Here is a 53,347-nt window from a genome sequence, read left to right as displayed (position 1 = left end):
GGTCAAGCGCGCCGGTGTTGAAGGCCCCCGATAGACCCGCGCCCCGGTTGAGCAGGCCCGAAAGCTGCGTGCCGAAGTTGTAGAACCCCGAGGCCGAGCCCAGCAGCGGATCCGCGATCGCGTTGTACCAGCCCGAGATGCCCGAGCCGCTGTTCCAGAACCCTGAACCGCCACCGCCACCGACGTTGTAGAAGCCCGACGACGGCTGGGAGGTCGAGTTCCAGAAGCCCGGGGTTCCGCCGAACCCGAAGATGGGAATGTTGACGGGGCCCAGGGTGGAGGTGAGGTGCAGGTCTATCGCGATCTGATCGATCGTCGCGGTGATCGGAAGGGTGAAGGACGGGGTCGCGAAGTTCAGAGCGAGGCCGAGCGGGAGATTGGGAACGCCCGAAGCCGGGATGTCGAAGCCCGGGATGGTCAGCGACAGCGGCACCGCAATGTCTATGGGCCCGGGAATGGTGAATCCCGGGAAGGTCACCGTCGTCGGGGTGAACCAGATCGGGTCGACCGAGAACCCCGGCGACGTGCCTTCGACAAAGGGAGGGGGTGCGGCGATGGTTATCGGGATGTCCGGGAAGAAGCTGGCGAGGATGACGTATCCCGTGCCCTGCCCGGATATGGAGGTGCTGGGTGCGGTGAGGTAGGTGAGACGTACGCCCGGTGTGGTGACGGTGATGGGCGCGAGGGTGATCGAGCCGATGTCGATGGTCGGGCTGGCGCTGACGTGGACGGAGGGAATGGGGATGGACGGGATGTGTACTGGGCCTGCGTCTCCGGTGATTGTGACGAACAACGGAATCGAGGGAATGTCGATGGGCGGTAGCAGGGTGAAGCGGGCGACAGCCCCGGAGATGTCGCCGCCGACCGCAGGGAACTGCGGGATCGTGTATCCGAGGGAGAGGCCGGGCAGGCCTTCGTAGTTGCCGCGCCACAGGGTGCCGTTGCTGTAGTTTCCGCTGATAAAGGCGCCGGTGTTGACGTTGCCCGAATTCGCCACCCCGGTGGTGGCGGAGGCATCGGCGGGCTCCTGTACGGCAACGGAGGGGCCGGCGGTTCGGGCGGATTCGGTTCTGCGGGTGTCGACGGCTCGGACGGCGGGTCCGGCGGTTCGGGCGGCGCCGGCGGCCGCAGCTTCTTGTTCGGCGTGGGCGGCGCCGGCGGTCACGGCGGGAACGGCGCTGCCGGCAGCGACGGCCTGGTCGCCGCGGCGGCGGGCCTAGACGGCGGTAACGGCGGTAATGGCGGCAACGGCGGCAATGGCGGCGCGGGTGGCACGGGCGGCCTGTTGAACGGATTGTTCAGCCCCGCGGCGCATGGGGCTGGCGGTAACGGTGGCAATGGTGCGGACCCCGGTGACGGCGGGAGGGGCGGCAACGGCAGCTTCAACTTTGGCGGAGATGGTCACGGGGGTCGCGGTGGCGATGGTGGAAATCCCGGGGCCGGCGGAGCCGGCGGGGCCGGCGGTGCCGGATTCACCAGCAGCGGCCCGAACGGTATCGCCGGCAGCGATTCCACTGCCCCGGGCAACGGCGGCAAGGGTGGCAATGGCGCGAACGCTGCTGTGGCTACGCCGGGTGCGGATGGCGGCAACGGCGGGGCCGGCGGCAACGGAGGGCTGTATGGCAACGGCGGGGCCGGCGGCAGGGGCGGCAACGGGTCCCCGGGTACGGCGGGTCTGTCCGGCGAGAACGGTGTCGACGGCGGATCAGGTGGGCATGGTGGCGCGGGCGGCGCTGGCGGAGCCAGGGCCGGTGATGGCGGGGCCGGCGGCAATGGAGGGAACGCCGGGAGCGGTGGTCAGGGCGGCGCCGGCGCCAATGCGGTCGCAGGTCAGGACGGCGGCCGAGGCGGCGACGGGGGCTTCGGTGGGGCCGGCGGAAACGGCGGTGCTGGTGGGATCGCTCCGGCGGGCGCCCACGGGGTCGGTGGGGTCGGTGGCAATGGCGGTAATGGCGCGGTTGGCGGCAACGGCGGTACCGGTGGCGATGGAGACATCTTCTTCAACGACGGCGTAGGCGGCACCGGCGGCGACGGCGGTGATCGCGGCCTGGGTGGTTCGGGCGGGAAGGGCGGCGACAGCGGCGGCGGAATTTTCGCCGCAAACGGCACAGATGGTACGCATCCCGACAGCGGTGGTAACGGGGGCACGGGTGGTAGGGGTGCCAATGCTCCCTTCCTCGGGGGCGACGGTGCGAAAGGCGGGAAGGGCGGCAACGGCGGATCGGTCGGCAACGGCGGCACCGGCGGCGCTGGTGGAACCGGGGGCCAGGGTGAGTCGGGCGTGCCGGTCGTGGGGGCTGGTGCGAACGGACAAGCCGGATTCACTGGCGGGACCGGTGGAGCCGGGGGCGACGGCGGCAATGGCGGCTCGCTGTCCGGCAAAGGTGGCAACGGCGGTGCCGGTGGCGTCGGCGGGGTCGGCGGGACCGGCAGCAACGGGAACAACGGCAGTGACCAAAACTTGGCGGGCTTTGGTGCCGGGCAAAACGGCGGCAACGGCGGCAACGGTGGCACCGGCGGGCAAGGGGGGGTCGGCGGAGCCGGCGGGACCGGGGTGTCCGGGAACGGTGACCAAGGCGTCGGTGGCGCAGGCGGTCAGGGCGGCGCCAGCGGTATGGGAGGCAACGGCGGCAGGGGCGCGCCAGGATCATTCGACTTCGGCGACCAAACCGGGACCGGCGGAAACGGCGGTAACGGCGGTAATCGCGGCGTGGCTGGGGTCGGCGGCGAGGGTGGCGCCGGCAGCACGACGGGCGCCAAAGGCGGCACCGGCTTGGCCCCCACCACCGGGGGCAACGGCGGCAACGGCGGCAACGGCGCCGACAGCCTGACTCCTGGCGGCAAAGGCGGCACCGGGGGCAACGGCGGGAACGGCGGTGGGTCCGTCGGTAACGGCGGTGACGGCGGGGCGGGCGGCAAAGGCGGCACCGGGACAACGGGTCCAACCAACACGATCGGTGGCACCGGTGGCGAAGGCGGCAAGGGCGGCAAGGGCGGCGACGCCGGGGCGATTTACGGTGACGGCGGTAAAGGTGGGGCCGGCGGCACCGGCGGTACCGGTGGTACCGGCGGTACCGGCACCACCGGCAAAGACGGCCTCTCGCCGCTCAATGCAGGCGGCAACGGCGGCGACGGCGAAGCCGGCGGCACCGGTGCGCAAGGCGGCCAGGGCGGTAAAGGTGGTCAGGGTGGTTCGGGAGGTTTCGGCAGCCTGAACGGCAAAGCCGGCAGCGTCGGCGACGGCGGGGCCGGCGGCAGGGGTGGCACCGGCGGCACCGGCGGCACCGGCGGCAACGGCGGTAACGGCGACCAAGCCGTCGCGTCGAACCCGGTCACCGGCTCCGGCGGGAAGGGCGGTCGCGGCGGCGAGTTCGGCGCTGGTGGCCTGGGCGGGGCCGGCGGTTCGGCCGATGCCCCGGCCGGCGCCACTGGCCTTTCCGGCAATGGCGGCAATGGTGGCAATGGCGGTGCGGGCGCGGCAGCGAACGCCTTCGACCCCAACGTGGGCACCGGCGGGGCCGGCGGGACCGGCGGCGGCGGCCTGAACGGTGGCAACGGCGGCCAGGGCGGCCAGGGCGGAGCCGGCTCGACAGCACACGCTGCCGGCGGAACCGGAGGCGCCGGCGGCAATGGCGGTACCGGGTTCGGGTTCGCCTACGAAGGAGGCGGCACGGGCGGCAATGGCGGTGCGGGCGGCTTGGGCGGTAGCGGTTTGGCGGGATCTCTTCTCGTCCCGAACGGCGGTAACGGAGGCACCGGCGGCGTCGGCGGTTCGGGCGGCAGCGGGCAGGTGTTCGGCGGCAACGGAGGCCAGGGCGGCAAGGGCGGCACCGGCGGTAGTGGGTTCTCAAGCGGGGATCCCGGCGTCGGAGGCAAAGGCGGCCACGGCGGTCAGGGCGGAACTTCGGCGATATTCGGAGCGGGTGGTGCCGGCGGCGACGGCGTCAACGGCGTTGGGCAGACCGGCGGCACAGGCGGGACCAGCGGGAAAGGCGGCGGGTTCTAACGCCGCGCCGCCGGTCGTCGGGGCGCTTGTCAGGCGGTCATCGGCCGCACAGCTTGCGCGCCACACTTTCCCAGGCGTCGCCCAACGTCTCGAGGGTGTGACCGCCGTTGGCGAGTTGGTGTTCGACGTAGTCGACGTGCAGCAGAGCGAGCAGGGCGTCCGTCTGCGCATCGAGGTCGCCGGTCGTGTGGGCCTGTTGCAGCAGCACCCGCACATGGGTGCGGTGCACCAGGTTCGCCGGCGCATGACGCGTGAGCGGATCGCGGTCGGCCTCTGCCAGCAGCGCTCGGTGCGCATGCACGAAACGCAACCGCTCGCGCCCGAACGCCAGCAACCGCTCCAGCGGCGGCGCCTCTGGGCCGAGCGGCGGCGGCCCGAAGAGAAAGGCTTGCTGACTGGCCCGTTCGTCCTCGTCGAGCAGCACCATCATCAGGCCGGCGCGGCTGCCGAACCGGCGAAACAGGGTGCCCTTGCCGACACCGGCGGCCGCAGCAATGTCGTCCATGGTCACGGCCTCGGCGCCGCGTTGGGCGATTAAGTTGCGTGCCGCGTCCAGCAATAGCGCCCGGTTGCGAGCGGCGTCGCCCCGTTCTCCGCGTGTCTGCGGCGGAGTGACGACCAGTTCGCCCAAGTCCCGCACCCCGCTCATCCTTGAACTTTAACTCCGTTGGAATAAAACGGACTGTAGTCCGCTTTAATCGTGCGAAGATGTACACCAACCAAGGAAGGGAACGGAAGTGCCGGAAAATCCCGACATCAAAGTCTTGGCGCTCGTGGGCAGCTTGCGTGCGGCGTCGGTCAATCGCCAGATCGCCGAACTGGCCGCTCAGGTCGCCCCGGAAGGCGTCACGGTCACCGTGTTCGAAGGATTGGGGGACTTGCCTTTCTACAACGAGGAGATCGACGACGCGACGAACGCGGACGTCGAGCAGGCCCCGGCCGCCGTAGTCGCGCTCCGTTCCGCGGCGGCTGACGCCGACGCCGCCCTGGTGGTCACGCCGGAGTACAACGGGAGCTTTCCCGCGGTGGTCAAGAATGCGATCGACTGGCTCTCCCGCCCGTTCGGCGACGGAGCTTTGAAGGGCAAGCCGTTAGCTGTCATCGGCGGGTCCTTGGGCCAGTACGGCGGCGTGTGGGCGCATGACGACACCCGCAAGTCTTTCGGCATCGCCGGCGCGCGCGTCGTCGAGTCGATCAAGCTGTCGGTGCCGTTCCGGAGCCTCGACGGCAAGGCCCCGGCCGAGCACGAGGAGCTCACGGCGAATGTGCGGGACGCCGTCGGCAAGCTCGCCGCCGAGGTCGGCTGACCCGCGGTAACGAGCACAGTCAAAGCCGCCAGCCGCGCGCTGGCGGCTTTGCTGGCATTTGCTGGGCTTTGATCAGGCTTTGCTGGCCTTTGCTGAGTTGGTGGGCCTCAGGTTGAGCCAGCCGGGTTGTCGGTGGCCGCTGATATACCTACGCGCATGAACCCCACCGCCACCGGCTGTGATTTGCGACACGCCGAGACACGCCGGTGTTTAGGCTTACGACCAGGGAATTTCAAGTTTGTCATTCAGAACATGTAGTACCTCTTCACCTTGTCACCCCCTAGGTGTAGTGTTTCGAGCACCGGCAGACCCCAAGTTCACCGGGTTCCACGAGATCCAAGGAGCGCGATGAACTTCCCGGAATCGGCACGTTCAAGTCGATCGACTTGGCACCCGCAGCTCGGGAATGTTGGGGCTCGGCAGGTCGCTGAACTTAGCGGAGAAGTACCCCCCGATAGTTGCCAGCTTTGTCAAGTACCCCGTCCCCACTTCCGCAAAGGAGCGGTACGCCCATGAGCATCACCGTGTACACCAAGCCCGCATGCGTACAGTGCGTCGCCACCTCCAAGGCGCTGGACAAGCAGGGCCTTGCCTACGAGAAGGTCGACATCAGCCTGGATCCAGAGGCGCGTGACTACGTCATGGCGCTGGGTTACCTCCAGGCACCCGTGGTGGTCGCAGGCGACCAGCACTGGTCGGGTTTCCGTCCCGACCGGATCAAGGCGCTCGCCAGCACGGCGCTGACGGCCTGACGCGGGCGAACGATAGGTAAGGAGGTTGCGGTGCACTCGCGCAACCTAGACGTGATTGGTGACCCGCTTGGTGCGGACGAGCCGCACTTGCGATCGTCACTGGTCTATTTCTCCTCCGTGTCGGAGAACACCCACCGCTTCGTGCAGAAGCTGGGTGTTCCCGCCACGCGGATCCCGCTGCATGGACGCATCCGGGTCGACGACCCGTACGTGCTGGTGCTGCCCACGTACGGCGGCGGTCGGGCGACTCCGAACATCAACGATGGCGGCTACGTTCCCAAGCAGGTCATCACGTTCTTGAACGACGAGCACAACCGCTCATTGATCCGCGGCGTCATTGCCGCGGGCAACAACAACTTCGGTGCCGAATTCGCCTACGCGGGCAACGTGGTGTCCCGCAAGTGCGGCGTTCCGTACCTTTACCGCTTCGAACTAATGGGAACCCAGGACGACGTCGACGCCGTCCGTACGGGCCTGGCTCAATTTTGGAAGGAACAGACGTGCCACCAACCGTCACTGCAGAGCCTGTAACCTCCGGCACGCACGTTGAGTCCGGCGAGACGGACTATCACGCGCTCAACGCGATGCTGAATCTGTACGACGCCGACGGCAAGATTCAGTTCGACAAAGATGTGCTCGCGGCGCGGCAGTATTTTTTGGAGCACGTCAACCAGAACACTGTCTTCTTCCACAACCAGGACGAGAAGCTCGACTACCTGATCCAGAAGAACTACTACGAGCGTGAGGTGCTCGACCAGTACTCGCGCAACTTCGTCAAGGCCCTGCTGGATCGGGCGTATGCCAAGAAGTTCCGGTTTCCGACGTTCCTCGGCGCGTTCAAGTACTACACCTCCTACACGCTGAAGACGTTCGACGGAAAGCGTTACCTCGAGCGCTTCGAGGACCGTGTCGTCATGGTCGCCCTGACGTTGGCGGCCGGCGACACCGGTCTGGCCGAGAAGCTGGTCGACGAGATCATCGACGGCCGGTTCCAGCCGGCCACCCCGACGTTCCTGAACTCGGGCAAGAAGCAGCGCGGCGAGCCGGTGTCGTGCTTCCTCCTTCGCGTGGAGGACAACATGGAGTCGATCGGTCGCTCGATCAACTCCGCTTTGCAGCTGTCCAAGCGCGGTGGGGGAGTTGCGTTGCTGCTCACCAACATTCGTGAGCACGGCGCGCCGATCAAGAACATCGAGAACCAGTCCTCGGGCGTGATCCCGATCATGAAGCTGCTCGAGGACTCGTTCTCCTACGCCAACCAGCTGGGCGCGCGTCAGGGCGCGGGTGCGGTCTACCTGCACGCTCACCACCCCGACATCTACCGCTTCCTGGACACCAAGCGGGAGAACGCCGACGAGAAGATCCGGATCAAGACGCTGAGCCTGGGTGTCGTCATCCCGGACATCACGTTCGAGTTGGCCAAGCGCAACGACGACATGTACTTGTTCTCGCCGTACGACGTCGAACGGGTCTACGGCAAGGCCTTCGCCGACATCTCGGTGACCGAGAAGTACTACGAGATGGTCGATGACGCGCGCATCCGCAAGACCAAGATCAAGGCGCGGGAGTTCTTCCAGACGCTGGCCGAGCTGCAATTCGAGTCGGGCTACCCCTACATCATGTTCGAGGACACGGTGAATCGGGCCAACCCGATCGAGGGCAAGATCACACACTCGAACCTGTGCTCGGAGATCCTGCAGGTCTCCACGCCGTCGGAGTTCAACGAAGACCTGTCGTATGCCAAAGTGGGCAAAGACATCTCGTGCAACCTGGGCTCGCTGAACATCGCCAAGACGATGGACTCGCCGGACTTCGCGCAGACCATCGAGGTGGCCATCCGCGCGCTGACCGCCGTCAGCGACCAGACCCACATCAAGTCAGTGCCCTCAATCGAGCAGGGCAACAACGACTCCCACGCCATCGGGCTGGGTCAGATGAACCTGCACGGCTACCTGGCTCGCGAACGCATCTTCTACGGTTCCGAGGAAGGTGTCGACTTCACCAACATCTACTTCTACACGGTGCTCTACCACGCGCTGCGCGCATCGAATCGCATTGCGATCGAACGTGGTACGCACTTCAAGGGGTTCGAGCGCTCCAAGTACGCGACGGGGGAGTTCTTCGACAAGTACACCGACCAGGTGTGGGAACCGAAAACCGAGAGGGTGCGCCAGTTGTTCGCCGATGCCGGCATCCGGATCCCCACGCAGGATGACTGGAAGCGGTTGAAGGAGTCGGTGCAGACGCACGGGATCTACAACCAGAACCTGCAAGCCGTGCCGCCTACCGGCTCGATCTCCTACATCAACCACTCGACGTCGTCGATCCACCCGATCGTGTCGAAGATCGAGATCCGCAAGGAAGGCAAGATCGGCCGCGTCTACTACCCGGCGCCGTACATGACCAATGACAACCTGGAGTACTACCAGGACGCGTACGAGATCGGCTACGAGAAGATCATCGACACCTACGCGGCGGCCACCCAGCACGTGGATCAAGGGCTTTCGCTGACGCTGTTCTTCAAGGACACGGCCACCACTCGCGATGTGAACAAGGCGCAGATCTACGCCTGGCGCAAGGGGATCAAGACGCTGTACTACATCCGGTTGCGGCAGATGGCGCTGGAAGGCACCGAGGTCGAGGGCTGCGTGTCCTGCATGCTGTGACGTCGACTGCGACGGCCACTGTGACCGCGCCGGCGCGGACCGTGAGTCCGGCGACAGGTCAACGGCGGGTACTGTCGTGCGATTCACGCTCGACAAGCCAGGGGCACGGCCAGTCTGCCCAGGTCAGCGGCAGCAGCGAGTAATGTGCAAGACGTGGTCAGAATCCCCCGGCCCCATCCGAGTGTGAAGCCCGGCGTGAAGGTCGACGCACGCAGCGAGCGGTGGCGCGAGCATCGCAAGAAGGTGCGCGGCGAGATCGTCGACGCCGCGTTCCGCGCCATCGACCGCCTCGGACCGGAGCTGAGTGTCCGGGAGATTGCCGAGGAGGCCGGCACCGCCAAGCCGAAGATCTACCGGCATTTCCACGACAAGTCCGACCTGTTCCAGGCCATTGGCGAACGCCTGCGCGACATGTTGTGGGCGGCGATCTTCCCGTCGATCGACCTCAAGAATGACTCGGCCCGCGAAATTGTCCGGCGCAGCGTCGAGGAGTACGTCGCGCTCGTCGACAAGCATCCCAACGTGCTCAGGGTCTTCATTCAAGGGCGCACGGCCGCTACCCCGAACGTCCTCAACGAAGGCCGCGAGATCACGTTGGCCCTGGCCGACATGTTCGACAACGAACTGAAGGAGATGGAGCTCGACCACGCGGCGTTCGAACTCGCAGCGCACGCCGCCTTCGGCTCGGCGTCCTCGGCCACCGAATGGTGGCTCGGTCCCGAGCCCGAAGACCCACGACGGATGCCCACCGAGAAGTTCGTCGCGCATCTGTCCACGATCATGATGGGCGTCATCGTCGGGACCGCCGAGGCGCTCGGCATCACCATGGATCCCGACCAGCCGATTCACAGCGTCGTCCCCACCAACCCCGCGGTCGGCTGAGTCTCCTCGACGTTGACATCACCGCGGCGATCCATGACACTCGGCTATATGCGATACCGCCGGTACTGGGTATCTAGCGCATCTACGTAGGGGCTGACCGGCCCGGCATGCGCCGGTTTCGCACAGACCACAACAGAAAGACCACCAACCATGACCGACGTCATCACCCCGGCCGCTGAAGAGGCCGAGAAAACCGGTAAGCCGCCGGTGCATACGCGCGCCCTCATCATCGGGACCGGATTCTCCGGCTTGGGGATGGGCATCACGCTGCAGAAGCTCGGCGTTGATTTCGTCATCCTGGAAAAGGCCGATGACATCGGCGGCACCTGGCGCGACAACAGCTACCCGGGTTGCGCCTGCGACATCCCGTCGCACCTGTACTCCTTCTCCTTCGAGCCCAAGCCGGACTGGAAGAACCCGTTCTCCTTTCAGCCCGAGATCTGGGACTACCTCCAGGGGGTCACCGACAAATACGGGCTGCGGCGCTACATCGAGTTCAATTCGAAGGTCGACCGCGGCTACTGGGACGACGACGAGTACCGCTGGCATGTGTTCACCACCGACGGACGCGAGTACGTCGCCCAGTTCCTGATTTCGGGGGCCGGTGCGCTGCACATTCCGTCCTACCCCGACATCGAGGGCCGCGAGGATTTCGCCGGACCTGCCTTCCACTCCGCCGAGTGGGACCACAGCGTCGACCTCACCGGCAAGCGGGTGGCCATCATCGGCACGGGCGCCAGCGCAATCCAGATCGTGCCCGAGATCGTCGACGACGTCAGCGAACTGCAGCTCTACCAGCGGACCCCGCCATGGGTGGTGCCGCGCTCCAATCCGGAGATCCCGAAGGCGCTGCGATCGGCCATGGAGAACGTCCCAGGGCTGCGGGCGCTGGTGCGCGTGATCATCTATTGGGGACAGGAGGCGCTGGCATACGGCATGACCAAGCGTCCCAACGCGCTGAAATTCATTGAGGCGTACTGCAAGTGGAACATCTGGCGCTCGATCCGGGACCGCGAGCTGCGTCGCAAGCTGATCCCGAAGTACCGCATCGGTTGCAAACGGATCCTGAATTCCTCCACCTATTACAAAGCGCTGGCCAAGCCCAATGCCGAGGTGATCACGGAGGGAATCAGCCGGATCACCCGGGACGGGATCGTCACCAAGGACGGCCGCGAACGCCCAGTGGACGTGATCGTGTACGCCACCGGCTTCCACGTCACCGACTCCTACACCTACGTGCAGATCAAGGGCGCCGGCGGCGAGGACCTGGTGGACCGGTGGAACCGCGAGGGCATCGGCGCTCACCGCGGGGTCACCGTGGCCAACGTGCCCAACCTGTTCTTCCTGCTCGGTCCCAACACCGGGCTGGGGCACAACTCGGTCGTGTTCATGATCGAGTCCCAGATCCGCTACGTCGCCGACGCGATCTCAAAGTGCGACAAGATGGGCGCGCAGGCGCTGGCGCCCACTCGTGCCGCCCAGGACAAGTTCAACCAGGAACTTCAGGAGCGGCTGAAGCGGTCGGTGTGGAACAGCGGTGGCTGCGCCAGCTGGTATCTCGACGAGCACGGCAAGAACACCGTGCTCTGGGGCGGCTACACCTGGGAGTACTGGCGTCAGACCCGCAAGATCAACCCCGAAGAGTACAAATTCTTGGGCGTGGGTGCCCGGGCGCGCCAGTCACTCGCATAGCGCTGCGCCAACCGCTGTCGACGGGGCTTCGGTGCGGGTGCGTGATTGCGCGCGTTTGACCGCAGAGCGGACGTTCAATCGCACGATGCGGTCCATAACCCGGTCGGATACGACCCGGTTGATCCGCACCAGTAGGGCGGCGTCGCGACCGATTGTGTAGCGCGTCCGGGGGTTTGACGACGTCGCGGCCTTGGCGATCACCTTGGCGGCGTGCTCGGCTGAAACCCCGGTGTCGATGAACGAGCGGGCTTGTGCGGTCACGGCCGCGTTGAGATCGCCGTAGCGGGCCCGCTGGGCAGCGGTCATGTCGGATTGCAATCTCTCCGCGGTCGCGATACCGCGCTCGGGCATCTCGGTCTTGACCGCGCCCGGTTCGACGACGACGACCTTGATCCCGGTGTCACCGACCTCGCGGCGCAGCGCGTCGCTGACCGCCTCGAGGGCGAACTTTGAACCGGCGTAGGCACCATACGTCGGCAAGACCACCTTGCCGCCCACCGAACTGATATTCACTATGGTTCCCGAGCTGCGCAGGAGCGCCGGAAACAGCGCCTGGGTCATGGCAATGTGTCCGAACAGATTGACCTCGAACTGCCGGCGCCATTGCGACAGCGGGAGGGTTTCGACTGGCGCATTGATCGCGATGCCGGCGTTGTTGATCAGCGCCCGAAGGGGACGGTGCAGCGGGTCGCGCTCGACGCGGTCGGCGATGGCGGACACGTCCGAGGCAATGGTGATGTCGAGGATGTGCGGTTCGATGCTTCCGCTTCCCGCGACCGGCAAGTTCCGCAATGCGTCGGCGTCGGCTTCGCGGCGGACGCCGGCCAGCACGTGAAAACCGTTGTCGGCCAACTCTCGAGCCGCCGCGGCGCCCATGCCGGTCGAGGCGCCGGTCACGACGATCAGCTCGTCGCGGGCTGCACGATTCGAATTCTTCATGGCGGGCTCCATCCGGTGCGATTTGAGTTGACGCTGTCATCTCAAACTAGGCAGTTGAGTTGACGCTGTCAACTCAAAGTCCGGCTTATGCTCGGCGGGTGACTACGCGATCGGAGAGGGCTGCGGCCACTCGGCGTTCGCTGATCGAGGCCGCCAGCGCCCTTCTTGACCTGGGCGGAGTCGGCGCAGTGACGTTACGCGAGGTAGGTGCCCGCAGTGGCGTTTCGCGCTCCGCGGCGTACCGCCACTTCGCCGATAAGGAATCGTTGCTCACCGTCCTGGCCGTCAACGCGTGGACTGAATTGGGCGATGTGCTGGAGGCATTGGTCAACGGCGACGACTCACCCGCACAGTCGCTGCGAACGGCCCTGCTCTCGCTGATCGACATGGGTCGCACCAGGCCGCACCTGTACCGCCTGATGTTCACGACGCCGGCGGGCGACCTGACGGCAGCGGTTCAGGCCGCCGAGCGCACTCAGAAGCTGTTTCTCGACTTGGTCGGTCGCGTCACCGGTCCGCAACAGGCGAGGCGTTACGGGGCGTTGCTGTTGACCAGTGCCCATGGCATCACGGGCCTGGATTTGAGCGGTCACCTCGACATGGACAAGTGGCACACCAGCGCCGAGGAGCTCGTCGACACCCTGATCGACCTGCTTCCTACGGCATAGCGGGTGGGCTGAGTCACCGGTTCGGCGGGGCATTGATGGTCGACGACGACACGCCCCCAACACAACTTCTTGTGTTCCGCGGGCTTGTCGGCCCCTAGGGGTAGTGTTTGGGATGTCGCCCTCACGACGTCGTCGCGACGGCGAGACATCCCAAATGGTCCTGGTGAAGTGGGGTTTCAGTGTCTGGAAATGCAAAGCTGATTGACCGTGTCTCCGCGATCAACTGGAACCGGCTGCAAGACGAAAAAGATGCCGAAGTCTGGGACCGGTTGACGGGTAACTTCTGGCTGCCCGAGAAGGTGCCGGTATCCAATGACATCCCATCCTGGAACACGCTGACCGCCCACGAGAAGCAGCTGACCATGCGGGTCTTCACCGGCCTGACGCTGTTGGACACCATCCAGGGCACCGTGGGTGCCGTGAGCCTGATCCCCGACGCGCTGACCCCGCACGAGGAGGCGGTGTACACCAACATCGCGTTCATGGAGTCGGTGCACGCCCGCAGCTACAGCAACATCTTCTCCACGTTGTGCTCGACCGCCGAGATCGACGACGCGTTCCGCTGGTCGGAGGAAAACCCCAACCTGCAGCGCAAGGCCGAGATCGTCATGCAGTACTACAAGGGTGACGAACCGCTGAAGCGCAAGGTGGCCTCAACGCTGCTCGAAAGCTTCCTGTTCTACTCCGGCTTCTACCTGCCGATGTACTGGTCGAGCCGGGCCAAGCTGACCAACACCGCCGACATGATCCGACTGATCATCCGCGACGAGGCCGTGCACGGCTACTACATCGGCTACAAGTTCCAGCGCGGCCTGGCCCTGGAAGACGAGGCCAAGCGCGCCGAGCTCAAGGACTACACCTACGAGCTGCTGTTCGAGCTCTACGACAACGAGGTCGAGTACACCCAGGACCTCTACGACGAGGTTGGGCTCACCGAGGACGTCAAAAAGTTCTTGCGCTACAACGCAAACAAGGCACTGATGAACCTCGGCTATGAGGCTTTGTTCCCGCGCGACGAGACCGATGTGAACCCCGCGATCCTGTCGGCGCTGTCACCCAACGCCGACGAGAACCACGACTTCTTCTCGGGGTCGGGGTCGTCGTATGTGATCGGCAAGGCCGTGGTCACCGAGGACGAGGACTGGGACTTCTAGGGCTGGTGCGCCTCAGGAATCACGTCGTGCGGTAGTTGTGGGTCGGCGCGCCCCTGCCTTGGGGACGTCCCGAACCTCGGTTTGCCTTAAGACACGCCTGCGGTTCCGTTCAGTCCGAATGGCATGCCGCCGGCGACACCGGTGCCACCCTTGCCTCCTATCTCGCCACCGCCACCATCATTGGCAAGTGGCATCTTTGTTGGCGACAGTTTCGTCGCTTGCTGACCTGCCGCGCGTAGCCATGAGGGCGGGCTATGGCAACCCGTTCGTCCCGTCGAATCCCAGCCACTGGCCGCCCTTGCCGCCAGGGCCGCCCGGCCCAGGGGGATCGCCTCCTACACCGTTGCCACCGTTGCCGCCGTGTCCGCCGTTGCCGATCAGCACCGCGTTACCGCCCGCCCCACCGGGGTGGCCGAGACCGAAGTAACCGTCTCCGCCCCGGCCGCCATCGCCGCCGTTGCCGAAAACTCCGCCTGTACCACCTGCGCCACCCCAGCCCGCACCTGGGCCAGTTCCCCCGTTGCCGCCGTGTCCGCCGTTGCCGATCAGCATTGCGCTGCCCCCAGCCCCGCCGTTACCGGCTTCGAAAAGACCTGAGTTTCCGCCCTGGCCACCGGCGCCGCCGTTGCCAATGAGCCCGGCCACGCCGCCGTTCCCGCCGCGACCGGCAATGCCGTTGCCTCCGGCGCCGCCGGCCCCACCCGTGCCAAACACATGTCCACCGGCGCCGCCGTCCCCGCCGAAACCCCCGCCGTACGCGCCGGCGCCGCCGCTGCCACCCATGCCGCCGGTGCCGTACAACCAGCCGCCGGCACCGCCGACACCACCAGCCGTACCGAATCCGCCGCCGGGGGCGTTGAAGGACAATGAGGTCAGGCCGGCCCCGCCCTTGCCGCCGTTGCCGATAAAACCGGCCGACCCACCCTTGCCGCCGGTGCCTTGCGACCCAGCGGACCCGCCGTTGCCGCCGTTGCCGAAGAGCCACCCACCATCGCCGCCCGCCTGCCCGGTGCCGTCGGCGCCGTTTGCGCCGTCGCCGATCAGCGGGCGTCCGGTCGCCGTCAGGAAGGGCGCGTTGATCAGATCCAGCAAGCTTTGCAGCGGCGAGGCCGCGGCAGCCTCCGCACTGGCGTACGACCCGGCGCTTGCAGCCAGCGCGAGCACGAACTGGTCATGAAATGCCGCCGCCTGCGCACTCAGAGCTTGATACTCCCGGCCGTAGGCGTCGAACAAGTCAGCAATTGCCGCCGATACCTCATCGCCGGCGGCGGCCAACAGCTGCGTCGTCGAGGTCGCCGCTGCGGCGTTGGCTGTGCCGAGCGCTGATCTGAGAATGGCCAGATCCGATGCTGCCGCCGTCATCATCTCCGGCGACGCGATTAGAAACGACATGTCTTCCCCCGACTAGCTGGTACTACCGAGCCCAGCCTCGCGCACACAGATTGGGTCGGTCTAAGTAATCGACTACCTAAATTGCTGGGGGTTCAGCGGCCATCCGCGCCACCGACGGCGGCCGATCATGCCAGCCGTTGCACCGAACAAGATCGAGACGGCTAACGACCGCAAAGCACTAGTCTGTCTGACTGACCTAGCTGGCCAGCCCGTCTTCCGCCAAGTAAGTGACCACGTACCACCGCCGGTCCGACCCGTCGAACTCCTCGGTCGGCGTGGCCTGCTCCAACCGAACGTCGGTCAAATGCGGGTTCTGCACGCGCACGTAGTCTTCCAGAGCGGCATGCAGAGCGCTGTCGGTTAGTGATGCGCCAGCTAGCGCTTTTGCCTCGTACCTCGCCCAACTCACGTCTTCCATCATGCTTGGCCCGGCTGGTTGGATGAACTCCCATGACGGTTTCGCAGCCCGAGATTCGCCGTTTCCGGATCCGCAGCCACGCCAATGCAGATCAGCACGCGATGCTGCAGCGAGCAGAGGAGAGGGCGCGCTCTGAGGTCGCAGCCAATGAGGAAGCCTTCGATGTCCACGTCGACGACGTCGTCCACATGAAGGCGACCGATCTCTGGTACTTCAGCTTCCAGGTCATCAAGCCCGGCGACGCCCGCAACGCGCGGCCACAGACGCTGCCGCATTGAGCGCTGCTAAACCGGCACGTGCCAAGCCGTGAACGGCGTGTGAATTGTCGCCGACGGCGCGTCGGCCACAGTAGCGGCGCGCGCACCCGACCGTGACACTGAGGGCGTGACCAAACTGGCGAAACCGACCTTCTCTCCGGCCGCGTTTTTCAAGGCAGTGCTGCGGTGGCTACAGGTCAGCTACCCCGACGGCGTCCCAGGGCCCGACCGGGTTCCGCTGCTCGCGCTGCTGCGCAGCACCCCGTTGACCGAGGACCAGCTCCGCGAGGTGGTGCAGCACATCACCGCCCCCGGTTCGCCGGCCACCGCCGACGGCGTGATCGACCGCGACGAGATCGCCGAATTCATCACCGAAACGACCAACCGCGACCCCGGCGGGGAGAACATCGCCCGCGTGGCCGGCAGGCTGGCCGCCGCCGGCTGGCCGTTGGCCGGTGTCGACGTCAGCGAGGTCGACGCCACCGATGTGGACGGAGAGGCCGCCGAAGCGGCCGCCTCACACGCCTCACCGGGCTCACATGGCTGAGATGTCGATGACGAAGCGGTAGCGCACGTCGCTGGCCAGCACCCGCTCGTACGCCTCGTTGACGTAATCCGGTGCGATGACTTCGATTTCGGGCGTGACGCCGTGCTCGGCGCAGAAGTTCAGCATCTCCTGCGTCTCGGCGATCCCACCGATGTTCGACCCGGACAGACTGCGCCGCGCCAGGGCCAACCCGAATGCCGGAACCGGCATGGGGTGCTCCGGGATGCCGAGTTCCACCAGGGTGCCGTCGACGTCGAGCAGGTTGAGGTACTTGCCCAGATCGAGGTTGGCCGACACGGTGTTGAGGATCAGGTCGAAACTGCTGCGCAGCTTCTTGAAGGTGGCGGGATCTGAGGTCGCGTAGTAACCGGTCGCTCCCAGGCGCAATCCGTCTTCCATCTTCTTCAGCGACTGCGACAGCACACTGACCTCGGCGCCCATGGCCTTGCCCAGCTTGACACCCACGTGGCCCAGGCCGCCCAGGCCGATGATGGCCAGCCGCGTGCCCGGCCCGGCCTTCCAGTGCCGCAGCGGAGAGTACAGGGTGATGCCGGCGCACAGCAGCGGCGCGGCTTTGTCCAGCGGCAGGGAGTCGGGGATTCGAACGACGAAGTCCTCGTCCACCACGACGGCCTGGCTGTAGCCGCCGTAGGTCGGCGTGCCGTCCCGGTCGATCGAGTTGTAGGTGAAGATCGGGCCCTTCTTGCAGTACTGCTCGAGCCCGGCCTTACAGCTGCTGCATTCGCGGCAAGAGTTCACCATGCAGCCCACGCCGACGTGGTCGCCGACCTTGTACTTCGTCACGTCGGAGCCGACGGCGGTTACGACGCCCGCGATTTCGTGGCCCGGGACGACGGGATAGTTCGGCACACCCCACTCGGCCTTGACGGTGTGGATGTCGGAGTGGCAGATGCCGGCGAATTTGATGTCGATCGCCACGTCGCGCGGTCCGGGGTCGCGGCGATTGATTGTGGTCTTGGTTAGCGGCTCGGTGGCTGACGTGGCTGCATACGCGGAAACAGTGCTCATGGCACCCCTCTTAATCTCTGACTCTGGTTCTCGCAAAAAGCTTAGCTAAGGTAACGGCCTGCGGGCCATCCGCGCAGGTGTGAGACTGGACGCACTGCCGCTTAGTGGACGGCTCCGTCTAGTTGATCGGTGCGTTGATCCAGCGCAGGTCGTTGACGATGCCGCGCGCCGCGACCAACCCCTGCCCGGCCTGCCAGACCTCGTTGTTGACCACGAAGACCCGGTTGTCGTGCGTGGCCGACAGTTTGCGCCACGGGCCGCTGTCCAAAATCACGGCGGCGCGGTCCGCGGCGGCCGGCGTCGAGCAGGACACATAAATGATGTCGGCGTCGGCCGCGGAGAAGTCCGGATTCTTGTCGAGGTCGGCGTCCGAGGTGGCGAACTCGATGTAGGGCTTGTCGGTGAAGCGTTGCGACGCCGGCCGGTCTACGCCGACCGCGGTGAGCACGCTGGCCGGGAAGTTGTTGGCGCCGTAGACCCGCATGGTGGCGTCGGTCAGCTGGACGATGGAGGCCTGGAAGTGGGTTGCGTCGCGCTTGGTTCCGACGTCGGTGGCTCGTTGCGTGAACCCCTTGAGCAACTCTTCCATCGCGGCGGCGCGAGCGGTCGCAGCGCCGACGCCGCGCAGGTTGGCTTCCCACGCCGCGCCGGGCGGGCCCGTGAACACCGTCGGCGCGATGTCCGCCAGCTGCGGGTACAGCTGTGGCGTCAGGCCCTGCGAGCCCAAGATCAGGTCGGGGTGTGCCGCGGCGATGGCATTGAGGTCCGGATTGCTTCGGGTGCCGACACCGGGCACGCCGTGGATCGCGTCGCCGAGGTACGCGGGCTGGGCCGGGGAACCGTCCGGCAACGCGGCGCCGACCACGCGCGATTGCAGGCCGAGGGCGCACAGACCGTCGAGTTGATCACCGGAAAGCACCACGATGCGTTGCGGCTCGGCGGGAACCTCGACCACCTCGGGGGTGACACCGGCGGCGTTGTGCGCTGGTCTGGTGGGCGCTCCGGGGTCGGGCGCGGCGGGTTCCTTCGCGCAGGATTCGTCGGGTTTGCGGTCGTTGCCCAACACGCCGGCCCCCGCGATCTGGGTGGTGGGGGTGGGTAGTGAGGGTGACGCCCCGGGGGCGGGTTGTTTGGATCCGCAGCCGCTGCACATGACCGTGGCCGCTGCTAGGAGGGCGACAACCCCTCGCGTCCGGCCGGATAACACGCGTCCGACGGTAACATCCGGCCAGCTCAGGCCCGGGCCACCGGCCAGGAGCGCGGCGCGGCGTTGCGCGGGCGCCCGCGCCGCTGAGTGCCCTGCTGCGGCGCCCGGTTTCGCGGTGGCAACGCGGTCACGACCGCGTCGTGAGCACCAATTACGACAGTTTGTAGGACCAGCCCTTCCGCCGACATGATCGCGGGCTAAGATTCGTGGCATTAGTGGTTTCTGAAGCGAAACCGGTTTTCGGGCTTTGTTCGGGTAGATGTCCGTGCTGGATGTTTGGAGGAGCTGTTGACAGCCGAAGCGCCCCCCTTGGGAGAACTCGAGGCCACTCGTCCCTACCCGGCCCGGACCGGCCCCAAAGGGAACCTGATCTACAAACTGATCACGACCACCGATCACAAGCTGATCGGCATCATGTACTGCGTCACCTGCTTCGCCTTCTTCTTGCTGGGCGGGTTGCTTGCGCTGTTGATGCGGACCGAGTTGGCGGTCCCTGGTCTGCAGTTCTTGTCCAATGAGCAGTTCAACCAGCTGTTCACCATGCACGGCACGATCATGTTGCTGTTCTATGCGACCCCGATCGTGTTCGGTTTCGCCAATCTGGTGCTGCCGCTGCAGATCGGTGCACCCGACGTGGCCTTCCCGCGGCTGAACGCCTTCTCCTTCTGGCTGTTCTTGTTCGGCGCCCTGGTCGGGGCCGCCGGCTTCATCACGCCCGGCGGCGCCGCCGACTTCGGCTGGACCGCTTACACCCCGCTGACCGACGCCATCCACTCGCCGGGCGCCGGTGGTGACCTGTGGATCATGGGTCTGATCGTCGCCGGTCTGGGCACCATCCTGGGCGCGGTCAACATGATCACGACGGTGGTCTGCATGCGCGCACCGGGGATGACGATGTTCCGGATGCCGATCTTCACCTGGAACATCTTGGTGACGTCCATCCTGGTGCTGATCGCCTTCCCGCTGCTCACCGCGGCGCTGTTCGGCCTGGCCGCCGACCGGCACCTGGGGGCACACATCTACGACTCGGCCAACGGCGGCGTCCTGTTGTGGCAGCACCTGTTCTGGTTCTTCGGCCACCCCGAGGTGTACATCATCGCGCTGCCGTTCTTCGGGATCGTCTCCGAGATCTTCCCGGTGTTCTCCCGCAAGCCGATCTTCGGCTACACCACGCTGGTGTACGCGACGCTGTCGATCGCCGCGCTGTCGGTGGCGGTGTGGGCGCACCACATGTTCGCGACCGGAGCCGTCCTGCTGCCGTTCTTCTCGTTCATGACGTACCTGATCGCCGTGCCCACCGGGATCAAGTTCTTCAACTGGATCGGCACTATGTGGAAGGGCCAGTTGACGTTTGAGACGCCGATGCTGTTTTCGGTCGGCTTCATGGTCACCTTCCTGCTGGGCGGCCTGACCGGCGTGTTGCTGGCCAGCCCGCCGCTGGACTTCCACGTGACCGACAGCTACTTCGTGGTCGCACACTTCCACTACGTGTTGTTCGGCACCATCGTGTTCGCCACCTACGCCGGCATCTACTTCTGGTTCCCCAAGATGACCGGTCGGCTGCTCGACGAGCGGCTGGGCAAGGTCCACTTCTGGTTGACGTTCATCGGTTTCCACACCACGTTCCTGGTGCAGCACTGGGTTGGCGACCTGGGCATGCCCCGTCGTTACGCCGACTACCTGGCATCCGACGGCTTCCAGAGCTACAACGTCGTCTCGACCATCGGCGCCTTCATCCTGGGCGCGTCGATGCTGCCGTTCGTCTGGAATGTCTTCAAGAGCTGGCGTTACGGCGAGGTGGTGACCGTCGACGACCCATGGGGCTACGGCAACTCCTTGGAGTGGGCCACCAGTTGCCCGCCGCCGCGGCACAACTTCACCGAGCTGCCCCGCATCCGCTCGGAGCGTCCGGCGTTCGAGTTGCACTATCCGCACATGGTTGAGCGGATGCGCGCCGAGGCCCACATTGGGCGCCACGCCACGGTCGGCGAGTCGCCGAAGGGATTGGGCCCGCGGACTGAGGCCGATCGCTCGACCAGTGATCAGTAGCGACGGCAACCTGGGGTGAGCGCTTCGCCCAAGGTATCGGTGCTCATCACCGTCACCGGTGTCGATCAACCGGGCGTGACGTCTGCGCTCTTCGCGGTCCTCGCCCGGCACGGCGTCGAGCTTCTCAACGTCGAGCAGGTCGTGATCCGGGGTCGGCTGACGCTCGGCGTGCTGGTGTCGTGCCCCCGCGACGTTGCCGAGGGCGAAGCGTTGAGCGAGGAGGTCACGGCTGCCATCCACGGCGTCGGCCTTGAGGTCGCGATCGAGCGCAGCGACGACCTGCCGATCATTCAAAAGCCGTCGACCCACACCATCTTTCTGCTGGGCCGGCCGATCACTGCCGAGGCGTTCGCCGCGGTGGCCAAGGAGGTCGCCGGCCTGGGCGTCAACATCGACTTCATCCGCGGCATCTCCGACTACCCGGTCACCGGCCTCGAATTGCGCGTTTCAGGGCCGCCGGACGTCGCCGGCGAACTGCAGACCGCGCTGACGAAGGTGGCCGTCGACCAGCATGTCGACGTGGCCGTCGCCGACTACGGCCTGGCGTGGCGGACCAAGCGGCTCATCGTGTTCGACGTCGATTCGACGCTGGTCCAGGGCGAGGTCATCGAAATGCTGGCCGCGCGGGCCGGAGCGCAGGGAACCGTCGCCGCGATCACCGAAGCCGCCATGCGCGGTGAGCTGGATTTCGCCGAGTCGCTCGAACAGCGGGTGGCCACCCTGGCCGGGTTGCCGGCCACGGTGATCGACGACGTCGCCGCGCAGCTCGAATTGATGCCGGGTGCCCGCACCACGATAAGAACGTTGCGTCGCTTGGGTTTTCGCTGCGGCGTAGTCTCGGGTGGCTTCCGGCGAATCATCGAACCACTGGCCCGCGACCTGATGTTGGACTTCGTCGCCGCCAATGAGCTGGAAATTGTGGACGGGATCTTGACCGGGCGGGTGCTCGGACCGATCGTCGACCGGCCGGGGAAGGCCAAGGCGCTGCGCGCGTTTGCCGACCAGTACGGGGTACCGATGGAGCAGACCGTCGCGGTAGGTGACGGCGCCAACGACATCGACATGCTCGCGGCAGCTGGACTCGGCATCGCGTTCAACGCCAAGCCTGCGCTGCGCGAGGTCGCCGATGCGTCCCTCAGCCACCCATACCTGGACACGGTGCTGTTCCTGCTCGGAGTGACGCGCGGCGAGATCGAGGCCGCCGACGCCGCCGACGGCACGCTCCGGCGCGTCGAGATCCCGGCCGACTAGCCCGCCAAGCAGAGCGAAAGCTCCAATTTTCGGGATGAGACGGGGGCTTTTGCGTCTGCCCGGCAGGCATACGGCACGATGGTCGGGTGCCTGACACTGGCTTTTTAGAGGCCGATCCCGACCTGCTGATCGACTTCCGAAACGTCTCACTGCGCCGCGACGGTCGCACCCTCGTCGGGCCCGTGGACTGGGCCGTCGAACTGGACGAACGCTGGGTGATCATCGGGCCCAACGGTGCCGGAAAGACGTCGTTGCTCAAGATCGCCGCGGCCGCCGAGCACCCATCGTCGGGGATCGCGTTCGTGCTGGGGGAGCGGCTCGGCCGGGTCGACGTCACCGAGCTTCGGTCCCGGATCGGGCTGAGCTCCGCGGCTCTGGCCCAGCGGGTGCCCGACAACGAAGTGGTACGCGACCTGGTTGTGTCGGCTGGCTACTCGGTGCTGGGCCGGTGGCGCGAGCACTACGAGGACCTCGATTACCGTCGCGCGATCGACATGCTGGAAAGCCTTGGCGCCGAACACCTCGCGGACCGCAGCTACGGGACGCTGTCGGAGGGTGAGCGCAAACGAGTCCTGATCGCTCGTGCCTTGATGACCGATCCGGAACTGCTGTTGCTCGACGAACCGGCGGCGGGCCTGGATCTGGGTGGCCGCGAGGAACTGGTGGCGCGGCTGGCCGACCTGGCGGCCGACCCCGATGCGCCCGCACTGGTGCTGGTCACCCATCACGTGGAGGAGGTGCCGCCGGGCTTCACCCACTGCCTGCTGTTGTCCGAGGGGCAAGTGGTGGCGTCGGGCTTGTTGCCCGACGTGCTGACCGCCGAGAATCTGTCTGCGGCGTTCGGTCAACGGATCGCGCTCGAGGTGGTCGACGGACGCTACTTCGCTCGGCGGGTTCGTACCCGCGCAGCCCACCGGAGGCAGTCATGACCACACCCGAGCCGCTGCCGGCCCGGCCGGCGGCGACCGTGATGCTGATCCGCGACACATCCGCGGGCCTGAAAATCTTCCTGATGCGTCGCCACTCGAAGATGGAGTTCGCGCCCGGGGTGATCGTGTTCCCGGGCGGCGGCGTCGACGACCGGGACCGCAACGCCGACTTGCAGGGGCAAGGCGCCTGGGCAGGGCCGCCGCCGCAGTGGTGGGCGCAGCGCTTCGGCGTCGAGACCGACCTCGCCGAGGCGCTGGTGTGCGCCGCCGTCAGGGAAACCTTCGAGGAGTCCGGGGTGTTGTTCGCCGGCCCCGCCGACGACCCCGACACCATCGTCGGCGACGCCTCGGTCTACCACGACGCGCGGCGCGCCCTGGACGACCGGACGCTGTCGTTCGCGGATTTCCTGCGCACCGAAAATCTGGTGTTGCGTACCGACCTGCTGCGCCCGTGGGCCAACTGGGTCACCCCGGAAGCCGAACGCACCCGCCGCTACGACACCTACTTCTTCGTGGCGGCGTTGCCGGAAGGACAGCGCGCCGACGGCGACAACACCGAATCCGACCAGTCCGGGTGGGCCTTGCCGCAGGACGCCATCGACGACTTCGAGGCGGGCCGCAACGTCCTGCTGCCGCCGACCTGGACCCAGCTGGATTCGCTGGCCGGTCGGCGTGTCGCCGATGTGTTGGCCGTCGAACGTCAGATCGTGACCGTGCAGCCGCTGTTGGAGAAGCGGGGCGACAACTGGGTCTTCGAGTTTTTCGACTCCGACCGCTACCACCGGGCGCGGCAGGCCGGCGGATCCTTGGACTGGCCCTTTTGAGCGCGCCAGTGAGCGCGCCAGTGAACGCGAAAGAGAACACCCGGTGAGCGAGTTCGTCAGTGTCGTGGTCAGCGACGGTTCGCAAGATGCGGGCCTGGCGATGCTGCTGTTGTCGCGTCCGCCGACCAATGCGATGACCCGCCAGGTGTACCGCGAAATCATCGCCGCGGCAGACGAGCTCGGTCGCCGCGACGACGTCGCCGCGGTCATTCTGTTCGGTGGCCACGAGATCTTCTCCGCCGGCGACGACATGCCCGAACTGCGGACACTGACGCCTCAGGAGGCCGACACCGCGGCGCGGGTGCGGCGCGAGGCGATCGACGCCGTGGCGGCGATCGGGAAACCGACCGTGGCCGCGATCACCGGCTATGCACTGGGCGCCGGGCTCACGCTTGCGCTCGCGGCCGACTGGCGGGTCAGCGGCGACAACGTGAAGTTCGGCGCGACCGAGATCCTGGCCGGCCTGATTCCCAGTGGCGGCGGGATGGCGCGACTCGCCCACGTCACGGGCGCCAGCAGGGCCAAGGAACTGGTGTTCAGTGGACGCTTCTTCGACGCCGAAGAAGCGCTGGCCCTGGGCCTGATCGATGACATGGTCGCTCCCGACGACGTCTACGACGCCGCGGCCACCTGGGCGCGCCGCTTTCTGGACGGCCCGCCGTACGCGCTGGCCGCCGCCAAGGCTGGGATCAATGCCGTTTTCGAGGACGGTGCCGCCACAGCCGACGAGGTGCGCGCCGCCGAACGTCGCCGCTATGTCGAGGTGTTCGCCGCTGGTCAGGAAGGGGCCAAGCGGGAGGACCGGGACAGCCGTTAGGCTGCCCTGCATGACGAGGAGTACGGAAATCCCCGCTGACGCCGTTCCCAATCCGCACGCCACCGCGGAACAGGTGGAAGCCGCGCGCCATGACACCAAGCTCGCGCAGGTGCTGTACCACGACTGGGAGGCCGAGAGCTACGACGACAAATGGTCGATCTCCTACGACCAGCGCTGCGTCGACTATGCCCGCGGCCGGTTCGACGCCATCGTTCCCGACGAAGTCCTGCGTCAACTGCCCTACGACCGCGCGCTGGAGCTGGGCTGCGGCACCGGGTTCTTCCTGCTCAACCTGGTCCAGGCGGGGGTGGCCCGGCGCGGCTCGGTCACCGACCTTTCGCCCGGGATGGTCAAGGTCGCCACTCGCAACGGGCAATCGTTGGGGCTCGACATCGACGGACGGGTCGCCGACGCCGAAGGCATCCCGTACGACGACAACACCTTCGACCTGGTGGTGGGGCACGCCGTGCTGCACCACATCCCCGACGTCGAACTGTCGCTGCGGGAGGTGATTCGGGTCCTCAAGCCCGGCGGCCGGTTCGTGTTCGCCGGGGAGCCCACGACCGTCGGCAACGAATACGCACGCACGTTGTCCACCCTGACCTGGCGCGTCGCCACCAACGTCACCAAGCTGCCCGGTTTGGGTAGTTGGCGGCGCCCGCAAGCCGAACTCGACGAGTCCTCGCGCGCCGCGGCACTCGAGGCGATCGTCGACCTGCACACGTTCAGGCCGGGCGATCTGGAGCGAATGGCCACCAATGCCGGTGCAATCGAGGTGCGTACGGCCAGCGAGGAGTTCACCGCCGCGATGTTCGGTTGGCCGGTGCGCACGTTCGAAGCATCGGTGCCGCCCGGACGGTTGGGCTGGGGCTGGGCGAAGTTCGCCTTCACCGGCTGGAAGGCCCTGAGCTGGGTGGACGCCAACATCTGGCGGCACGTCGCCCCGAAGGGCTGGTTCTACAACGTGATGGTCACCGGGGTCAAGCCCTCCTGAACAGCGGTGCCGCCGGTCTTACCTTCAGCACCGACGACGTCGTCTTCCTGCGGTCGCCAGCCGGTGCGGCGGCGCTGCGGGCCGTCGCCGAATACGCACTGACCGACGCGACACGCGTCGCCGATGTCGCGGCGGTGCGCGCCCGGTTCGGAGCGCGGACGCCGGTCCTCATCGAGACCACGTTGCTGCGTCGGCGGGCGCGCGAGAAGCTGGGCGATCGCGCCCTGCAGTGGCTGTTCACCGAAGAGGCGCTGCAGCAGGCCACCACCCGCGAGGTGGCAGAGCGCAGGGCCCGCAGACTGGCCGGTCGCGTCGTCCACGACGCGACGTGTTCGATCGGCACTGAAGTAGCGGCACTGCGGGAGACGGCGGCCCGCGTGGTCGGCAGCGACATCGATCCGGTGCGGTTGGCGATGGCGCGCCACAACCTCGGTCCCACCGCCGCGCTGTGCCGCGCCGACGCGCTGCACCCGGTGACGCGAGACGCGGTCGTCGTCGTCGACCCGGCGCGCCGCAGCGGCGGCCGCCGACGATTCAGTCTCGATGACTACCAGCCCCCGCTCGGTGCCCTGCTGGATACCTATCACGGCCGCGATCTGGTCGTAAAGTGTTCTCCTGGAATCGATTTCGAGCAGGTGCAGCGACTCGGGTTCGACGGCGAGATCGAGCTGACGTCCTACCGCGGCTCGGTGCGTGAGGCTTGTCTGTGGACGGCGGGCCTGGCCGACCCCGGTGTCCGCCGACGGGCGAGCGTGCTCGACAGCGGCGAGGAAGTCACCGACTCCGATCCCGATGACTGCCCAGTGCGTCCGGCCGGGCGTTGGATCGTCGATCCCGACGGGGCCATCGTCCGTGCCGGTCTGGTCCGGCAGTACGCCACCCGCCATGGCCTCTGGCAGCTCGACCCCGACATCGCCTACCTGTCCGGTGATCGGCTTCCTGCCTCGGTGCGGGGCTTCGAGGTGCTCGAGCGGCTGCCGTTCGATGAGCGCCGGTTGCGCCAGGCGCTGACCGCGATGGACTGCGGGGCATTGGAAATACTGGTCCGCGGCGTCCGGGTCGACCCGGATGTGCTGCGACGACGGCTGCGGTTGCGCGGCAGCCGGCCGCTGTCGTTGGTTATCACCCGCTTCGGTTCCGGGACAGCCAGTCACGCAGTGGCTTTCGTTTGCTGTCCCTCCCGGTAACGCCCAGGTACGCTGAGCGCGATTACCTATTGGGTGACGCCAACGCCACCAAGTCTCTTCTGCGAGGACAATCGACGATGCGTTTTGTGATAGCGGCCGCCACGGTGGCGGCCGCGGCCCTGCTGAGCTGGCCGGCGGCCGCGGCGCCCCCGTCGTGCGCGAGCCTGGGCGGTACCGTCGACTCGGCGCAGCTCTGCCACGTGCGCGCGTCGACCACCGCCTACACGTTGGACCTGACGTTTCCCGTCGACTATCCCGATCAGCAAGCGCTGACCGACTACGTCACGCAGAACCGGGACGGCTTCGTCAACGTCGCACAGGGCTCGGGAAGGCGCGACCAGCCGTACCAGATGGAGGCCACCACCGAACAGCACACGTCCGGCCAGCCGCCGCGCACCCGGAGCGTGGTGCTCAAGTTCTTCCAAGACCTGGGCGGGACGCACCCGTCGACCTGGTACAAGACCTTCAACTACAACCTCGGCACCAAGCAGCCGATTACCTTCGACACGCTGTTTGCGCCCAACACAAACCCACTGGACGCCATCTTCCCGATCGTCCAGCGCGAGCTGGAGCGCCAGAGCACGCTGGCTCTGGCGATATCGCCCGGCGCGGGCCACGACTCGACCAACTACCAGAATTTCGCCATCACCGACGACCAGTTGATTTTCTACTTCGCTCCGGGCGAGTTGCTGCCTTCGTTCGCCGGTCCGACACAGGTCGGGGTGCCCCGCAGCGCGATCCCGCCGCTGGCGATCTAGCCGGTCGGCTCGGACCGCCCTCCGATCGCCTCTAGGCCGGCGCGAAGCTGTAAACCTGGCCGTCGCTGGTCGCGGTCACCACCCGCCGATCGGTGCCGATCGCCACTCCCACCGGGTAGCCGGTGGCCTCGGGCAGCGGATATGTATTGAGCGTGCGGCCGCTGTCCGGGTCGAAGACCAACAGGGACAGCCCGGGGCCCTGGTCGTCGTTGTCACGGGGTGGACCGGCCACCACTGTGTAACCGGCGTCGCCACTGGCCAGGCTTGACGTCGACAGCGGGCTGACGTCGTCGCGTCGCCAGGCCTGGTCGGCGTGATCACCGGCGTCCCTAAACGCCGCCAAACGGGTGTTTGGCCCGCCGCCGGAGACGATCAGTCCCTTCGGCGTGACCGTAGGCGGTGTTTGAGCGGAGAACCCCAACGGCACCGACCACTTCACCTTGCCGTCGGCCGCGTGTACTGCCCAGAGGCGCTGATCACGACCGTTGACGTACACGGTTTGCCCGTCCGCGGACAGGACCGGGCTGCCCAGGATGCCCGCGCTGACGGCCTCGCTGGTCCACTCGCGGACCAGCGACGGGTTCTGACCGGGGTGGTATTTCAGCCCGACCAGCCCGGCGGTCGGCGCGCCTGGCTGCCACAGACCGACCACCACCGTCTGGCTGGCCGGTGAAAATGCCGGCGCGCTCGCCACCGGGCAGTTCGGACCGGCCTGGCTGCAGTCGTCCAGCCCGCGGGTCGCATCCTTGGGATCCAGGCCCTCCACCAGGTCGAGCGCGCTGCCGGCCAGCTTGCCGCGATGAGCGTCGAAAATCAGCACCTGACCCAAATGGGTGGTCACCAGCAGCTGGCCCCCACCCAGGAAGCGGGGGGTCAAGGGCAGCCCGATGACGGGCTGACGCCAGCGCGTCCACTGAGTGACGGGGAAGGCGATGATGGCTCCGGGTTGGCCCACGTACATGTTGTCGAAGCCGTCGAGCAACGGACCCGCAAAGCCGCCGCCCTGGACCAAACGGACACACCAGCGTTGCCGGCCGTTGCGCTTGTTTTCCCACTCCATCAGCGAACATCCGGCGGGAGTTTGTGCGTTGAGGGCGAGGTAACCGCGGTCGCTCAGGGCCGGCTGCGCGCCCAGGCTGCCCTTGACGGACCTTGTCCAGGCCAGCTTGAGCTTGGTCGCGCCGGCTCTATCGGTGTAGCTGCTGTTGGCCGCATCGCCGTACTGCGCGGGCCAGCCCTGAGCGGGAGCCGCATCGACCCAGGAGTCGGTGTTGCCGCATCCGCCGAGCCCCACCGCGAGTACGGCCCCCGAAATTGCCACAGAAATCGCCGCAATGACACGTCGAGCAAGCACCGTGGATTACAAAACCTTTCTGGATGCGGGGTTCGGCCAAAGCAGCGAACGTGTACCAGCTGAGGGTAACCCGTGCACGCTCGCTTCCCTCGGATGGCCGCATGCTCTGCCCGCCCATTTTTGGCGTGCGATGCGACCCGACTAGGCTTTCCGGTCATGACGAGCATGTGGGGTGCGCCGCTGCATCGCCGCTGGCGTGGTTCGCGGTTGCGCGACCCGCGCCAGGCCAAGTTCCTGACCATGGACTCCCTGAAGTGGGTGTTGAAAAACCGCGCATACACCCCGTGGTACTTGGTGCGGTATTGGCGGCTGCTGAAATTCAAGTTGCAGAATCCGCACATCATCACGCGCGGCATGGTGTTCCTGGGTAAGGGTGTCGAGATCCACTGCACACCAGAACTGGCGCAGCTCGAGATTGGCCGGTGGGTGCATATCGGCGACAAGAACACGATTCGGGCGCACGAGGGTTCGCTGCGGTTCGGCGACAAAGTGGTCCTGGGTCGAGACAACGTCATCAACTGCTATCTGGACATCGAGCTCGGTGAGTCGGCGCTGATGGCCGACTGGTGTTACGTCTGCGACTTCGACCACCGCATGGACGACATCAACGTCCCGATCAAGGACCAGGGCATCATCAAGAGCCCGGTCCGGATCGGGCCCGACACCTGGGTCGGGGTGAAGGTGACGGTCCTCCGGGGCACCTCGGTCGGACGCGGCTGCGTGCTCGGCTCGCACGCCGTGGTGCGCGGCAACATTCCGGACTTCTCGATCGCGGTCGGTGCGCCGGCGAAGGTGGTCAAGAACCGTCAGCTGTCCTGGGAGACGTCGGCGGCGCAGCGCGCCGAGTTGGCGGCCGCCCTGGCCGATATCGAGCGGAAGAAGGCAGCCCGCTAGCGGGGCGTTGCGCTCAGCGCGACAGGCACTCCTTGACGCCCTCATAGACGCCGTCGCGGTAGGCGTCAACGCGTTCGGCCCCCTGCCCCTGGCGCTGGACGTCGCCGGAGCCCCGGAAGATCAGCAGCGCCGCCACCGCCTTGTCCAGGTCACCGGGGGAGAGCTTGAAGATGGCCGTCTCGCGGGTTGCGAGCAGCAGGTTGGCGGCCCAGGCGCCGGCCAGGCAATCCGCACGCAGCGAGGTGTTCTTGTCGCTGCTTCCCTGGCCGAAGCGGTCCAGGGCCGCCAACCCGTATTGCGTGGCGATCAATGTGGACACCGCGAAATCGCCGGCCTCGTCATATATCGCCGGCATCGTCTTGACGGCATCAAAGCCCACGTAATCCTCTGGCACGCAGTAGAACAGCACATATTCGGTGACGGGGGCGCCGCCGCACGCCGGTGGCCGCCGCGGATCGAACGGTCGTGCCGCCTGCAGCGGTTGCCACGGCTTGTCGGCGATGAGCGGGAACACCTTTGACCAGTAGTCCTCGAGGTCGACGGGCACCAGGTTGATGATGTCCTCGTAGGGCGCGTTGCCCCCGCTGGCCACGTCGACGAGGCTGTTGAACGGGATCTCGGTGACCACTGGGTCGCCGTCCCGGTATTCCTTGCACCTAGGGGTCCCCTCTTCGAATCCGGTGCGGTAGGAGCTGACCCGGTCGAAGCCGCTGCCGTGGGCGCGGGGGTCGTCTTTTTGGGTGCCGGGCTCGTCGCGCAGGAACAGGAAACCTGCCAGCGCGCGGTCTTGGTCGTTGAGGCTGGGAGTGAACGTCTTGTCATTGATCGCATGCGCCGCCCACGCTCCGGCGAAACAGTCCGCCTGGATCTCCTTGGTCACCGTCAAGCCGGAGAACTCTGCCCGGGCTTGGATGGCGTGCCCGAATTCGTGCGCGAGCACCACCGGTATGACGAAGTCGCCGAAGCGCTTTCGTAGGCTGGGCAGGAGTCCTTCGGCGTCCCACGCGACGACGTCGGACTTAGGACAATAGAAGGCGTTGCCGGCGATGTCGGCTTTCGAACTCGCGCACGGCGGCAATTTCCCCGAAGACGGCACCACCGCGTATAAGCCCCCTTTGACTGGGGTGTATTCGCGACCGTACAACTTGGGAAACTCGGTTTTCCAGAAGGCTTCGATGTCTGCAATCGCTTTGGCCGCAATCTGATTCACCGGATTGGAGGTGTCGCCGTTGATCTGCACCGCGGCCTCGGTCGAGGGCGCGGCGGGTTTCGACCTTGTCGTCGGCCGGGTGAAGCCGCAACCGACGCACAGCAGCAGAATCACGACAGCCAGGGTCAACGCACGCGTGCTGGATCGCACCTGCCGCTCCCTCCCCCCGGAACCGTAGGCGTTCGGAGACAACAGCTCCGACGGCTACTCCTCTGGGTGATCGTCGACCTTGTACCGGAAACTGATGTCTTGCGGATTTGTCACGGTCACCGTGATGCCGTACTTCTTGCTGCCGTCGACAAGTTGGCACCGGATGGTCGCTCCTTCAAGTCCTTTCAAGTTTTCGGGGCAGGTCACCGAGTCCGGTCGCTGGCCAACCTGCTCCAACAATTGATCACTGATGGCCTGGGCGACCTCGTCCTTGTCGCGGGTCTTGACCATGTCGAACTTGACGTCCTTGCCCTCGACGCTGGTCACCGTGACATTGACGTCGTAGGTGACGCCCTTGACCTTCATCTTGCAGTTGAGCTGGGCACCGACCTTGGCTTCCAGGTCTCCGGGACAGCTCACCTCCTCCGGCTTATTGCCTTCAGGGTCGGTCAGCTTCTCGGCAATCTGGTCGGACACTTCCGCTTGGCTGACCGATTTCGATGTCGAGACCGAGCAGGCTCCGGCATTAGCTACCAGCGTTGCTGCCGCAACCGAAACCAGCAAAGTCCGAACGATCGAATGAGCCACAACGTCTCCTGGCAGGCTTTGACAACCGTGAATGGGGGAGATAATTGCACGCCGAGCAAACTTCTGAAAAGAGGTTCGACAAAAATGCGGTTGCCGATCCTATTGGCGCGTTAACCCAGGTCCTGGTAGCGGCGCAAAGCTTCGGTGCGCTCGGCGGCGTGGTCGACGATCGGCCGCGGATAGTCTGCGGGCCGATCGCCCTTTCGCAACCGTACGTCACTGACGTCGGCCAGCTCCGGAACCCAGCGCCGGACGTAATCGCCTGACGGGTCAAACTTTTCGCCCTGCCTGTCCGGGTTGAACACCCGAAAATACGGCGCGGCGTCGGTGCCGCATCCCGCGGTCCACTGCCACCCGTGCTGGTTGTTGGCCAGGTCACCGTCCACCAACTGGTCAAGGAACCAGCGTGCGCCCCACTGCCAGGGCAAGTGCAGGTCCTTGACCAGGAAGGAGGCGACGACCATGCGCAACCGGTTGTGCAGCCAGCCTGTCTCGCGCAGCTGGCGCATGCCGGCATCGACCAGAGGAAACCCGGTTTCACCCGCCTTCCAGGCTTCGAAACGCCGTTCGGCGTCGGCGTCGGTATCGGTTTGGATGGCATCGAACTCGCGATTCCAGTTCCACCACGCACTGTCGGGCCAGTGGTGCAGCACCGAAGCGTAGAAGTCGCGAAACGCTAACTCTCGCAGGTACGCCGCATCGCCCTGCCGCCGCGGATTCAGGTCGTTGACCATGGTGCGCGGGTGAATCGTGCCGAACTTCAGGTGTGCCGACATCCGGCTGGTGCCCGGCAGGTCGGGACGGTTGCGGTCGTCGGCGTAGCGTTGCAGCCCGTCGTCGACGAACGCGGCCCACTGCGAAAGAGCCGCGGCTTCACCGGCGGTCACGTCGAGGGCGACTCCGGGATCGGGGATCTCACATTGCTCGATGTCGGACGGCTCGAGCCAGCGAACGCGGCCGGCCTTCGCCGGCTGCCGCCACCCGGCTTCGCGCCACTGCGCAAAAAATGGCGTGAACACCTTGTACGGGGTGCCGTCCGGTTTGGTGACGCGGCCGGGGGAGACCAAATACGGTGAACCGGTCGCGACCAGGGGCACCGGGTCGAGCGCCTCGCGGACCCGCTCGTCGCGTCGTCGCCCAAATGGCGCGTAGTCCGCCGAGATGTGTACCGATGAGGCACCGATCCGCTCGACGATCTCGGGGATTCGCTGTTCGGGTCGGCCCCGGACCACCAGCAGCCGGCCGTCCAGATCCGCGTTGAGCTGTCGCAGCGCGTCGCCCAGGAACTGCAGCCGCCGTTGGCCGGACGAAGCCTCCAACCGGGGGTCGACGACGAAACAGGCAAGCACTGTGCTGGTTTCGTCGGGAGCGCCGTCGGCGGCGGCAGCGGCTGCGGCCGTCAGCGCCGGGTGATCACCCAACCGGAGGTCGCGGCGAAACCACAGCAGTGTGGTCATGATTCAGCGATTGAGGAACCAGATATGGGTGGACAAAACGGTGGCGAAGCCACACCACAGCGCGTACGGCGACAACGCCGCGCCGGCCCGGGGGTCAGCCTCGGCCGCCCGCTTGACCAGATCGGCGCTGCTGGCGGTGAGCGCCGCGGCACCGAGTGCGGATGCGCCGAGTCTGCGGTAGCGGAAGAACAACCAACTCCACCCGGCGTTGAGGATCAGGTTGACGCCCAGCGCGGTGATGAAGCCGCGCGCCTTCTCCGGTCGTCCTGTCTCGCGAAATCGGTCGATCGTCACGGTGGAGGTGGCCGCGATGTCCGTGTAGAGCGTGGTCCAGACCACCGGAAAGGCGACACTGGGCGGTTGGTAGGAAGGCTTGCGGATACGTGCATACCAGGTAGGGGTGCCACCGCGGCCCGGGCTCGCGATGCTCCCAGCGGTCGCCGCCGCGGCGACGGCCAACGACGTTGCCGCCAGCGTCTTGCTATTCATCAGAAGATCCTCCATTTGTCGGTTGAGCCTGGCGTTCAACCGATTTGAGATCGGTGGGCCACCAGATGCGGTCACCGATCAGGGCGAACAATGCCGGGATGACCAGCGTGCGCACGACGAACGTGTCGAGCAGGACTCCCAGGCCGACGATGACGCCCAACTGGGTCATGACAATCAGCGGCAATACTCCCAATACCCAAAACACCGCGGCCAAAACGATTCCCGCGCTGGTGATCACACCGCCGGTGGCGGAAACCGCTCGGATCATGCCAGCGCGGGAGCCGACGAGTGCGGCTTCCTCACGCGCGCGGACGACCAGAAAGATGGTGTAGTCCACACCGAGGGCGGCCAGGAACAGGAAGGCGAACAGCGGAGTGCTGTTGTCCAGTGCCGGAAATCCGAACAGATGCGTACTGGCCCAGGCGCCCATGCCGAGCGCTGCCAGGGCGCCGAGAATCGTGGCGGCCAGCAGCGTCGGCGGCGCGAGCGCGGACCGCAGCAGCACGTAGAGCACGACCAAGATGACGGCGAGGATCGTCGGAATGAGTAGCGCCCGGTCGTGGGCCGCGGCGTCGCGCACGTCCAGCGCCTGCGCGTCGGGGCCGCCGACCAGTGCATCTGGTGTTACGGCCTTGATCGAATTCCGCAGCGCGGCAATGGTTGTAAATGCCTGTTCGGAGGCGGGTGCGGCGTCGGTTACCACTGACCATTTGGTGAGTCCCGCTGCGGAGCGACCCGCCTCGGTCGCCGAGACCACCCCGGGAGTCGCGTCGATCGCCTGGCGCACCCGGTCCGCTTGTGCGGTCGGCGCAAGGACGACGGTGGGGTTGGTCAGCCCGGCTGGGAAATGCGCGGCCGCTACGTCGAAACCGGTAACCGAATCCGCCTGCACCCGAAATTGTTCCGTTTGGGACAGGCCGATGCGGGTGCCGACCAGCCCAGTGGCCAACGTGGCCAGCACGGCGATGGCGATCCCGCCGATCAGCGCCGGGCGGCGGGCCACCCGTTGCGCAACACCGTGCCAGAAGCCGGATTCCAGCGTGTCGCCGTCGAGTTGGCGTGGAATGAACGGCCAGAACAATCGCCGGCCACACACGGCCAACAGCGGCGGCAGCACTAGCAGCACCGATGCCGCCGCGACGACCAGACCGCAGGCCGCGAGCGCGCCCAAACTGCGGGTGCTGGGGGTGCTGGCGAAGACCAGGGTGAGCAGGGCCAGCACCACGGTGGCATTGCTGGCGACGATCGCCGGCGCGGCCCTTCGGACCGCCCGTCGCAGCGCCTCCCGGTGTTCGGCCTGGCCACCGAGTTCTTGCCGATAGCGGGAAATCAATAGCAGCGCATAGTTGGTTCCAGCGCCGAACACCAGCACGCTGGTAATCCCAGCCGTGGATCCGTCGAAGTTCAGGCCCGTCAGCGACGCCACCACGGTTCCAACGGACGTGGCAACCTGATCGGCGAACCCGATGACAAACAGCGGCACCAGCCACAGCACGGGGGATCGATACGTCGCGATGAGCAGCAAGGCCACCACCGATGCTGTCACGGCCAGCAAGGTGATGTTGGCGTTGCTGAAGGCGTTGGCGATGTCGGCGCCGAAAGCCGGTCCGCCGGTGACGTGTGCCTGCAGTCCGGCGGGCAGCCCGGTAGCTGCTGCGGAGCGCAGCTCTTTCACAAGATCGCTGAGGTCCAGACCCGAGACGTCGGAGCTGATCGGCACTATGCCGATCGCGGCTTTGCCGTCTGCAGACACCATGGGCGGCGGCTGCGGTGCCGGCGCGCCCGGTTGAGCGCGGGTCTGCATGCGGGCGCACGCGTCCGTGGCGGCGTTCACGTCGGCCGGGGACAGCGGCGCGCCGTCGGCACGGCTGACTACCAGGATGACGGAAGCTTGTCGGCCACCCTGAAATTGCCCGGCCGACGCGTCGACCTGGGCCGATTCCGCGTCCGCCGGCAGCGCGACCGGCGCCTGGCTGGCCGCCTTATTGCCCCCGATGATCAGCATCACCGCGATGCCGATCGCGAAGAGGGTCAGCGACAGCAACCACGAGCGGCGACTTGACACCACTCGCGCGAGACGATCCCACCCCATCGATCCAGCATTTCATTCATTTAAGTATTAATCAAATTAACTAAATACCTGCTTCGCGGATATGCTCGAGGTGACATGGAGCACGCCGAGCACACCCGCCACCGGACCGAGCTGGAATCACTGATCTCCGCCGATCTGCGGGAGTTGTCGACCGAATCGGACGAAATCGGTCGACTGTTCGCCGTGTCACATGACGTGCGGCCGAACGACTTTCGCGCCCTGCTGCACATCATGGTCGCCGAGACCGCCGGGCGGCCATTGACCTCGGGAGACTTGAGCCAGCGGATGGGAATGACTAACGCGGCAATCACTTACCTGGTGGATAGGCTGATCGAGTCCCGTCATATCCGTCGTGATGCCCATCCCGAAGACCGGCGCAAGGTTATTCTGCGGATCGCCGACCCGGGGTTGGCCACCGCGCGTTCCTTTTTCACCCCGTTGGGGCAGCACACCCAAGCGGCGATGGATGATCTACCCGATGCCGACTTGGCCGCCGCGCACCGGGTGTTCAGTGCATTGATCGCTGCGATGCGTCGGTTCCAACGCGAACTGGGCGCGGCTCGGACATGATTTGGTCTGGGGGAGCAAGGGTTGTCTCCCTCGCGTCCCGAAACCGCTTGTGCCACCGAGCCAACGGGGCAGGCGCCCACCAGTTCAGATCGCCGAGCACGTGCATGAAGGCCGGCACCAGCAACATCCGAATCAGCGTCGCATCAACCAAGATGGCCACGGTCAGCCCGAATCCGAACATGCGCATGAATGACACGCCCGCCGAAATCAGGGCGGCAAACGAGATCGACATCACCAGCGCGGCGGCGGTGACCACCCGTCCCGTGTGTGCCAAGCCAAGCGCAATGCTTTCGTCGTTGGCGCCTTCGTCGATGGCCCGTTTGTCGTCACCGCGGTCGTGCCGTGCTTCCAGCCAGTGCTCGCGGATGCGCGCAAGCAGGAACACTTCGTAGTCCATCGACAGGCCGAATGCGATGCAGAACATCAGCACCGGCACGGTGACGGTCAGAGTTCCGGTCGGCGTGGTGCCCAACGCGTGCAGGTGCCCGTCCTGGAATATCCACACCAGCGCACCGAAAGTCGCGGTGAGCGAAAGGATGTTCAGCAACACGGCTTTGACTGGCAGCACCATGCTGCCGGTGAGGAGAAACAGCAGCACCAGCGTGACCACCGCAATGAAGCCGAGCACGAACGGAAAGCGCGAGGTGATTCCGTCGACGCAGTCACGATTGGTTTGTGCCATGCCGGTGATCAGCACGTCTTGGCCGCCGGGCGGGGCGATCCGGTGCAACGCGTCGAGCTGATTCTCGGAGGCCTGAGTGTACAGGGGCGCGGTGGTGTCAACTGTGAGATATGCACTACCGCTTGCCATTCCGGTGGGAGCCGACGGCGGTCCCCGGCGCTCGCCGGCGACAAAGGTGCCGGTAGGTGAAGACACCGCCGAGACATCGTCGACCAGCGAGATCCGTTTGGCGTAGTCGTCGAGATCGGTGGTTCTCAACCCCGCAGTTTCGGGCAGCACCAACTTGACCCGAGTTTCGGTATTCATTCGGAAATCCCTGCGAATCCGGTCGTTGACTTCCCGCGCCGACGATGATGCGGGTAGCACGCGGTCATCCGGATACCCCCAGTTGACACCGAGGAAGGGAGCCCCGAGTGCCAGCAGCAGGACGACCAACGCCATTGCCACCGGAATGGCATGACCGGTGACGAACTTTGACGTTCGGTACCAGAAGCTTTGTTCGATGCGACGGGGTGTCGGTTCGGGACGACAAAGCAGGCGCCGTCCCCACCGCCACACGTTGAAGGCGTCGAGTCGGTCGCCGAGTAGGACGATCGCGGTGGGCGCCACCACCACCGCGGCGATCGCGGCGAAGGTCACCACCGCTACACCCGCATACGCGAAGGACTTCAGAAAGTACATCGGGAACAGGGCCGTCGCGAGCAGGGACAGCGCCACCGTCACCGCAGAGAACAACACGGTGCGACCCGCGGTGGCCATGGTGCGCCGCAGAGCTAGCTTACGGTCCACCGCGCCGGGTGTCCCGCGGCCCAGTTCGTCGCGGTATCGACTGACGAGCAGCAGCGTGTAGTCGACGGCCAGCGCAAACCCCAGTGCCACTGCGACGTTCAGGGCGAAGATCGACACATCGGTGAACAGCGCGATTCCGCGCAACACCGCCAATGAACCCAGGATGGCGAACCCGCCCACGGCCATCGGTACGGCGGCCGCCAGCAGTCCGCCGAAGACCCAGGCCAACGCGATGAAGCTCAACGGTATCGCGATGACTTCCATTCGCAGCAAGTCGTTTTCGGTTCGTTTGTTCACTTGGGAGTAGACGATCGCCGATCCACCCGCCTGCACCGAGATCCCGTCGCGATCGCGAGTCAAGCGTTCCGCCAGTGTTTGTGCCTGCTTGGGTGCGCTGCTTTCGTCACCTTCAAGGGCGGCGAGGATCATGGCCGACCTGCCGTCCGTGCTGATCATGCCCGGCGCCGTCGGCGAATCCCAGGGCGAGACCACCTGCGACACCCCCGGCGACGCGTTGAGCTGCTGCACAATGTCGACGCCGACCGCCTTGGCCGCACCGTCCAGCACGCCGTCTTGCGCGCTGATCAGCAGGACCATCTCCATGCCGCCCTGGCGGAAATTCTGCGCCAGGATCTCGGCACCACGCGCGCTCTCCGAATGGGGATCCAGAAATCCGCCGCCGGACAGGCTGCCCGCCGCCGGAATGCCGAAGATGGCAGTGCCGATCATGAACATGATGACCAGTGCCATGATCCGTCTTGGCGCAGAGATGCAAAGCTGGGCAACTTTCTCTAACACGGGCGGGTCCTCTGCGCTGGTAGCCGGCTTAGACCAACTAGGTACCCATTAATTTTGTGAATCATTCAGAAACTTAACTATGGATAGAAGTGGGTATAGGGTGGATGTAGGGGGACGCATTTGGAACCAATCGCCGAAGACGTCCACGAGCGGACTGCGCAGGAAGGATTTGCTGTGGACGGATCGACGCCTGGCGGGAGGGACATACCCAGGCGCAAACGGCGCCATATCGACGTCTGCCTCGAAGAAGACGTGAGCTTCCAACGCGTCAGCACCGGACTGGAGCGCTATCGCCTGCCCTACAACGCACTCACCCAGACCAACCTGGACGACATCGACCTCTCGGCCGAGTTTCTCGGCTCCCGACTGCGGGCACCAGTCCTGGTGGGCGCGATGACCGGGGGAGCGAAACTGTCGGGCACCATCAACCGGAACCTGGCCACGGCCGCGCAGGCGTTGGGCATCGGCATGATGCTCGGTTCGCAGCGAGTCATGCTCGACAGTGCACTGGGGGAGCAGGCCGCCGACAGTTTTGTGGTGCGCGACGTGGCGCCGGACGTGTTGTTAATCGGAAATATCGGCCTGTCCCAACTCACCAAAGACGCGGTACCCGACATCGTCCAGGCCCTCGACCGGGTCGGAGCCAATGCGCTTGCCGTACATACGAATCCGCTGCAAGAGGCGATGCAGCACCACGGCGACACCGACTTTGCCGGATCGCTGGACCGGTTGCACGACGTGACCGCAATGCTGAAATATCCGGTGTTGCTGAAGGAGGTAGGCCATGGGATCGGCGCCACCGCCGTCACCGACCTGTTGCGGTTGACCGACGAACCCCCGGTAGCCGCAATCGATGTCGCGGGCGCCGGTGGCACCTCGTGGTCGCGTGTCGAACAGTTCGTCCGCTACGGCGAGGTCCGGTACCCGGACCTGGCGGACTGGGGGATACCCACCGCGCAAGCCCTGGTGGAAGTGCGCACGGCGCTACCGAAGATCCCGCTGGTCGCCTCGGGCGGAATCCGCACCGGGATGGACGCCGCAAAGGCCATCGCGCTGGGCGCCGACGTCGTCGCGGTGGCTCGACCGCTGCTCGCGGCTGCGATCGAATCCGCCGGGGCCGCAACGGAGTGGCTGCAACGGTTCATCGACGAGCTGCGCATCTGTCTGCACGGCTGCGGAACGGCCGACCTGCGCGGCCTACGCCGCCTGGGTGTAACACCCATTTAGGCCGAAAATGGCGGTGATACTTGCCTACTCCTCGCCCGCGCTGGGCCACGTGTATCCGTTGGCCGCACTGCTGCGAGAGCTCGCCGACCGCGGCCACGAAGTCCACCTGCGCACCATGGCCGGCCAAGTTGCCGCGATGCGTCGCGCCGGAATAGAAGCTGAGGCTGTCGATCCGCGGATCGAGGCCATAGTTGGTCAGGATTGGCGGGCGCGCAACGCTTTAGGCGTACTCAAGAGGTCGATCGACGTGTTGTGCCGACGTGCGGTGCTGGAGGTCGACGACCTGCGCGGTGCGATGACACAACTGCGGCCCGACGCGGTGATCGTCGACGCCAACTGTTGGGGCGCGATCTCCGCGGCCGAGGCCGGTGATGTTCCCTGGTTGGTGTTCTCACCGTTCACGCCGTACCTGCGGTCACGCTCGGCGCCTCCATTCGGTCCCGGCTTGCGGCCCCTTCCGGGCCCGATCGGCGCCCTCCGCGACGCGTCGATGCGCCCGTTCGTCAGATTCCTCTTCGACCGGCCAATGGTGCCGCGCATCAACGCGATTCGCGCAGATCTGCGAATTCCACCCATCGCTTCGGTGGACGGGTTGATGCGCCGTGCGCCGTTGCTGCTGGCGGTCGGCGGCGAACCCTTCGAATATCCGCACCCGGACTGGGGTGACGCGGTGCACCATATCGGTGCTTGCGTCTTTGAACCGGACGACTCCCGAGAGGCTGCGGTGGCGGCGGTGCCCGACTGGCTGGATGCCATCGACCGCCCCATTGTGCTGGTCAGCACGTCCTCCATCCCACAGGGCGACGCCAAACTGGGTCATATCGCGCTGCGCGCACTGGCCGACGAGCCGGTCCATGTCGTCGCAACGTTTCCGGCCGGCATACCCCTTGGGCTACCGCAGACGTCGAACGCCACGGTATGCCAATTCATTCCGCACGGCATGGTGCTCGACCGGGCGGTCTGCGCGGTCACGCACGGCGGGATGGGCGCCACGGTGAAAGCCCTCGATCGCGCTGTCCCGGTCTGCGCGGTGCCCTTCGCCCGCGACCAAGCCGAGGTGGCGCGCCGCGTTCAGATGGCCGGCTGTGGTACTCGGCTCCCGGCGGAGCGGCTCAGCGTGACTCGATTACGCAGTGCCGTGCTCGACGCGATGCGCATGGGTGAGGGCGCCCGTCGGGTCGCCGCCGGTTTCGCCGCCACCGGCGGTGTGGGACGCGGCGCCGATCTGATCGAGCAGCGCCTGCTGTCCCGCGACGGTGACCGGCCCCTGCTACCGGGTTGTTCCGCGCCGGAAGCTGGCTGAAGGTTTGGCGGCAGCGGCGCGCAACTCCTCCTCGAACGTCGACATGGCCGCCATCATGGCCGTGAAAACGGCGTGGGCGGCGGCGATGTCGGAATCGTTCAATTCCGCCAGAGCCGAGCTCAGATGCACCCCGAGCGGGTCGAAAAACCGTTGTGCGACCGTCATGCCGCGATTCTCGTAGCGCAGCAGCCACTTACGTCGGTCCTCGGGGTCGGGTTCGCGGCGGATGTGACCGGCCTCGATCATCCGGTCGACGAGGTAGGTGACCGCCGCGGCTGAGATGTCCATGCGTTGCCGCAGCTGGGCCAGAGTCAACGGCGTGCCGGCGGTTTCGGCCACCATGATGTGCAGCAACGCGTGAAAGTCACTGCCGCTCACATCGTTGTGGCGGGCGAAATAGCGGCCGATGCGGTCGGATTGCGCCGTCATCGCTCGCATGTCAGCGGACAGCAGCCGTTCCAGCTCCCCCCGGGGTGAGGGAGGGTTCTTAACCTGACGCTTGGTCACTGGAGGCCGGCCCGCTTTCCTCGCGTAGGTGGTAGAGGCGCTCGGCGTAGGCCAGGTCATCACGCCACAACCGATTGGCGGCGTAGCGCATGAGCGGTCTGATCAACGGCGCCGCATTGCGGGCCATCCTGAACCCCGGCCGCTGCGAATGCGCAATGGTCGCCTCAATGACGGCGACCCGTGGCCGCCCGTCGGTCCCTGGACCGAGCGGGGTGGCGTGGGTTTCGACAACGCTACCGCTGCCTTCACCTTCGACGATCCGCATCACGATGGTGCGGGCCTCCGGGCAGGTGAATTCCGCGATCGTGGGGACACCGAACCGTCCGATGCGGAAGGTGACCGAGACCAGGAAGCGGTCGTCCTCCTGGGTCGGAGTGGTGAGCACCTCCAGCCGGGTGAACGAATACGGGTGGAACCATCCCCCATGCCAGGGGTCAAGGCGATTCGCGATGATGTCGGTCGGTTCGCAGACGCCGATGCTGCGGGTGACGGCGGGCAGGGTGGTCGTGGTGGGACGATGCGGCAGTACCGGAAACGCCAACGGATCTTCACCGCCGACGCGGTCGAGTCGAACCCAGGCCAGCACACCGTCGTCGTGACTCGGGTACGGCGCCCAGCCCATCTTGCAGCTGTTGCCGTCCAAGGCCAGCCCGTGCCATCGGCAGAACAGCACTCCCTCGCGGACGATTCCGGTGGCCAGCTCCGCACCGAGATGGGGGCAACTGCCCGGGCCGACGACCAGTCGGCCGTGCCGGTCGCGCCATGCGACCAGTTCGACGCCCGCGACCTTCGCGGCGTGCGGGCGATTCGCGCGCACTGAGCGGCTGTCGGCGAACACATACCAGTTTCCCGTCGGCCGGCGTTGGGACCGTTCGAGCGCGGCGTTGATGATCCTTGGTTGCGCCGCGCCGTACGTCGGGCGTTGCTGTGCCCACGAGACGCGGGGAATCACCTGCAGTGGCCAGTCTTTGGGCCACCGCTGCTGGAGTCGGTCGCTGATGCTCATCGTGGCTGCCGTTCCTGACGCAGTGCCAGCGACCGCAGTAGCCGCGACCGACCCCGGGTGGGCACGGTAATCAGTTCGTGTCCTGCGACACCCCACCGCTGCAGAAGATGATTGGCCGCGCTCCAGCCGGTAGTGGCGGCCCGCTCCATCAACGCGACCGGCAAGTCCAACCGGATCGCGTCGCCGGCGAGCAGCAGCCCAGGCTGTGGTGTGACGACCGCCGGGCGCCGGGAGTAGGTTCCCGGCGTGAACAGCGGGCAGTCGCTGCGGTGCAGCACTCTTTCGTGAATCACCCGCGCCGACGCGGTCTCGGGGTAGATCTTGTGCAGCTGCGCAAGCCCAGCTTCTCTTGGCGTAGCGGAATCCAATGCATAGGAATGTAATTCGATGACCGAACCGCCTGTCTGACGTGTCCAGGCGGCCGCCTCCCGCTCGTAGCGCTCCAACACGCTGATGTTGTCCAACGGCGGGTGACCGGCGGTGCCGAGGAACGGGGCCCGGTCGTATCGCACGGGGCGGTCCAACCAGAGCCGACGAACTTCAAACGAAGGGGCGGTCCGCAACCGTTGTATCTGTGTGCGCCAAGTCTCGTCAGCGAGTTCGACAGATGCGGCAACGATCCGCTGCAATCCGCCGATGTCGACGGCGAGCACTACCGCGTCCGCGTCGAGCCGATCACCCGAACCCGTATACACGTTGAACGGCTTTGCGCGGCCGCCGGTCACTTGCAGCACCTTATCGCCCATGCGGAACCGGACCCCGCGTTGGGTCAGGTAGCTCTGCAGTGGATTCCACAGGCTCACATCGAAATTCGCCGTCGCGACGTCGAAGATCAGGCCCTCGTTGGACCCCAGGAAGTAGATATGGAACATGGTGGCCAACTCGGCGGCCGACAGCTGTGACGGTTCGGCGAAGAAGCTGCGGGAGAACACCTCGAAGGCAAGGTGACGCGCGGACTCCGGGAAATTGATGCTCTTCAAGAAGGTTTCGGCGTCGATGTGATCGAGTCGGCGGTAGATGTCCGGCACCGACACGGCCGCCAGCGGCGCCGCTGCTCGAGCGTCGATGCGAACCAGGTCGGACAGGCGAAAGGTTGGGCTACGCAGCGCGAACGCGAGCGCATTCCACGGTGGTATGCGCGGCAACCCGCGAAACGTGTCGCGCCGGCCGGCGCCGTCGATCAGCGGGTAATCGGCAACGGGCGCCAGCATCCGAAGTTGCGGGTCGACTCGGCGAAGCAGGGCCCGCAGGTTGTAGTACTGGCGGAAGAAGGCGTGAAAGCCACGGTTCATGGCCAGCTGGCTGGGTGAATCGCTGTCAGCTTCATGTTCCGTCCAGCCGCCCACCCGGCCGCCGAGATAGTGCTGGGCTTCTACGATCTCGACGTCGACGCCCCGTTCGGCCAGGCCCGTCGCCGCGGCGAGACCCGCGATGCCCCCGCCGACGACCACCACGCGCGGTCGTGACGACAGCGCGCTGGCGTCGGATAGGCCGGGCGATGCCGGATGGATTTGGCGACGTCGATCGGTCATTGCGGTGCCTTTCCCACAAAGGTGTGGACGATGTCTTTTTCCCAGCCCGGCATGGTTTCGCTGTGTACTTCGTCGAATCCGGCGTCGGACAACCGCTGCCGGAATCGAGCGGCTCCGTCGAAGGCGAGCGCGCTACGCCACAGGTGCCGGTACAGGGTCGTGTTGCGGGTGCGCAACCAGCCGGCGGGGATGATGATTCCCCAGCACACGGCGTGCCAGATGCGGGTGGCGGCGGCCGAATCGCGCACCGAATATTCGTGCACGGCAAGGGTTCCGCCGGGGCGCAGCATGGTGCGGAAGGCGCGGAGTTGGTCATCCGGGTCGGCGAGATTACGCAGGAGGTAGGCGGCAAAGATGCCGTCGAACGGCCCGGTGACGCCGTGCTTGTCGAGCTCCTCGATGCGCGCGTGGACGAAGCGGACCGTCGATGGCCACGACTTCGCCTGTGCCGCATCCAACATGCCGCGGGCGGCGTCGACGGCGATGATCTCCGCCTCCGGCGCCACTTCCAGCAGCGCGGCCGTCGATGCACCCGTGCCGCAACCGGCGTCGAGCAGCCTCAGGCCCTGGCCGCGCATGGGCAGGCCCATGCGGCGCGCGGACAGCCGTAAACCGTTGTGATATCCGGGGTTCGCGCCGACCAGTCGGTCGTAGGCCCGGGCGCCCACGTCGAATGCGTCGGGCACCTCGTTGCGGGACAGGCCGGCCTTATCCATGATTTCGACTCGCACGTTGTCGCTCCCACAACAGCATCACGGCGGTGACCAGAGCGAAGCCGAACAAGAAGTCTTCGACGGGGATGTCCAACGGGAAGCGCAGCCCGCTGGTGTGCCGTTCGTTGTAAAGCACGATGGGTGCGCTCAGTTTCGTCAGCCAGCCGTCGACAAGAACCTGAAAGCCGATCACGATCACCATCGACAGCCAGTAGGCGGCTCGCCGGAACAGCCCGGTGCGCAACACCTTCAGCTCCAGCGCGCACACGGCAACGACGGCGATCACCGCCGGCAGGGTGTATCCGAGTCCCGTCATCGGCGTCTGCTCCAGTTCAGGATGGTGCTGACGGCGTTGTAGGTGAGCAACCCGCACAACGGGATCACCACGAAGAACAGCACCTCTTCCAGCGGTATCGGAGGTGGCAACTCGATGCCGGTGATGTAGTCGTGGTTGTACGTCCACACGTGGGCGGCGATCGCGACCGCATCCCAGATCAGGAACACGGCCGCGACCGGAAGCACCGCCCACGCGGCGCGGCGCAGTTGTCGGTAAACGCCGCTGCCGAACAGCTCTAGTGGCGCGGTGATGAGCAGGCACAGGCCGAGCAGGATCAGGTACTGCCAGCGGTCGTTCACGCCGCACCGACCCTGCGCCGAATTCGCCAGGACCGGAACAGTGCGCCGCCGGCCACTTGCAGCCGACGCGTCGTCCCGACGGTGGCCCGGTGGCTGAAGACGGAGAAGTCGCTGTCCTCAATACAATCCAGGATTTCCGAGTACAAGGTGAACGCCGTTGCGACGCAGGGACGTGACCGCGGCGCCAGCATGGCGATGCCGTCGGCGGCGAACCGGTAGATCTCCCGGGTGATTTCGTGCTGGGCCGCCAAGGCGCTTCGCACGCGCGCATCGGTACGGCGCTGCGTGTGACACCACAGCATCAGGTCTCGGTCCACGCCGTGCGCGGCGAGTTCGTCCGCGGGCAGGTAGATCCGATTACGCATGAGGTCCTCGTCGACGTCGCGCAAGAAGTTGGTGAGCTGGAAGGCCTGCCCCAGCGCGGCCGCGTACGGGGCAGCCTCTTCGGTGTCGACGACCGTGCCCAGCACCGGAAGCATCTGCAGTCCAATGACTTCCGCGGAGCCGCGCATGTAGCGGTTGAGCGCGGCGCGGTCGGGATAGTCGGTGACGGTGAGGTCCATGCGCATGGAGGCGAGGAAATCCTCGAACAGGTCCGCGGGAATCCGGTAACGCCGCACGGTATCGGCCACGGCGGCCAGGACGGGATGATCGTGGTGCTCGCCTCCGGCGAAGAACTCGTCGGACAGCCGCTGCAAGCGGTCGCCACGCGCCCTCGCGTCGAGTTCGTGGTTGAACTCATCGAGGATGTCGTCGGCGTAACGGGCGAAGGCGTACAAGGCATGCACGGCAGGGCGTTGGTCCGGCGCGAGCAACCGGGTGGCCAAGAAGTAGGTGCGGCCGTTCTCGGCGGCGATCTGCCGGCAGCGTCGATATGCCGTGCGCAGGCCCAAGTCGTTGATACCGGCGGCGTCTAGTTCGGTTCGGATCACTGCACTCGGGCTTTCAGGTCGATGGTTTGGGTTCTGGCAGCGGCCCGTCGATCGGTCATCCCGGTGATGCGGTCGGCGGCCAGTCGCCCGGAAATCAACGTCGTGGGCACACCCACGCCGGGCACCGTCGAGGATCCGGCCAGCACCACGTTGTCGATCCCGCGCACCAGGTTGGCCGGCCGGAATGGCCCGGTCTGGGCGAACGTGTGCGCCAACGCGAACGGTGTACCCGCGGCCATGTCCTGGCGCGCCCAGTCGGCCGGAGTGTCGACGTGCAGCAGTCGCAGATCATCACGCAGCTGGGGGAGCAGACGTGCCTGGACAGTGTCCACCATCGTGTCCGCGTACTTGCTCGTCATGCGGGACCAGTCGATGCGACCGCGGGACAGATTCGGCGCCGGGGCGAGCACGTAGAGCAGGTCGCGGCCGGCGGGGGCCAGGTTCGCGTCACTGGCGGTGGGACGGGTGACCAGCAGTGACGGATCCCGCATGAGTTGGCCGTCGCGGATGATGTCGGTGAACGTCTGCTCCCATGCGTCGCCGAACAGGATGTTGTGGTGCGCGATCTGGGGGTCGTTGGGTGCGGCGGTGCGGCAACCCAAGTGCAGAACGACCGCCGACGGGGCCGCGCGCAGCGGCAGGATCCGGCGGGGCTGACGGCCCAGAAGCTGGTAGGTGCGCGGCAACTCGGTGGTCAACACCACGGCGTCGCAGGCGATTCGCTCACCGTGCTCGGTGCGGACGGCCGTGACGCGCTCACCGTCACGTTCGAGCCCGCTGACCGAGGAGCCGTAGCGGAAGTGGACGCCGGCGTCGCTCGCGGCCGCGGCCAGCGCATCGGGCAGCGCGCGGACGCCGCCGCGGGGGAAGAAGACACCGGAAACGGTGTCCATATAAGCGATTACGGCATAGACGGCGAGTGCTTGCTGCGGCGCGACACCGGCGTACAGCGACTGGAAGGTGAACACGCGCCGCAACCGTTCATCGCTGATGTGGCGCTTGACCATCGTTTCCCAGCGCCGAAAGCCGCCGATCGCCGTCAGGCGACCCAGCGCGGGCGTCAACAACGACAATGGCGAATCGAAGTTGGCGGAGATGAACCCGGCGAATTCGGTGCGATACAGGCGGTCGAGCCAGTCACGCAGGGCGCGGTAGCCGGCGGCTTGCTGGGGACCGGCGAACGCGCGCACCGACTCGGCCATCCGGTCGGCGTCGCTGTGCACGTCGACGGCACTGCCGTCGGCGAACATCGCCCGGTACGCCGGATCCACCGGAAGCAAATCCAAACGCTGCGCGGTACTTTCACCGACGGCGGCGAACGCCTCGTCGATGAGGTCGGGCATGGTGAGCACCGTCGGCCCGGTGTCTATCCGGTACCCGTCGATGTCGCGTCGGCCCGCCCGACCACCGGGCCAATTCTCCCGCTCGATGACCGTGACTTGCCGGCCTCGGCCCGCCAGGTGCAGCGCGGCGGCCAGCCCGGAAAATCCCGCGCCTACTACCACAACGTGGTCGGTCCGTCCTCGTACGGTACGCATCAATCCCCCCGATTCACGCGGCGCGCCGTGTGCACACACCGGCCATGTCGGCCAGCGCGTCTTGCATTGCGACGTCAATTCCGCTGTCGTCCAGTGCGGTTCGTGCGATTTCGACTCGGTCGCTGATCATTTCTTCGATGTACGACACCGCCCCGGTGGCGCAGATCAAGCTCCGCCACCGGTGGAGTGCATCGTCGTCGAGGTGGTCGCTGTTGATCAGTTCGCCGAATTGACGACGCGTCGCGGCGTCGCCCATGTGATAGGCCGCGACGATCACACTGGTGGCCTTGCGTTCCTGCAGATCTCCGCCGTTGGGCTTGCCGGTGGTCTCCGGTGTTCCGAAGGTGCCCAGAATGTCGTCGCGAAGTTGAAAGGCTTCGCCGACGGCCGAGCCGTATTCACCGAGCATGGCAACCGTGCGCGGACCGCAACCGGCCATTGCGGCGCCGATCTCCAGCGGGCGTCGCACCGTGTAGTTGCCGGATTTCTTGCGGGCTACCTCAAGCACCGACTCCATGCTGGGCAGGTTGCGCAAATCAATTGCCAGATCTGCGAATTGGCCGATGGCGAGTTCGGTGCGCATGGCGTTGTAGCGGGGCCACGCCCGCTCTAGCTGGTGGCGATCGAGCCCGGTGCTGCGCAGCATCTGCTCGGCCCAGATCAAGCACAAGTCGCCCAGCAGCACGGCGGCCGATTCCCCGAACCGACGCGAGGAGCCAGACAGCCCGCGCTCGCTGTGCCAGCGGGCGAACTGGATGTGGGCCGCGGGTCGTCCGCGCCGGGAGGACGAATCATCCATGACGTCGTCCTGAAGCAGCGCGAAGGCGTGCAGCAGTTCCAGGCTGGCTGTGGCCGCAAGTGCCGCGTCGCTGGCGGGAGCCGCGCAAAGCCAACCCAGGTACATGAACGTCGACCTCAGGCACTTGCCGTCCTTGACGAACTCCCGCAAGATCCCGCCGGCCACGTCCACGCCGCATTCGCCCAATTCGTCGGCGCAGCGCGCGGAGACGAAGTCGGAGACTTCGGCGAGGACCTGCTGGCGCAGGTTTGTTCGCCACTGGCCGAATTGGTTGGGCGCGGGTGGCCAGGCCGCTCGCGCGACTGCCGGTCCGGCGGGTCGTGTTCGCGGGAATTCGCACAATGGTGGCGCCGAGGTTGAGTCGGGAACCTCGGTGAGCGTCCGCCCGGAGTGTTGCATCGTCACGCCTTGGTACCCCCTGAATCAGAAAACAAACCCTTTGGCGGGGACCCGTTGGCGGTCCGCGTCAACCTTGACGGTAAGTTCAAGTACTTAATGATTAACTAAATGAATGAGTTCTAAACCTGCCGCTGTGATCGCGAGCGGCAGCCACGCAGCCTCCACCGAGGCGGACGCTGCTTACTGCTGGTTAGGTCCCGTTCTGCTGTGGGACGCGGCGGCGGACCTTGGTCGACGCGGGGGGCTTTGCAGCCGGCACCGAGTGGGTTTCGGCTGATGCCGCCAGTTGGGCTTCAAACGTCGACATCGCGGAGATCATGGCGCTGAACACCCGATGGGCGGCCTGTAGATCGCGGTCCGGCAAATCGGCCATGGCAGCGCGCAGTTGCTCGCCAAGCGGTGTGAAGAAGGAGCGGGCCAACTCCATGCCGGAGTCCTCGTAGCGAAGCAACTGTTTGCGCCGGTCGGCGGGATCGGGCTCACGGCGGATGTGGCCGGCGTCGATCATCCGGTCGACGAGATAGGTGATCGCCGGAGGTGACACATCCATGCGCTGCCGCAGCGCGGCCAGGGTCAGTGGAGATCCCGCGGTCTCGGCGACCATGATGTGCAGCAGCGCGTGAAAATCGTTGCCGCTTACCTCGTTCTTGCGGGCGAAGTGGCGGCCGATGCGGTCAGATTGCGCAGTGATGGCGCGCATGTCGGCAGACATCAAATGCTCTAGTTCTGCTCGGTCTGGTCGCCGATCAGCAGCGCCGCGCTTCGTCACTTATCCGCATCCTTCTGGGCGATTCGCCGATCAGCGTATAGGTGACTGCGACCTTCGGTCGCGGCATGGAGGGTGTTTCTCGATTGGTGGCACTCCGCATGGTGGTCAAAAGGGCAGGTTAGACACCGATTGCGGCGCTCGATCAGGTAACCACCCAAGGTGGCTTTGCTCACACCAGGGTGCCGGCCCGGGCCTTGGAGGGTGTTCGCTCGACTTCGCCGGATCGTGGCCCCAGTTCAGTCCTCGGCGCGCAGCGCGCCCGGCTTGTGCACGGCATCGCGGCCGGTCTTGTCGCTACGCACCTGGTACTGCGGGTCGTCCTTCGATGCCCGTACGGTGCGGCCCGCGGCCTCGGTGTCAGAGGTGATCTTCCGGTCCACCTCGCCGTGCACGGTGCTGCCGTGGCTTCTCCAGCTGACCTTGTCGCCTTTGTGAAATTCTTTGTCGCTCATAGCTCTTCACTTTCCAAGGGTCGTCAGGTCTGCGGCGTGGTCGGTCAGCGCGCGGGCAACGGCGCTGACATCGCGGGCGACGCCGGCTGACAAAGCCTTTCGGGCCGGCGCCAAACCGTTCCAAAAGACTTGTCCGGCAAGGCCATAGGGCTGGAATACGGCGCGCTGCCGATAAATTGAGCCACCGTCGTCAGCGGGACGCACGGCGAGCTCCAGCCAGAGGCGCCCCGGAAGCCGGAACTCGGCCCGCAGCCGAAGTAACCGCGGTGCCTCGATCCGTTCGACCAGCCACCAGTCCAGTGATTCTCCCTCGTGCAATTCGCGGTGCTCGAGTGAGTGGCGTGCCGTTCCCGTGCTTTGGGCGGCGCCTCTCGGCCGCCGAGCAACCCACCCGCGCAGCGACCAGCCCCGGGGCACGGCCGACCACTCGCTTTCGGCGGCGGCGGTCGCGACGGCACGCCACACGGTCGCCGAATCCGCCTCAATGTGACATTCCCGCACGTCTTCGTACAGCGATCCGCCCGCCCAGTCCGGGTCGGTGGGCAGCGGCCGAGACGGCGCATCTTCGGCCTCGGCCCGCCACCAGCGGGTGCGCACATCGCCGTCACGCACGTGAGACAGTGCCAGCTCGACGGCCTCTCGGTAATGCGTCAGGCCGCCCTCGGGATCGGGGAGGTAATCCGCGATGTCATGGTCGGCGCACACGACATCGTTTTCGAGGGACTCCATCAGCGAGACCGCCAGAGCGCGGGGGAGGGGGGTCACCACATTCACCCACTGCGAGGAGAGCCAGGGGCTCAACACCGGCGCCGGTATCGCCAGCCGTTTAGGTAGGCGGGCAATCTCCGCGTACTTGCGGATCATCTCGGTGTACGTGAAGTGGTCGGGACCACCGATGTCGAAGGGGCGATTCACCTCAGCCGGGAGTTCGGCCGACTTCACCAGGTAATAGAGCACGTCGCGGATCGCGATGGGCTGCACGCAGGTGCGCAGCCAGCGTGGGGTGACCATGAGCGGGAGGCGATCGGTCAGGTACCGCAGCATCTCGAAGCTGGCCGAACCCGCCCCAATGATCGCGGCCGCGCGCAACTCAACGGTGGGTACGCCCGACTGACGCAGCAGCTTGCCAACCTCCTCCCGGGAGGCAAGGTGGTCGGAGAGTTCTTGCCCCTCGGGGATAATGCCGCCGACATAGACGATCCGGGACAGTCCGGCCGCCTGGGCGGCCTCGGCGACGGTGCACGCGGCGTCGTGGTCGAACTGGACGAAGTCGGGCCGCATCATCGAGTGCACCAGGTAGTAGAGAACCTGCTGGCCCTCCAGCGCCGTACGGACACTGTCCGCATCGCTGACGTCGCCCTGGAACACGTCCACTTTGTCGCGCCAGGGCACGTCGTCGAGCTTGCTCGGATCGCGCGCCAGGAGCCGGACCCGGTGGCCCTCGGAAAGTAGCGCCGGCACCAATCGCATGCCGAGATAGCCGGTGGCGCCGAACACGACACAGTCCATCGAGTTACTCCCCTGTCCGGTCGTCGTTCGGTGCGGCGGTGTGGGCCGGATGGCCCGACGTGCGTCGCCGCTCCTTCATCTCGGCTTCGAAGACGTGGCGACGGCCCCCGGTGAGCTGCGTCCGCACCAGCCGTTCCACCTCCTGGAAGCACCGGTAGTAGCCGTCGTCGTAGTCCTCGATCACCTGAAAGCTCCACCTGCCCGGCAGCACGTTGCGGCCGATGAGGTGGTGGCTGATGTGGTCGGCCAACTGGGCATGTCCGTTCTCTCGGAGCAGGGCTACCGCGCTGTCGAGCTGCAGGTCGGCCCGCCCCGTGAGCTGGTGAAACGAGTACAGGTGCCCCCGCGCCCGCTCGATGGTTTCCAGTGCTTCGGAAACCTTCCCGGCCGCTTCCACTGCCGCGTCACTGGCGCCCGCCGGACGCCGATCGTCCAAACCCATCCCGGTTCCTCTCCGCTGTTGGAGCCGGTATTCCCGCAGATGTATTGCCTGAACCGCGGCGGAGTGCATTTAGTTAATTTTCTTAATGTTTCATAGTTGAGTTGATCTCGCGGCCCCCTTCCGCGCCGGAGTTTTGATCGCTGGCTCGCGGGTAGCCGTTGTTGTGGCTTTTGTAGGGGGCAACATAGACGCGCGTCGCGCGATTGAGACTGTGTGGGAACCGCGACCCGCGGTCTCTGCGTCGCCATCACCGAACTGCGGCCGCAAGGCCGATGACCATCGACTCGGCCTGCTTGACAGGCGATTCCGAGGCGGCATGGACGACTTCAAGCAATATATCGAAAGTAAAGGGGCGCAGAACAAGTGAGTGTTTCTGAGTTGAGCATTTCGGACCTGGTCGCCAAACCGTTCCAGTGGGGCTCCGCCCTGCGGCACCGGCGATTCTTCCATCCGGTAGGGGTGCTCGCACGTGGCTCGATCGAACGCGTTGCCCCGGAGGGGCAAGGACTGCCGATCGGTACCAGCGAGGTCATTGTCCGCGTCTCGAAAGCCGTTGGCACGCCTGGCGCATTACCCGATGCCGTCGGTGTTGCGCTTCGCCTGCCGCCGCGCCATTCCGGGGAAAAGCCATGGGATGTGCTGTTGGTCACGGCAGGGTCGAACCCGTTGGCCCGCATTGCTGCCCTGCGACCGGTCGGTTCGTGGAGCGGACTCTCAATGAAGATGTCAAGCCGCCGACTGTGTGATTGGGGGTGAGTCGGGTTGCCAGGTGCGGTTGTCACGGA

At 66.2% G+C, this 53,347-nt stretch carries 49 protein-coding genes and 2 pseudogenes; 24 read left to right on the top strand and 27 right to left on the bottom strand.

Going from position 1 to position 53,347, the window contains the following annotated elements:
* Positions 1–1,165, bottom strand: a pseudogene (locus BST27_RS15720) (hypothetical protein); the annotation flags it as partial.
* Between BST27_RS15720 and BST27_RS34525 the strand changes: the two are divergent.
* Positions 1,145–3,220, top strand: a pseudogene (locus BST27_RS34525) (PE family protein); the annotation flags it as partial. The pseudogenes BST27_RS15720 and BST27_RS34525 overlap by 21 nt on opposite strands.
* 823 nt (positions 3,221–4,043) lie before the next feature.
* Here BST27_RS34525 and BST27_RS15695 read toward each other — a convergent pair.
* Positions 4,044–4,655, bottom strand: a complete 612-nt coding sequence (locus tag BST27_RS15695) for a TetR/AcrR family transcriptional regulator (protein WP_069421386.1) — start codon at positions 4,653–4,655, stop codon at positions 4,044–4,046.
* Positions 4,656–4,743: 88 nt separating this feature from the next.
* On the opposite strand from BST27_RS15695, the gene BST27_RS15690 reads away from it, so the two are divergent.
* From BST27_RS15690 to BST27_RS15665, 6 genes are all read left to right on the top strand, one after another.
* Positions 4,744–5,313: an NAD(P)H-dependent oxidoreductase gene (locus tag BST27_RS15690; protein WP_197518180.1), complete on the top strand. Its 570-nt coding sequence runs from the start codon at positions 4,744–4,746 to the stop codon at positions 5,311–5,313.
* A gap of 512 nt (positions 5,314–5,825) precedes the next feature.
* The gene (locus BST27_RS15685; protein ID WP_069421387.1) at positions 5,826–6,065 is read left to right on the top strand and encodes a redoxin NrdH; all 240 of its coding nucleotides are present in this window, start codon (positions 5,826–5,828) and stop codon (positions 6,063–6,065) included.
* Positions 6,066–6,152: 87 nt separating this feature from the next.
* Positions 6,153–6,596 carry a class Ib ribonucleoside-diphosphate reductase assembly flavoprotein NrdI gene (gene nrdI, locus BST27_RS15680; RefSeq protein WP_069421427.1) on the top strand — a complete coding sequence of 148 codons (444 nt, stop codon included), beginning with the start codon at positions 6,153–6,155 and terminating at the stop codon, positions 6,594–6,596.
* The gene (gene nrdE / locus BST27_RS15675; protein WP_079219941.1) at positions 6,566–8,731 is read left to right on the top strand and encodes a class 1b ribonucleoside-diphosphate reductase subunit alpha; all 2,166 of its coding nucleotides are present in this window, start codon (positions 6,566–6,568) and stop codon (positions 8,729–8,731) included. Before nrdI ends, nrdE begins: the two co-directional genes overlap by 31 nt.
* A gap of 153 nt (positions 8,732–8,884) precedes the next feature.
* Complete coding sequence (locus BST27_RS15670) at positions 8,885–9,613, top strand: TetR/AcrR family transcriptional regulator (protein WP_139805177.1); 729 nt, start codon at positions 8,885–8,887, stop codon at positions 9,611–9,613.
* 150 nt (positions 9,614–9,763) lie between these two features.
* The gene (locus BST27_RS15665; RefSeq protein WP_069421390.1) at positions 9,764–11,305 is read left to right on the top strand and encodes a flavin-containing monooxygenase; all 1,542 of its coding nucleotides are present in this window, start codon (positions 9,764–9,766) and stop codon (positions 11,303–11,305) included.
* Here the strand turns inward: BST27_RS15665 and BST27_RS15660 are convergent.
* Positions 11,294–12,244, bottom strand: coding sequence for an SDR family NAD(P)-dependent oxidoreductase (locus tag BST27_RS15660; RefSeq protein WP_069421428.1), 951 nt, complete (start codon positions 12,242–12,244; stop codon positions 11,294–11,296). The two genes, BST27_RS15665 and BST27_RS15660, sit on opposite strands and share 12 nt — an antisense overlap.
* Positions 12,245–12,342: 98 nt before the next feature.
* On the opposite strand from BST27_RS15660, the gene BST27_RS15655 reads away from it, so the two are divergent.
* Positions 12,343–12,912 carry a TetR/AcrR family transcriptional regulator gene (locus tag BST27_RS15655; protein WP_069421391.1) on the top strand — a complete coding sequence of 190 codons (570 nt, stop codon included), beginning with the start codon at positions 12,343–12,345 and terminating at the stop codon, positions 12,910–12,912.
* 179 nt (positions 12,913–13,091) lie between these two features.
* Complete coding sequence (gene nrdF / locus BST27_RS15650) at positions 13,092–14,066, top strand: class 1b ribonucleoside-diphosphate reductase subunit beta (protein WP_069421392.1); 975 nt, start codon at positions 13,092–13,094, stop codon at positions 14,064–14,066.
* Between the two features lie 252 nt (positions 14,067–14,318).
* Here nrdF and BST27_RS34520 read toward each other — a convergent pair whose 3' ends face one another.
* Both BST27_RS34520 and BST27_RS15640 read right to left on the bottom strand, forming a co-directional pair.
* Positions 14,319–15,458 carry a PE family protein gene (locus BST27_RS34520; protein ID WP_069421393.1) on the bottom strand — a complete coding sequence of 380 codons (1,140 nt, stop codon included), beginning with the start codon at positions 15,456–15,458 and terminating at the stop codon, positions 14,319–14,321.
* Positions 15,459–15,654: 196 nt separating this feature from the next.
* Positions 15,655–15,867 (bottom strand): hypothetical protein, encoded by a 213-nt coding sequence (locus BST27_RS15640; protein WP_069421429.1) that lies wholly within the window; start codon positions 15,865–15,867, stop codon positions 15,655–15,657.
* Positions 15,868–15,908: 41 nt separating this feature from the next.
* On the opposite strand from BST27_RS15640, the gene BST27_RS15635 reads away from it, so the two are divergent.
* Together BST27_RS15635 and BST27_RS15630 are read left to right on the top strand one after the other, a co-directional pair.
* Positions 15,909–16,154 (top strand): hypothetical protein, encoded by a 246-nt coding sequence (locus BST27_RS15635; protein ID WP_069421394.1) that lies wholly within the window; start codon positions 15,909–15,911, stop codon positions 16,152–16,154.
* Positions 16,155–16,311: 157 nt separating this feature from the next.
* Positions 16,312–16,680, top strand: a complete 369-nt coding sequence (locus tag BST27_RS15630) for a DUF3349 domain-containing protein (RefSeq protein WP_069421430.1) — start codon at positions 16,312–16,314, stop codon at positions 16,678–16,680.
* Here BST27_RS15630 and BST27_RS15625 read toward each other — a convergent pair.
* The gene (locus BST27_RS15625) at positions 16,669–17,709 is read right to left on the bottom strand and encodes an NAD(P)-dependent alcohol dehydrogenase (protein WP_069421395.1); all 1,041 of its coding nucleotides are present in this window, start codon (positions 17,707–17,709) and stop codon (positions 16,669–16,671) included. The genes BST27_RS15630 and BST27_RS15625 overlap by 12 nt on opposite strands.
* A 118-nt stretch (positions 17,710–17,827) precedes the next feature.
* Entirely contained in the window at positions 17,828–18,862 is a 1,035-nt protein-coding gene (locus BST27_RS15620) for an iron-siderophore ABC transporter substrate-binding protein (protein WP_069421396.1), read from the bottom strand.
* Positions 18,863–19,204: 342 nt separating this feature from the next.
* Here BST27_RS15620 and ctaD point away from each other — a divergent pair, with 342 nt between their 5' ends.
* From ctaD to BST27_RS15580, 8 genes are all read left to right on the top strand, one after another.
* Positions 19,205–20,965 (top strand): aa3-type cytochrome oxidase subunit I, encoded by a 1,761-nt coding sequence (ctaD, locus tag BST27_RS15615; protein WP_069421431.1) that lies wholly within the window; start codon positions 19,205–19,207, stop codon positions 20,963–20,965.
* A gap of 15 nt (positions 20,966–20,980) precedes the next feature.
* Entirely contained in the window at positions 20,981–22,216 is a 1,236-nt protein-coding gene (gene serB, locus BST27_RS15610) for a phosphoserine phosphatase SerB (RefSeq protein ID WP_069421397.1), read from the top strand.
* A gap of 68 nt (positions 22,217–22,284) precedes the next feature.
* Entirely contained in the window at positions 22,285–23,145 is an 861-nt protein-coding gene (locus BST27_RS15605) for an ABC transporter ATP-binding protein (RefSeq protein ID WP_069421398.1), read from the top strand.
* Positions 23,142–23,969: an NUDIX hydrolase gene (locus BST27_RS15600; RefSeq protein ID WP_069421399.1), complete on the top strand. Its 828-nt coding sequence runs from the start codon at positions 23,142–23,144 to the stop codon at positions 23,967–23,969. The genes BST27_RS15605 and BST27_RS15600 overlap by 4 nt, the downstream gene beginning before the upstream one ends.
* Before the next feature lie 43 nt (positions 23,970–24,012).
* Positions 24,013–24,786, top strand: coding sequence for an enoyl-CoA hydratase (locus BST27_RS15595; protein ID WP_069421400.1), 774 nt, complete (start codon positions 24,013–24,015; stop codon positions 24,784–24,786).
* Positions 24,787–24,796: 10 nt separating this feature from the next.
* Complete coding sequence (locus BST27_RS15590; RefSeq protein WP_069421401.1) at positions 24,797–25,780, top strand: class I SAM-dependent methyltransferase; 984 nt, start codon at positions 24,797–24,799, stop codon at positions 25,778–25,780.
* Positions 25,777–26,967, top strand: coding sequence for a class I SAM-dependent methyltransferase (locus BST27_RS15585; RefSeq protein ID WP_232007401.1), 1,191 nt, complete (start codon positions 25,777–25,779; stop codon positions 26,965–26,967). The genes BST27_RS15590 and BST27_RS15585 overlap by 4 nt, the downstream gene beginning before the upstream one ends.
* A 77-nt stretch (positions 26,968–27,044) precedes the next feature.
* Positions 27,045–27,725: an esterase gene (locus tag BST27_RS15580; protein ID WP_069421403.1), complete on the top strand. Its 681-nt coding sequence runs from the start codon at positions 27,045–27,047 to the stop codon at positions 27,723–27,725.
* Positions 27,726–27,756: 31 nt separating this feature from the next.
* Here the strand turns inward: BST27_RS15580 and BST27_RS15575 are convergent, their stop codons facing one another.
* Entirely contained in the window at positions 27,757–29,040 is a 1,284-nt protein-coding gene (locus BST27_RS15575) for a PQQ-binding-like beta-propeller repeat protein (protein WP_308205965.1), read from the bottom strand.
* Between the two features lie 195 nt (positions 29,041–29,235).
* Between BST27_RS15575 and BST27_RS15570 the strand changes: the two genes are divergently transcribed.
* Positions 29,236–29,973 (top strand): acyltransferase, encoded by a 738-nt coding sequence (locus BST27_RS15570; protein WP_069421405.1) that lies wholly within the window; start codon positions 29,236–29,238, stop codon positions 29,971–29,973.
* A 13-nt stretch (positions 29,974–29,986) separates the two neighbouring features.
* Here BST27_RS15570 and BST27_RS15565 read toward each other — a convergent pair whose 3' ends face one another.
* The 5 genes from BST27_RS15565 to BST27_RS15545 form a co-directional block, all read right to left on the bottom strand.
* The gene (locus BST27_RS15565) at positions 29,987–31,375 is read right to left on the bottom strand and encodes a neutral zinc metallopeptidase (RefSeq protein ID WP_079220050.1); all 1,389 of its coding nucleotides are present in this window, start codon (positions 31,373–31,375) and stop codon (positions 29,987–29,989) included.
* 12 nt (positions 31,376–31,387) lie between these two features.
* Positions 31,388–31,921: an anti-apoptotic protein gene (locus tag BST27_RS15560; protein WP_069421407.1), complete on the bottom strand. Its 534-nt coding sequence runs from the start codon at positions 31,919–31,921 to the stop codon at positions 31,388–31,390.
* A gap of 110 nt (positions 31,922–32,031) precedes the next feature.
* The gene (locus tag BST27_RS15555; RefSeq protein ID WP_069421408.1) at positions 32,032–33,378 is read right to left on the bottom strand and encodes a cryptochrome/photolyase family protein; all 1,347 of its coding nucleotides are present in this window, start codon (positions 33,376–33,378) and stop codon (positions 32,032–32,034) included.
* 3 nt (positions 33,379–33,381) lie between these two features.
* Positions 33,382–33,867, bottom strand: a complete 486-nt coding sequence (locus tag BST27_RS15550) for a TspO/MBR family protein (protein ID WP_069421409.1) — start codon at positions 33,865–33,867, stop codon at positions 33,382–33,384.
* Positions 33,860–35,959 carry an MMPL family transporter gene (locus tag BST27_RS15545; protein ID WP_069421410.1) on the bottom strand — a complete coding sequence of 700 codons (2,100 nt, stop codon included), beginning with the start codon at positions 35,957–35,959 and terminating at the stop codon, positions 33,860–33,862. The genes BST27_RS15550 and BST27_RS15545 overlap by 8 nt, the downstream gene beginning before the upstream one ends.
* Positions 35,960–36,034: 75 nt before the next feature.
* Here BST27_RS15545 and BST27_RS15540 point away from each other — a divergent pair, with 75 nt between their 5' ends.
* Positions 36,035–36,529, top strand: coding sequence for a MarR family winged helix-turn-helix transcriptional regulator (locus tag BST27_RS15540; RefSeq protein WP_069421411.1), 495 nt, complete (start codon positions 36,035–36,037; stop codon positions 36,527–36,529).
* Here BST27_RS15540 and BST27_RS15535 read toward each other — a convergent pair.
* The gene (locus tag BST27_RS15535) at positions 36,468–38,798 is read right to left on the bottom strand and encodes an MMPL family transporter (RefSeq protein ID WP_079220051.1); all 2,331 of its coding nucleotides are present in this window, start codon (positions 38,796–38,798) and stop codon (positions 36,468–36,470) included. The genes BST27_RS15540 and BST27_RS15535 overlap by 62 nt on opposite strands.
* A 174-nt stretch (positions 38,799–38,972) precedes the next feature.
* Between BST27_RS15535 and fni the strand changes: the two genes are divergently transcribed.
* Positions 38,973–40,025, top strand: coding sequence for a type 2 isopentenyl-diphosphate Delta-isomerase (fni, locus tag BST27_RS15530; protein WP_069421412.1), 1,053 nt, complete (start codon positions 38,973–38,975; stop codon positions 40,023–40,025).
* A gap of 7 nt (positions 40,026–40,032) precedes the next feature.
* A complete protein-coding gene (locus BST27_RS15525) occupies positions 40,033–41,328 on the top strand; it encodes a glycosyltransferase (protein ID WP_069421413.1) in 1,296 nt (431 codons plus the stop codon).
* Here the strand turns inward: BST27_RS15525 and BST27_RS15520 are convergent.
* The 13 genes from BST27_RS15520 to BST27_RS15460 all read right to left on the bottom strand — a co-directional run bounded on the left by BST27_RS15520 (position 41,296) and on the right by BST27_RS15460 (position 52,562).
* Positions 41,296–41,835 (bottom strand): MarR family winged helix-turn-helix transcriptional regulator, encoded by a 540-nt coding sequence (locus BST27_RS15520; RefSeq protein ID WP_069421414.1) that lies wholly within the window; start codon positions 41,833–41,835, stop codon positions 41,296–41,298. The two genes, BST27_RS15525 and BST27_RS15520, sit on opposite strands and share 33 nt — an antisense overlap.
* A complete protein-coding gene (locus BST27_RS15515; protein ID WP_069421415.1) occupies positions 41,816–42,841 on the bottom strand; it encodes a Rieske (2Fe-2S) protein in 1,026 nt (341 codons plus the stop codon). Before BST27_RS15515 ends, BST27_RS15520 begins: the two co-directional genes overlap by 20 nt.
* Positions 42,838–44,373, bottom strand: coding sequence for an FAD-dependent oxidoreductase (locus tag BST27_RS15510; protein ID WP_069421416.1), 1,536 nt, complete (start codon positions 44,371–44,373; stop codon positions 42,838–42,840). Before BST27_RS15510 ends, BST27_RS15515 begins: the two co-directional genes overlap by 4 nt.
* Positions 44,370–45,089, bottom strand: a complete 720-nt coding sequence (locus tag BST27_RS15505; RefSeq protein ID WP_069421417.1) for a class I SAM-dependent methyltransferase — start codon at positions 45,087–45,089, stop codon at positions 44,370–44,372. Before BST27_RS15505 ends, BST27_RS15510 begins: the two co-directional genes overlap by 4 nt.
* Positions 45,082–45,402, bottom strand: a complete 321-nt coding sequence (locus tag BST27_RS15500; RefSeq protein ID WP_069421418.1) for a lycopene cyclase domain-containing protein — start codon at positions 45,400–45,402, stop codon at positions 45,082–45,084. Before BST27_RS15500 ends, BST27_RS15505 begins: the two co-directional genes overlap by 8 nt.
* Positions 45,399–45,722, bottom strand: coding sequence for a lycopene cyclase domain-containing protein (locus BST27_RS15495; protein ID WP_069421419.1), 324 nt, complete (start codon positions 45,720–45,722; stop codon positions 45,399–45,401). Before BST27_RS15495 ends, BST27_RS15500 begins: the two co-directional genes overlap by 4 nt.
* The gene (locus BST27_RS15490; protein WP_069421420.1) at positions 45,719–46,654 is read right to left on the bottom strand and encodes a phytoene/squalene synthase family protein; all 936 of its coding nucleotides are present in this window, start codon (positions 46,652–46,654) and stop codon (positions 45,719–45,721) included. Before BST27_RS15490 ends, BST27_RS15495 begins: the two co-directional genes overlap by 4 nt.
* Positions 46,651–48,192 (bottom strand): phytoene desaturase family protein, encoded by a 1,542-nt coding sequence (crtI, locus tag BST27_RS15485; RefSeq protein ID WP_069421432.1) that lies wholly within the window; start codon positions 48,190–48,192, stop codon positions 46,651–46,653. Before crtI ends, BST27_RS15490 begins: the two co-directional genes overlap by 4 nt.
* A 13-nt stretch (positions 48,193–48,205) precedes the next feature.
* Positions 48,206–49,390: a polyprenyl synthetase family protein gene (locus BST27_RS15480; protein ID WP_079220052.1), complete on the bottom strand. Its 1,185-nt coding sequence runs from the start codon at positions 49,388–49,390 to the stop codon at positions 48,206–48,208.
* Between the two features lie 190 nt (positions 49,391–49,580).
* Positions 49,581–50,159 carry a MarR family winged helix-turn-helix transcriptional regulator gene (locus BST27_RS15475; protein WP_069421421.1) on the bottom strand — a complete coding sequence of 193 codons (579 nt, stop codon included), beginning with the start codon at positions 50,157–50,159 and terminating at the stop codon, positions 49,581–49,583.
* A 236-nt stretch (positions 50,160–50,395) separates the two neighbouring features.
* Positions 50,396–50,611 (bottom strand): hypervirulence associated TUDOR domain-containing protein, encoded by a 216-nt coding sequence (locus tag BST27_RS15470; RefSeq protein ID WP_069421422.1) that lies wholly within the window; start codon positions 50,609–50,611, stop codon positions 50,396–50,398.
* 6 nt (positions 50,612–50,617) lie between these two features.
* Positions 50,618–52,120 (bottom strand): DUF2867 domain-containing protein, encoded by a 1,503-nt coding sequence (locus BST27_RS15465; RefSeq protein ID WP_069421423.1) that lies wholly within the window; start codon positions 52,118–52,120, stop codon positions 50,618–50,620.
* Positions 52,121–52,124: 4 nt separating this feature from the next.
* Positions 52,125–52,562 (bottom strand): hypothetical protein, encoded by a 438-nt coding sequence (locus tag BST27_RS15460; RefSeq protein WP_069421424.1) that lies wholly within the window; start codon positions 52,560–52,562, stop codon positions 52,125–52,127.
* A gap of 363 nt (positions 52,563–52,925) precedes the next feature.
* Here BST27_RS15460 and BST27_RS32445 point away from each other — a divergent pair, with 363 nt between their 5' ends.
* Positions 52,926–53,318: a catalase family protein gene (locus BST27_RS32445; protein WP_069421425.1), complete on the top strand. Its 393-nt coding sequence runs from the start codon at positions 52,926–52,928 to the stop codon at positions 53,316–53,318.
* The last annotated feature ends 29 nt before the right edge of the window (positions 53,319–53,347 follow it).

The organism is Mycobacterium intermedium, assembly GCF_002086275.1.
In the GTDB taxonomy this organism is placed as follows: Bacteria; Actinomycetota; Actinomycetes; order Mycobacteriales; family Mycobacteriaceae; genus Mycobacterium; species Mycobacterium intermedium.
Note: the sequence above shows the minus strand (reverse complement) of the source record. Positions and strands in the feature narration are given on the sequence as shown.

Bases quoted from the DNA above. Each gene is read 5' to 3' on its own strand.
- BST27_RS15580 (WP_069421403.1), top strand. From the start codon at position 27,045: ATGCGTTTTGTGATAGCGGCCGCCACGGTGGCGGCCGCGGCCCTGCTG.
- BST27_RS15510 (WP_069421416.1), bottom strand. From the start codon at position 44,373: ATGACCGATCGACGTCGCCAAATCCATCCGGCATCGCCCGGCCTATCC.
- BST27_RS15550 (WP_069421409.1), bottom strand. From the start codon at position 33,867: ATGAATAGCAAGACGCTGGCGGCAACGTCGTTGGCCGTCGCCGCGGCG.
- crtI (WP_069421432.1), bottom strand. From the start codon at position 48,192: ATGCGTACCGTACGAGGACGGACCGACCACGTTGTGGTAGTAGGCGCG.
- BST27_RS15555 (WP_069421408.1), bottom strand. From the start codon at position 33,378: ATGACCACACTGCTGTGGTTTCGCCGCGACCTCCGGTTGGGTGATCAC.
- BST27_RS15505 (WP_069421417.1), bottom strand. From the start codon at position 45,089: ATGGATAAGGCCGGCCTGTCCCGCAACGAGGTGCCCGACGCATTCGAC.
- BST27_RS15590 (WP_069421401.1), top strand. From the start codon at position 24,797: ATGACGAGGAGTACGGAAATCCCCGCTGACGCCGTTCCCAATCCGCAC.
- BST27_RS15625 (WP_069421395.1), bottom strand. From the start codon at position 17,709: ATGAGCACTGTTTCCGCGTATGCAGCCACGTCAGCCACCGAGCCGCTA.
- BST27_RS15525 (WP_069421413.1), top strand. From the start codon at position 40,033: ATGGCGGTGATACTTGCCTACTCCTCGCCCGCGCTGGGCCACGTGTAT.
- BST27_RS15695 (WP_069421386.1), bottom strand. From the start codon at position 4,655: ATGAGCGGGGTGCGGGACTTGGGCGAACTGGTCGTCACTCCGCCGCAG.
- BST27_RS15470 (WP_069421422.1), bottom strand. From the start codon at position 50,611: ATGAGCGACAAAGAATTTCACAAAGGCGACAAGGTCAGCTGGAGAAGC.
- BST27_RS15465 (WP_069421423.1), bottom strand. From the start codon at position 52,120: ATGGACTGTGTCGTGTTCGGCGCCACCGGCTATCTCGGCATGCGATTG.
- BST27_RS15620 (WP_069421396.1), bottom strand. From the start codon at position 18,862: ATGTGCAGCGGCTGCGGATCCAAACAACCCGCCCCCGGGGCGTCACCC.
- BST27_RS15460 (WP_069421424.1), bottom strand. From the start codon at position 52,562: ATGGGTTTGGACGATCGGCGTCCGGCGGGCGCCAGTGACGCGGCAGTG.
- BST27_RS15665 (WP_069421390.1), top strand. From the start codon at position 9,764: ATGACCGACGTCATCACCCCGGCCGCTGAAGAGGCCGAGAAAACCGGT.
- BST27_RS15660 (WP_069421428.1), bottom strand. From the start codon at position 12,244: ATGAAGAATTCGAATCGTGCAGCCCGCGACGAGCTGATCGTCGTGACC.
- BST27_RS34520 (WP_069421393.1), bottom strand. From the start codon at position 15,458: ATGTCGTTTCTAATCGCGTCGCCGGAGATGATGACGGCGGCAGCATCG.
- BST27_RS15500 (WP_069421418.1), bottom strand. From the start codon at position 45,402: ATGACGGGACTCGGATACACCCTGCCGGCGGTGATCGCCGTCGTTGCC.
- BST27_RS15600 (WP_069421399.1), top strand. From the start codon at position 23,142: ATGACCACACCCGAGCCGCTGCCGGCCCGGCCGGCGGCGACCGTGATG.
- BST27_RS15545 (WP_069421410.1), bottom strand. From the start codon at position 35,959: ATGGGGTGGGATCGTCTCGCGCGAGTGGTGTCAAGTCGCCGCTCGTGG.
- BST27_RS15515 (WP_069421415.1), bottom strand. From the start codon at position 42,841: ATGAGCATCAGCGACCGACTCCAGCAGCGGTGGCCCAAAGACTGGCCA.
- BST27_RS15635 (WP_069421394.1), top strand. From the start codon at position 15,909: ATGACGGTTTCGCAGCCCGAGATTCGCCGTTTCCGGATCCGCAGCCAC.
- BST27_RS15570 (WP_069421405.1), top strand. From the start codon at position 29,236: ATGACGAGCATGTGGGGTGCGCCGCTGCATCGCCGCTGGCGTGGTTCG.
- BST27_RS15685 (WP_069421387.1), top strand. From the start codon at position 5,826: ATGAGCATCACCGTGTACACCAAGCCCGCATGCGTACAGTGCGTCGCC.
- BST27_RS15480 (WP_079220052.1), bottom strand. From the start codon at position 49,390: ATGCAACACTCCGGGCGGACGCTCACCGAGGTTCCCGACTCAACCTCG.
- BST27_RS15540 (WP_069421411.1), top strand. From the start codon at position 36,035: ATGGAGCACGCCGAGCACACCCGCCACCGGACCGAGCTGGAATCACTG.